The 57,671-nt window shown below is 62.7% G+C and carries 49 protein-coding genes and 1 tRNA gene (2 of these 50 only partly in view); 25 read left to right on the top strand and 25 right to left on the bottom strand.

The window, feature by feature from the left end:
* From nuoN to G7007_RS01145, 15 genes are all read right to left on the bottom strand, one after another.
* A protein-coding gene (gene nuoN, locus G7007_RS01215) for an NADH-quinone oxidoreductase subunit NuoN (RefSeq protein ID WP_181098652.1) crosses the window boundary here: on the bottom strand, nucleotides 1–842 show its 5' portion. The gene continues 628 nt to the left of window position 1, outside the view; 842 of the gene's 1,470 nt are visible here — the first part of the coding sequence; the start codon lies at nucleotides 840–842; its stop codon lies off the left edge, out of view.
* 7 nt (nucleotides 843–849) lie between these two features.
* Nucleotides 850–2,382, bottom strand: coding sequence for an NADH-quinone oxidoreductase subunit M (gene nuoM, locus G7007_RS01210; protein ID WP_060393337.1), 1,533 nt, complete (start codon nucleotides 2,380–2,382; stop codon nucleotides 850–852).
* Nucleotides 2,383–2,422: 40 nt separating this feature from the next.
* The gene (gene nuoL, locus G7007_RS01205; RefSeq protein ID WP_181098651.1) at nucleotides 2,423–4,273 is read right to left on the bottom strand and encodes an NADH-quinone oxidoreductase subunit L; all 1,851 of its coding nucleotides are present in this window, start codon (nucleotides 4,271–4,273) and stop codon (nucleotides 2,423–2,425) included.
* Nucleotides 4,270–4,578: an NADH-quinone oxidoreductase subunit NuoK gene (nuoK, locus tag G7007_RS01200; protein WP_060393339.1), complete on the bottom strand. Its 309-nt coding sequence runs from the start codon at nucleotides 4,576–4,578 to the stop codon at nucleotides 4,270–4,272. The genes nuoL and nuoK overlap by 4 nt, the downstream gene beginning before the upstream one ends.
* Before the next feature lie 3 nt (nucleotides 4,579–4,581).
* The gene (nuoJ, locus tag G7007_RS01195) at nucleotides 4,582–5,082 is read right to left on the bottom strand and encodes an NADH-quinone oxidoreductase subunit J (protein WP_060393340.1); all 501 of its coding nucleotides are present in this window, start codon (nucleotides 5,080–5,082) and stop codon (nucleotides 4,582–4,584) included.
* A gap of 10 nt (nucleotides 5,083–5,092) precedes the next feature.
* A complete protein-coding gene (gene nuoI, locus G7007_RS01190) occupies nucleotides 5,093–5,641 on the bottom strand; it encodes an NADH-quinone oxidoreductase subunit NuoI (protein ID WP_060393341.1) in 549 nt (182 codons plus the stop codon).
* Between the two features lie 10 nt (nucleotides 5,642–5,651).
* Nucleotides 5,652–6,659, bottom strand: coding sequence for an NADH-quinone oxidoreductase subunit NuoH (gene nuoH, locus G7007_RS01185; RefSeq protein WP_060393342.1), 1,008 nt, complete (start codon nucleotides 6,657–6,659; stop codon nucleotides 5,652–5,654).
* Nucleotides 6,656–9,370: an NADH-quinone oxidoreductase subunit NuoG gene (gene nuoG / locus G7007_RS01180; RefSeq protein WP_181098650.1), complete on the bottom strand. Its 2,715-nt coding sequence runs from the start codon at nucleotides 9,368–9,370 to the stop codon at nucleotides 6,656–6,658. Before nuoG ends, nuoH begins: the two co-directional genes overlap by 4 nt.
* Nucleotides 9,371–9,502: 132 nt before the next feature.
* Complete coding sequence (gene nuoF, locus G7007_RS01175; protein WP_181098649.1) at nucleotides 9,503–10,864, bottom strand: NADH-quinone oxidoreductase subunit NuoF; 1,362 nt, start codon at nucleotides 10,862–10,864, stop codon at nucleotides 9,503–9,505.
* Nucleotides 10,861–11,358 carry an NADH-quinone oxidoreductase subunit NuoE gene (nuoE, locus tag G7007_RS01170; protein WP_181098648.1) on the bottom strand — a complete coding sequence of 166 codons (498 nt, stop codon included), beginning with the start codon at nucleotides 11,356–11,358 and terminating at the stop codon, nucleotides 10,861–10,863. Before nuoE ends, nuoF begins: the two co-directional genes overlap by 4 nt.
* Before the next feature lie 2 nt (nucleotides 11,359–11,360).
* A complete protein-coding gene (gene nuoC / locus G7007_RS01165; protein ID WP_181098647.1) occupies nucleotides 11,361–13,142 on the bottom strand; it encodes an NADH-quinone oxidoreductase subunit C/D in 1,782 nt (593 codons plus the stop codon).
* Between the two features lie 77 nt (nucleotides 13,143–13,219).
* Nucleotides 13,220–13,897 (bottom strand): NuoB/complex I 20 kDa subunit family protein, encoded by a 678-nt coding sequence (locus G7007_RS01160; RefSeq protein ID WP_060393347.1) that lies wholly within the window; start codon nucleotides 13,895–13,897, stop codon nucleotides 13,220–13,222.
* A 9-nt stretch (nucleotides 13,898–13,906) separates the two neighbouring features.
* On the bottom strand, nucleotides 13,907–14,320 hold the full coding sequence (locus G7007_RS01155) for an NADH-quinone oxidoreductase subunit A (protein WP_060393348.1): 414 nt from the start codon (nucleotides 14,318–14,320) through the stop codon (nucleotides 13,907–13,909).
* Nucleotides 14,321–14,889: 569 nt separating this feature from the next.
* Nucleotides 14,890–16,215 (bottom strand): isocitrate lyase, encoded by a 1,326-nt coding sequence (gene aceA, locus G7007_RS01150; protein WP_181098646.1) that lies wholly within the window; start codon nucleotides 16,213–16,215, stop codon nucleotides 14,890–14,892.
* A 457-nt stretch (nucleotides 16,216–16,672) separates the two neighbouring features.
* Nucleotides 16,673–17,404: a secretin N-terminal domain-containing protein gene (locus G7007_RS01145; protein WP_258198419.1), complete on the bottom strand. Its 732-nt coding sequence runs from the start codon at nucleotides 17,402–17,404 to the stop codon at nucleotides 16,673–16,675.
* A gap of 347 nt (nucleotides 17,405–17,751) precedes the next feature.
* On the opposite strand from G7007_RS01145, the gene G7007_RS01140 reads away from it, so the two are divergent.
* Nucleotides 17,752–19,191 (top strand): SulP family inorganic anion transporter, encoded by a 1,440-nt coding sequence (locus tag G7007_RS01140; protein ID WP_181098645.1) that lies wholly within the window; start codon nucleotides 17,752–17,754, stop codon nucleotides 19,189–19,191.
* A gap of 27 nt (nucleotides 19,192–19,218) precedes the next feature.
* Here G7007_RS01140 and G7007_RS01135 read toward each other — a convergent pair whose 3' ends face one another.
* A complete protein-coding gene (locus tag G7007_RS01135; protein ID WP_181098644.1) occupies nucleotides 19,219–19,647 on the bottom strand; it encodes a hypothetical protein in 429 nt (142 codons plus the stop codon).
* Nucleotides 19,648–19,820: 173 nt separating this feature from the next.
* On the opposite strand from G7007_RS01135, the gene G7007_RS01130 reads away from it, so the two are divergent.
* Nucleotides 19,821–20,117, top strand: coding sequence for a hypothetical protein (locus G7007_RS01130; protein ID WP_181098643.1), 297 nt, complete (start codon nucleotides 19,821–19,823; stop codon nucleotides 20,115–20,117).
* On the opposite strand, the gene G7007_RS01125 is transcribed toward G7007_RS01130, so the two are convergent.
* A complete protein-coding gene (locus G7007_RS01125; RefSeq protein WP_181098642.1) occupies nucleotides 20,114–21,370 on the bottom strand; it encodes a 2-aminoadipate transaminase in 1,257 nt (418 codons plus the stop codon). The genes G7007_RS01130 and G7007_RS01125 overlap by 4 nt on opposite strands.
* A 452-nt stretch (nucleotides 21,371–21,822) precedes the next feature.
* Here G7007_RS01125 and G7007_RS01120 point away from each other — a divergent pair, with 452 nt between their 5' ends.
* The 7 genes from G7007_RS01120 to G7007_RS01090 all read left to right on the top strand — a co-directional run bounded on the left by G7007_RS01120 (nucleotide 21,823) and on the right by G7007_RS01090 (nucleotide 29,299).
* Nucleotides 21,823–23,229 carry an amino acid permease gene (locus tag G7007_RS01120; protein WP_181098641.1) on the top strand — a complete coding sequence of 469 codons (1,407 nt, stop codon included), beginning with the start codon at nucleotides 21,823–21,825 and terminating at the stop codon, nucleotides 23,227–23,229.
* A gap of 118 nt (nucleotides 23,230–23,347) precedes the next feature.
* Nucleotides 23,348–23,851, top strand: a complete 504-nt coding sequence (locus G7007_RS01115) for a GNAT family N-acetyltransferase (protein ID WP_181098640.1) — start codon at nucleotides 23,348–23,350, stop codon at nucleotides 23,849–23,851.
* A gap of 62 nt (nucleotides 23,852–23,913) precedes the next feature.
* Nucleotides 23,914–24,552, top strand: a complete 639-nt coding sequence (gene gacA, locus G7007_RS01110; RefSeq protein ID WP_181098639.1) for a response regulator transcription factor GacA — start codon at nucleotides 23,914–23,916, stop codon at nucleotides 24,550–24,552.
* A gap of 21 nt (nucleotides 24,553–24,573) precedes the next feature.
* The gene (gene uvrC, locus G7007_RS01105) at nucleotides 24,574–26,397 is read left to right on the top strand and encodes an excinuclease ABC subunit UvrC (RefSeq protein WP_181098638.1); all 1,824 of its coding nucleotides are present in this window, start codon (nucleotides 24,574–24,576) and stop codon (nucleotides 26,395–26,397) included.
* Nucleotides 26,398–26,430: 33 nt separating this feature from the next.
* Entirely contained in the window at nucleotides 26,431–26,991 is a 561-nt protein-coding gene (gene pgsA / locus G7007_RS01100; RefSeq protein WP_060393358.1) for a CDP-diacylglycerol--glycerol-3-phosphate 3-phosphatidyltransferase, read from the top strand.
* A gap of 62 nt (nucleotides 26,992–27,053) precedes the next feature.
* Nucleotides 27,054–27,129 (top strand) — tRNA-Gly (locus tag G7007_RS01095).
* 226 nt (nucleotides 27,130–27,355) lie between these two features.
* Nucleotides 27,356–29,299: a tyrosine-type recombinase/integrase gene (locus tag G7007_RS01090; RefSeq protein ID WP_009876631.1), complete on the top strand. Its 1,944-nt coding sequence runs from the start codon at nucleotides 27,356–27,358 to the stop codon at nucleotides 29,297–29,299.
* Between the two features lie 37 nt (nucleotides 29,300–29,336).
* Here the strand turns inward: G7007_RS01090 and G7007_RS01085 are convergent, their stop codons facing one another.
* Complete coding sequence (locus G7007_RS01085; protein ID WP_020924940.1) at nucleotides 29,337–30,305, bottom strand: Dyp-type peroxidase; 969 nt, start codon at nucleotides 30,303–30,305, stop codon at nucleotides 29,337–29,339.
* 118 nt (nucleotides 30,306–30,423) lie between these two features.
* Nucleotides 30,424–31,239 (bottom strand): substrate-binding domain-containing protein, encoded by an 816-nt coding sequence (locus tag G7007_RS01080; protein ID WP_017514781.1) that lies wholly within the window; start codon nucleotides 31,237–31,239, stop codon nucleotides 30,424–30,426.
* Between G7007_RS01080 and G7007_RS01075 the strand changes: the two genes are divergently transcribed.
* The gene (locus G7007_RS01075) at nucleotides 31,197–31,490 is read left to right on the top strand and encodes a helix-turn-helix domain-containing protein (RefSeq protein ID WP_009459591.1); all 294 of its coding nucleotides are present in this window, start codon (nucleotides 31,197–31,199) and stop codon (nucleotides 31,488–31,490) included. The two genes, G7007_RS01080 and G7007_RS01075, sit on opposite strands and share 43 nt — an antisense overlap.
* Nucleotides 31,491–31,512: 22 nt before the next feature.
* Here G7007_RS01075 and G7007_RS01070 read toward each other — a convergent pair whose 3' ends face one another.
* The 3 genes from G7007_RS01070 to G7007_RS01060 form a co-directional block, all read right to left on the bottom strand.
* Entirely contained in the window at nucleotides 31,513–32,403 is an 891-nt protein-coding gene (locus tag G7007_RS01070; protein ID WP_023103878.1) for a LysR family transcriptional regulator, read from the bottom strand.
* Between the two features lie 483 nt (nucleotides 32,404–32,886).
* Nucleotides 32,887–34,101, bottom strand: coding sequence for a glutathione-independent formaldehyde dehydrogenase (locus G7007_RS01065; RefSeq protein ID WP_023093406.1), 1,215 nt, complete (start codon nucleotides 34,099–34,101; stop codon nucleotides 32,887–32,889).
* Nucleotides 34,102–34,567: 466 nt separating this feature from the next.
* Nucleotides 34,568–35,509: a LysR family transcriptional regulator gene (locus G7007_RS01060; protein WP_028698648.1), complete on the bottom strand. Its 942-nt coding sequence runs from the start codon at nucleotides 35,507–35,509 to the stop codon at nucleotides 34,568–34,570.
* 484 nt (nucleotides 35,510–35,993) lie between these two features.
* Here G7007_RS01060 and G7007_RS01055 point away from each other — a divergent pair, with 484 nt between their 5' ends.
* A complete protein-coding gene (locus tag G7007_RS01055; protein ID WP_023835768.1) occupies nucleotides 35,994–36,425 on the top strand; it encodes a DUF488 domain-containing protein in 432 nt (143 codons plus the stop codon).
* Nucleotides 36,426–36,682: 257 nt separating this feature from the next.
* On the opposite strand, the gene G7007_RS01050 is transcribed toward G7007_RS01055, so the two are convergent.
* On the bottom strand, nucleotides 36,683–37,954 hold the full coding sequence (locus tag G7007_RS01050) for an IS4-like element ISPa45 family transposase (protein ID WP_020924943.1): 1,272 nt from the start codon (nucleotides 37,952–37,954) through the stop codon (nucleotides 36,683–36,685).
* Between the two features lie 493 nt (nucleotides 37,955–38,447).
* Here G7007_RS01050 and uvrB point away from each other — a divergent pair, with 493 nt between their 5' ends.
* On the top strand, nucleotides 38,448–40,424 hold the full coding sequence (gene uvrB, locus G7007_RS01045; RefSeq protein WP_181098637.1) for an excinuclease ABC subunit UvrB: 1,977 nt from the start codon (nucleotides 38,448–38,450) through the stop codon (nucleotides 40,422–40,424).
* Nucleotides 40,425–40,574: 150 nt separating this feature from the next.
* On the opposite strand, the gene G7007_RS01040 is transcribed toward uvrB, so the two are convergent.
* Nucleotides 40,575–41,480, bottom strand: a complete 906-nt coding sequence (locus G7007_RS01040) for a LysR family transcriptional regulator (RefSeq protein WP_020924945.1) — start codon at nucleotides 41,478–41,480, stop codon at nucleotides 40,575–40,577.
* A gap of 154 nt (nucleotides 41,481–41,634) precedes the next feature.
* On the opposite strand from G7007_RS01040, the gene G7007_RS01035 reads away from it, so the two are divergent.
* From G7007_RS01035 to G7007_RS00980, 12 genes are all read left to right on the top strand, one after another.
* A complete protein-coding gene (locus G7007_RS01035; protein ID WP_017514126.1) occupies nucleotides 41,635–42,042 on the top strand; it encodes a ketosteroid isomerase-related protein in 408 nt (135 codons plus the stop codon).
* Between the two features lies 1 nt (nucleotide 42,043).
* On the top strand, nucleotides 42,044–42,652 hold the full coding sequence (locus tag G7007_RS01030) for a GNAT family N-acetyltransferase (RefSeq protein ID WP_007182546.1): 609 nt from the start codon (nucleotides 42,044–42,046) through the stop codon (nucleotides 42,650–42,652).
* Nucleotides 42,649–43,539: a carbon-nitrogen hydrolase family protein gene (locus G7007_RS01025; RefSeq protein WP_007182547.1), complete on the top strand. Its 891-nt coding sequence runs from the start codon at nucleotides 42,649–42,651 to the stop codon at nucleotides 43,537–43,539. Before G7007_RS01030 ends, G7007_RS01025 begins: the two co-directional genes overlap by 4 nt.
* Before the next feature lie 282 nt (nucleotides 43,540–43,821).
* Entirely contained in the window at nucleotides 43,822–44,097 is a 276-nt protein-coding gene (frmR, locus tag G7007_RS01020) for a formaldehyde-responsive transcriptional repressor FrmR (protein ID WP_007182548.1), read from the top strand.
* Between the two features lie 59 nt (nucleotides 44,098–44,156).
* Nucleotides 44,157–45,266 carry an S-(hydroxymethyl)glutathione dehydrogenase/class III alcohol dehydrogenase gene (locus G7007_RS01015; RefSeq protein ID WP_007182549.1) on the top strand — a complete coding sequence of 370 codons (1,110 nt, stop codon included), beginning with the start codon at nucleotides 44,157–44,159 and terminating at the stop codon, nucleotides 45,264–45,266.
* 43 nt (nucleotides 45,267–45,309) lie between these two features.
* Entirely contained in the window at nucleotides 45,310–45,708 is a 399-nt protein-coding gene (locus tag G7007_RS01010; RefSeq protein ID WP_017514589.1) for a VOC family protein, read from the top strand.
* Between the two features lie 182 nt (nucleotides 45,709–45,890).
* Nucleotides 45,891–47,225, top strand: a complete 1,335-nt coding sequence (locus G7007_RS01005; RefSeq protein ID WP_023106334.1) for a DUF3422 family protein — start codon at nucleotides 45,891–45,893, stop codon at nucleotides 47,223–47,225.
* 58 nt (nucleotides 47,226–47,283) lie between these two features.
* The gene (gene fghA, locus G7007_RS01000; RefSeq protein WP_011871465.1) at nucleotides 47,284–48,114 is read left to right on the top strand and encodes an S-formylglutathione hydrolase; all 831 of its coding nucleotides are present in this window, start codon (nucleotides 47,284–47,286) and stop codon (nucleotides 48,112–48,114) included.
* A gap of 16 nt (nucleotides 48,115–48,130) precedes the next feature.
* Entirely contained in the window at nucleotides 48,131–49,438 is a 1,308-nt protein-coding gene (locus G7007_RS00995) for an NAD(P)/FAD-dependent oxidoreductase (protein WP_011871464.1), read from the top strand.
* Nucleotides 49,439–49,489: 51 nt separating this feature from the next.
* Nucleotides 49,490–50,803 carry a replication-associated recombination protein A gene (locus tag G7007_RS00990; RefSeq protein ID WP_023106336.1) on the top strand — a complete coding sequence of 438 codons (1,314 nt, stop codon included), beginning with the start codon at nucleotides 49,490–49,492 and terminating at the stop codon, nucleotides 50,801–50,803.
* Between the two features lie 54 nt (nucleotides 50,804–50,857).
* A complete protein-coding gene (nhaA, locus tag G7007_RS00985) occupies nucleotides 50,858–52,723 on the top strand; it encodes a Na+/H+ antiporter NhaA (protein ID WP_011871462.1) in 1,866 nt (621 codons plus the stop codon).
* A 25-nt stretch (nucleotides 52,724–52,748) separates the two neighbouring features.
* Entirely contained in the window at nucleotides 52,749–55,400 is a 2,652-nt protein-coding gene (locus G7007_RS00980) for an excinuclease ABC subunit UvrA (protein WP_020924950.1), read from the top strand.
* Nucleotides 55,401–55,480: 80 nt separating this feature from the next.
* Here the strand turns inward: G7007_RS00980 and mobH are convergent, their stop codons facing one another.
* The gene (gene mobH, locus G7007_RS00975) at nucleotides 55,481–57,325 is read right to left on the bottom strand and encodes a MobH family relaxase (protein WP_009876620.1); all 1,845 of its coding nucleotides are present in this window, start codon (nucleotides 57,323–57,325) and stop codon (nucleotides 55,481–55,483) included.
* A 305-nt stretch (nucleotides 57,326–57,630) separates the two neighbouring features.
* Here mobH and G7007_RS00970 point away from each other — a divergent pair, with 305 nt between their 5' ends.
* A protein-coding gene (locus G7007_RS00970; RefSeq protein ID WP_009876619.1) for a type II toxin-antitoxin system PrlF family antitoxin crosses the window boundary here: on the top strand, nucleotides 57,631–57,671 show its beginning. Its footprint extends 277 nt past the window's final position; the window shows 41 of its 318 coding nt (coding positions 1–41); it begins with the start codon at nucleotides 57,631–57,633; the stop codon falls past the right edge of the window.

The raw sequence follows: 57,671 nt of genomic DNA, 5'->3' as shown, positions 1-57,671 counted from the left end.
GCGATCACGGCCAGTACGGTGCTGAGCACGCCGCTGCTGGCGGCAGGCGACAGCATGAACAGGCGAACCACCACGGCGAAGACCGCCACCTTGCTGGCCGTGGCCAGGAACGCTGCCACAGGCGCCGGCGCCCCTTCGTAGACGTCCGGCGTCCACAGGTGAAACGGGACCAGCGACAGCTTGAACGCCAGGCCGACCAGCATCATGCCCAGGCCCATCTGCGCGAGCAGCGTCGGCATGCCCGTGCTGGCCAAGACCTTGCCCACGCCCTCGAAGCTCAGGCTGCCCGCATCGGCGTACAACAGCGCCATGCCGAACAGCAGGAACGCCGAGCCGGCGGCCGACAGCACCATGTACTTGATGCCTGCTTCCAGGGAGCGCTTGTTGAAGAAGGCGTAGGCCACCAGCCCGTAGACCGGCACCGAGAGCAGCTCCAGGCCGATGAACAACCCGGCCATGTGGTTGGCACTGACCAGCACCATGCCGCCCAGGGTCGACATCAACAGCAGCAGGTAGAGCTCTTCACGGTTGCCCGGATAGCCCTGCGCACCTTCGCCCAGGTAGGCATGGGCGAGGGTGACACAGGCCAGGGTGGCGACCAGCATCAGGGCCATGTACAGGCAGGCGAACTTGTCGATGGTCAGCAGTGGCGTCACCGCCAGTGGCGCGATTTTCAGCACCGGCAGGATCGACAGCAGGGCGGCGTTGAGACCGATGGTCGACAGCAGGAAGGTCTGTGAGTGGTTGCGCTTCCAGGCGATCGCCAGCATCACCACCACCGTGGTGACGGTGGTGATCAGCATCGGCGCCAGTGCGATGAAGTGTTGAGTGGTGAATTCCATAGCGCTCTTACCGGGCCGAAGCGAGTTGAGTGAAAGCGGAGCCAAGCCACTGCTGCACGCCACTCATGGTGGCGGCGGAGGTGTCGAGGAACGGCTGCGGGTAGACACCGAGCAGGATCAGCAGCACCGCCAGGCTCAGGATCATGGCCAACTCGCGCCCGTTCATCCCGGCCAGTACCGTGTCGGCTTTGGCCGGGCCGAAGTAGGCGCGGTGGATCATGATCAGCGAGTACACCGAGCCGAACACCAGGCCGGTGGTGGCGATCACCGTGATCCAGGGCACATGGGCGAAGCTGCCGATCAGGATCAGGAACTCGCCGACGAAGTTACCGGTGCCCGGCAGGCCGAGCGATGCTGCGGCGAAGAACAGGCTGATCGCTGGCAGGTAGGCGATCCGGTGCCACAGGCCACCCATCTCGCGCATGTCACGGGTATGCAGGCGCTCATACAACTGGCCACTGAGGATGAACAGCGCGGCGGCGGAGACACCGTGCGCAAGCATCTGGATCACCGCGCCTTGCAAGGCCTGCTGACTGCCGGAATAGATCCCGATCAGCACGAAGCCCATGTGCGACACACTGGAAAACGCGATCAGACGCTTGATGTCGGTCTGGGCGAAGGCCAGGAAAGCGCCATAGAAGATCCCGATCAGACCCAAGGTCATGGCGATCGGCGCGAACTCGGCCGAAGCGTTCGGGAACAGCGGCAGGGCAAAGCGCAGCAGGCCGTAGGCGGCGGTTTTCAGCAGGATACCGGCCAGGTCCACGGAACCGGCAGTCGGTGCCTGGGCGTGAGCGTCCGGCAACCAGGAGTGGAACGGCACCACCGGCAGCTTCACCGCGAAGGCGATGAAGAAGCCCAGCATCAGCAGGTACTCGGTGCCGGCCGGCAGCTGCGCTTTGAGCAGGTCGCTGTAGTTGAAGGTGATGACACCGGTGTTGCCGTAGTTGACCAGCACCAGGGCCAGGATCGCCACCAGCATGATCAGGCCGCTGGCCTGGGTGAAGATGAAGAACTTGGTCGCTGCGTAGATGCGCGTCTTCTTGCCGTCGGCCGAGCTGTGACCCCAGAGCGCGATGAGGAAGTACATCGGCACCAGCATCATTTCCCAGAAGAAGAAGAACAGGAACAGGTCCAGGGCCAGGAACACCCCGACCACGCCGCCCAGGATCCACATCAGGTTGAGGTGGAAGAAGCCGACGTGACGCTGGATCTCGTTCCACGAGCACAGCACCGACAGCACACCGAGCAGGCCGGTGAGCAGGATCATCAGCAACGACAGGCCATCGAGGGCCAAGTGGATGCTGATGCCGAAGCGCTCGATCCAGCGGACCTTGAACTCGAGGGCCCAGGTTGGCTCGACGCCCGGAGCCGGGGCCAGCGTGAAGTCACCGGTGCCCCACAGCCACAGGCCGATACCGAGCAGCAGAGACATGGTCAGCAGCGCGATCCAGCGCGGCAAGGTGGCGCCGAAGCGCTCGCCCAGCCAGCACAGGAAGCCGCCGATGAAGGGGATCAGGATCAGCCAAGGCAGAATCATGACGGGTTCGTTTCCTTTCGCAGAGTCGCAAGGTTCATGGTCATGCCGCCATCAGCACGGCGCCGAGCACCAGCACGGCACCCACGGCGATCGAAGCGGTGTACCAGCGCAGTTGGCCAGTCTCGGTCTTGCTCATGGCCACGTGACCGGCACGCGTCAGCCGCGGAATCAAGCCGATGCCACGATCGACCGGGTCCTTGCGCAGCAGGTGGCTGATCAGCAGGTACGGCTTGACGAACAGCTTGTCGTACAGCCAGTCGAAGCCCCAGGCGGCGAACCACCAGGCCGACAACGCACGCCCGATACCGCTGTTGGCGACGGCGGTGGCGAAACGACGCTTGCCGAGGAACAGCAGGGCCGCCAGCAGGATGCCGGCGATGGCGATGGCGCCCGAGGCGATTTCCAGCGAATGCTTGGCTTCGCCGCCGGCATGTCCGGCGCTTTGCGGCAAGACGCCGGCCAATGGCGGGTGAATCCAGGCACCGATGAAGGTCGACAGCACGATCAGCACGCCCAGCGGCAGCCAGTGAGAGATCCCGTGGCCTGCATGGGCTTCGGTCTTGGCTTCGCCATGGAAGGCGATGAAGATCAGGCGGAAGGTGTACAGCGACGTCATGAACGCACCCACCAGGCCGGCGTACAGCAAGCCGCTGTGACCGCTGGCGAAGGCTTCCCACAGAATCTCGTCCTTGGAATAGAAGCCGGCGGTCAGGATCGGCAGGGCCGCCAGGGCCGCACCGCCTACCACGAAGCTGGCATAGGCCAGTGGCAGCTTCTTCCACAGGCCGCCCATCTTGAAGATGTTCTGTTCATGGTGGCAGGCGACGATCACCGCGCCCGAGGCCAGGAACAGCAGCGCCTTGAAGAACGCGTGGGTCATCAGGTGGAAGATCGCGCCTTCCCAGGCACCGACGCCCAAGGCCAGGAACATGTAGCCGATCTGGCTCATGGTCGAGTAGGCGAGGATCCGCTTGATGTCGGTCTGCACCAGCGCGGCGAAGCCGGCCAGCACCAGGGTCACGCCACCGATCACGCCGACCAGGTGCAGGATGTCCGGCGCCAGGGCGAACAGGCCGTGGGTACGGGCAATCAGGTAGACACCCGCCGTCACCATGGTCGCGGCGTGGATCAGTGCGGACACTGGGGTCGGACCCGCCATCGCGTCGGCCAGCCAGGTCTGCAGCGGCAGCTGCGCCGACTTGCCGACGGCGCCGCCGAGCAGCATCAGGGTCGCCAGCACCATCCAGGTGTCGCCGGCCTGGAATTTCTGCGGCGCCAGCACCAGCAGCTGCTGCACCTCGAGGGTGCCGAGCTGGACGAACAGGATGAACAGGCCGATGGCCATGAACACGTCGCCGATGCGGGTCACGATGAAGGCCTTGAGCGCGGCGTTACCGTTGTTGCGGTTGCTGTAGTAGAAACCGATCAACAGGTACGAGCACAGGCCCACGCCTTCCCAACCGAAGTAGATGAACAGCAGGTTGTCGCCCAGGATCAGGAACAGCATGCTGGCAATGAACAGGTTGGTGTAGGAGAAGAACCGCGAATAGCCGGTCTCGCCGCGCATGTACCAGGACGCGAACAGGTGGATCAGGAAGCCGACGCCGGTGACCACGCCCAGCATGGTGACCGACAGGCCATCCAGGTACAGGGTGAAGTTCGGCGCGAAACCGTCCACCGACATCCATTGCCACAGCAGCTGGGTGTACGCGCCACCCGGCGGCGGCGCGACGTTGAACTGCCAGATCACGTAGGCGGCGACGGCGGCCGACAGGCCGACCGAGCCAACACCGATCAGCGCCGAGAAGTTTTCCGAAAGGCGCCCGCGCGAGAACGACAGCAGCAGGAAGCCGATCAGGGGAAAGACGAAGGTCAGGAAGAGTAGGTTCATCCGCGCATCTCACTGGCAGCATCGATGTCGAGGGTGTGGAAGCGGCGATACAGCTGCAGCAGGATCGCCAGGCCGATGCTGGCCTCGGCGGCGGCCAGGCTGATCACCAGGATGAACATCACCTGGCCGTCAGGCTGGACCCAGCGGCTGCCGGCGACGATGAACGCCAGGGCCGAAGCGTTCATCATCACTTCCAGGCTCATGAGCACGAAGAGAATGTTGCGGCGGACCATCAGGCCGACCAGGCCCAGACAGAAGAGCACGCCGGCCACTGCCAGGCCATGCTCGAGAGGGATTGCAGGCATGAGTTACTCCTTCGCCTCGTTGCGTCCGAGGTGGAATGCCGTGACCGCCGCAGCGAGCAGCAGCATCGACGCCAGTTCGACCACCAGCAGGTAAGGCCCGAACAGGCTGATGCCGACCGCCTTGGCGTCGACCGTGGTGCCACTGATGGCGGCGTTGCTCGGGTTGACGAACAGCACGTAGAGCAGCTCGATCAACAGCAGGGCACCCAGCAGCACCGGCCCGGCCCAGATCCCGGGCGTGAGCCAGCCACGTTCCTGGGCCACCGAAGCCGGCCCCAGGTTGAGCATCATCACCACGAACACGAACAGCACCATGATGGCGCCAGCATAGGCGATCACTTCCAGAGCGCCGGCGAACGGCGCCCCCAGCGAGAAGAAGATCATCGCCACGGAGATCAACGAAATGATCAGGTAGAGCAGGGCGTGCACGGGGTTGGTGCCGGTCACCACCCGAAGGGTGGAGACCACGGCGATCCCGGATGCGAAGTAGAACGCGAATTCCATCTGTCTGTCCTTATGGGAGCAAGCTCTTCACGTTGATCGGCTCGGCTTCGTCCTGCGCGGCGCCTTTCGGCTTGCCGGCGATCGCCATGCCCGCGACGCGGTAGAAGTTGTAGTCAGGGTTCTTGCCAGGGCCGGAGATCAGCAGATCTTCCTTTTCGTAGACCAGGTCCTGACGCTTGAACTCGGCCATTTCGAAGTCCGGGGTGAGCTGGATCGCGGTGGTCGGGCACGCTTCCTCGCACAGGCCGCAGAAGATGCAGCGCGAGAAGTTGATGCGGAAGAACTCCGGGTACCAACGGCCATCGTCGGTCTCGGCCTTCTGCAACGAGATGCAGCCGACCGGGCAGGCCACCGCGCAGAGGTTGCAGGCCACGCAGCGCTCTTCGCCGTCGGGGTCACGGGTCAGCACGATGCGGCCACGGTAGCGCGGCGGCAGGTACACGGGCTCTTCGGGGTATTGCAAGGTGTCGCGCTTGCGGAAACCGTGGGAGAACACCATGGCCAGGCTGCGCAGCTGGGTACCGGTGCCTTTCACGACGTCGCCGATATATTTGAACATGGTCGACTCCTTACTGGGCCGCGACGGCTGGCGCGTTGTACAGCACGAGCGCAGCGGTCACCAGCAAATTGATCAGGGTCAGCGGAAGGCAGAACTTCCAGCTGAAGTCCATCACCTGGTCATAGCGTGGACGTGGGATCGACGCTCGCAGCAGGATGAACAGCATGATGAAGAACGCGGTCTTGAGCGCGAACCACAGGAAAGGCACTTGCGGCAGCAGGTCGAACGGACCGTGCCAGCCGCCGAAGAACAGCGTCACCAGCAGCGCCGAGATGAGGATGATGCCGATGTATTCACCGACGAAGAACATGCCCCATTTCATGCCCGCGTATTCGATGTGGTAACCGTCGGCCAGTTCCTGCTCGGCTTCGGGCTGGTCGAACGGGTGACGGTGGGTCACGGCGACGCCGGCGATGAAGAACGTGCAGAAGCCGAAGAACTGCGGAATGATGAACCACAGGTTCTGCGCCTGGTACTCGACGATGTCGCGCATGTTGAACGAGCCCACCTGCACCACCACGCCCATCAGCGCCAGGCCCAGGAACACCTCGTACGACACGGTCTGCGCCGAGGCCCGCAGGCTGCCGAGCAGGGCGTACTTGTTGTTCGACGACCAGCCGGCGAACAGCACGGCGTACACCGACAGGCCGGCCATGGCGAAGAAGAACAGCAACCCGATGTTCAGGTCGGCCACGCCCCAGGTCGGGGTGATCGGGATCACCGCGAAGGCGATCAGCAGGGCGCTCATCGCCACCACCGGGGCCAGGGTGAAGATCATCCGGTCGACGAAGGGTGGGTTCCAGTCTTCCTTGAAGAACATCTTCAGCATGTCGGCGGCGATCTGGAACATGCCGAACGGACCGACCCGGTTCGGGCCGTAACGGTCCTGCCACCAGCCCAGCAGACGGCGCTCGACGAAGCTGAGCAGCGCACCGCAGACCACCACGGCCAGCAGGACCACGATGGCGCGTACGACGGTGAGGATCACATCGATCACTTCGGGGGTGAACCAGCTCATCGTGCTGCCTCCTGCAGGCCTTCGACGGTGGCGCCGAAGATGGCCGGTGGAATGCCCTCCAACCCTTTCGGCAAGGCGACCAGGCCAGCGCCCAGTTGTTCATTGATGCGCAGCGGCAGGCGCAGCGACTGACCGGCGACCTGCAGGCTGAGCAGGGCGCCTTCGTTGACACCCAGACGCTCGGCTTCGGACGGTGCCAGGGCCACGTACGGCGTCGGGATGCGCGTCTGCACCGGCGCCGCACGCGAGGAGGTCTCCTCGCTGCCGAACAGGTGGAAGAACGGTACCGCGGTCCAGGTGCCACGTGCCGGGTTGAAGGCGCTCGGAACGGCCTCGAACCAGCCCAGGCGATCGCCTTGCGACTCGATCAGGCGCACGCCCGGGTCACCGGCGCGCAGGTGGCCGCCGACTTCGTCCTGAAACTTGTTCCAGGCCTGCGGCGAGTTCCAGCCCGGCGACCAGGCGAACGGCACCTGCTGACGCGGTTCGGCCGAACCGGAGTAGCCTTCCATGGAGAAGGCGAAGGCGGTGTCCTTGTCCTGCGGGATGCGCGGCTCGTGCACGCTGATGTTGGCGCGCATGGAGGTGCGCCCGGAATAACGCAGCGGCTCGCGCGCCAGTTTCAGGCCCTTGATGCGGAACGCGGCGGATGGAGCGGCATCGACGATGCCGGCCAGTTGCGGCGCGGCGTCGGCGCAGGCGCGGGTGACATGGTCGAGCTGCGTCCAGTCCACCGGCTTTTCCAGCAGGGTGGCGCGCAGGGCATGCAGCCAGCGCCAGCCTTCGTGAACCAGGTTACCGCTGTCGAGGAAGCTCGGGTCGAAGACCTGGAAGAAGCGCTGAGCACGGCCTTCCTGGCTGACCAAGGTGCCATCGCCTTCGGCGAAGCTGGCAGCCGGCAGTACCAGATCGGCACGCTCGACGGTGCGAGTGCGCGAATGGTCGGCGACGATCACCACCTTGGCGGCGTTCAGCGCCGCATCGACCTTGGCCGCCGGCAGGCGGGCATAGAGGTCGTTCTCCAGCACCACGATGGCATCGGCCTTGCCGCTGATGACCGCATCCAGTGCCGCATCGACGGACTCGCCGCCGAGCATGGCCAGCCCCAGGCTGTTGGCTTCCGGCACCACCAGGCTCAGGGAACCGTTCTTCTCGCGCTGCTTGAGCGCCTTGGCGATGTTGGCAGCGGCCTCGATCAGCGCTGGCTCGGCCAGCGAGGTGCCGGCGATCACCAACGGACGCTGGGCCGCGATCAGGCGCTGGGCGATGCGTTCGGCCAGGGCCTTGGCCTCGTCGTCGAGACCGGCCACGGCCGGGGCGCTCGGGTCGATGGCATGGGCCACGGCGAAGCCCAGGCGCGCCAGGTCAGCGGGGGCGGCGTGCACGCACTCTTCGGCGACGTCGTCGAGCTTGGTCTCGGCCAGGCTGGCGATGAACAGCGGGTACAGCGCGTGCTGGCCGATGTTCTTCACGGCGGCGTCGAGCCACGGCTGCACCTTCATGCCTTCAGCCATGGCCACGGCTTTGCCCTTGGTCGCCTGGCGAACGGCCAGGGCGACACGGGCGGCGGTCTGAGTCAGGTCCTCACCGAGCACGAACACCGCATCGTGGTCCTCGATGTCGCGCAAGGTCGGCACCGGCAACGGGCTGTCGTTGAGCACGCGCAGCGCCAGGCGCACGCGGGCCAGTTCGCCGGCTTCCATACCGCTGTGGAAGTACTCGGCACCGACCAGTTCGCGCAGCCCGTAGTTGCTCTCGAGGCTGGCGCGGGGCGAGCCGATGCCGACGATGGTACGGCCGCGCAGCAGGGCAGCGGCCTTGTCCAGTGCCGCATCGACGGTCAGGATCGAGCCGTCGGCCAGTGCAGGCTGACGCGGGCGGTCCTTGCGGTTGACGTAGCCGTAGCCGAAGCGACCACGGTCGCAGAGGAAGTACTGGTTGACCGAACCGTTGAAGCGGTTCTCGATACGACGCAGCTCGCCGTAGCGCTCGCCGGGGCTGATGTTGCAGCCACTCGAGCAGCCATGGCAGATGCTCGGGGCGAACTGCATGTCCCACTTGCGGTTGTAGCGCTCGGAGTGGGTCTTGTCGGTGAACACGCCGGTCGGGCAGACCTCGGTGAGGTTGCCGGAGAACTCGCTTTCCAGCACGCCGTCCTCGACGCGACCGAAGTACACGTTGTCGTGGGCGCCGTAGACGCCCAGGTCGGTGCCGCCTGCGTAGTCCTTGTAGTAGCGCACGCAGCGGTAGCAGGCGATGCAGCGGTTCATTTCGTGAGCGATGAACGGGCCGAGGTCCTGGTTCTGGTGGGTGCGCTTGGTGAAGCGGTACCGGCGCTCGTTGTGGCCGGTCATCACGGTCATGTCCTGCAGATGGCAGTGACCGCCTTCCTCGCACACCGGACAGTCGTGCGGGTGGTTGGTCATCAGCCATTCGACGACGCTGGCGCGAAACGCCTTGGATTCGTCGTCGTCGATGGAGATCCAGGTGCCATCGGTCGCGGGCGTCATGCAGGACATGACGATGCGACCGCGGGTGTCGTTCTCGTCGGTGTACTGCTTGACCGCGCACTGTCGGCAGGCACCGACGCTGCCGAGCGCCGGGTGCCAGCAGAAATAGGGAATGTCGAGGCCGAGCGACAGACAGGCCTGTAACAGGTTGTCTGCGCCGTTGACTTCGAGCGCTTTGCCGTCTACGTGGATAGTGGCCATGGTTCAAAGTTCTTCGTTGGCCCGCGTGAGCAGGCGTGGCTAATGGAAAACGGTGGGCCAGCGGCCGACGCCGGTCGAACCGACGGGCCTGCGTGGCCGACAGGTGGCACGGACCACCTGCCAGTCATCTTGTTATGCGCCGACCACGATGGGTCGGGCCAGGTTCGGGCGCAGGGCGTCGCTACCCACGGGGGCGACACCGGCCTCGAACTCGGCGCGGAAGTACTTGATGGCACTGCCCAGCGGCTCGACCGCGCCCGGTGCGTGGGCGCAGAAAGTCCGGCCTGGGCCGAGGAAGTTCACCAGCCCGAGCAGGGTCTCGATGTCCTCTGCCTTGCCCTGGCCTTTTTCCAGAGCGCGCAGCATCTTGACGCTCCAAGGCAGGCCGTCACGGCAGGGGGTACACCAGCCGCACGATTCGCGGGCAAAGAATTCTTCCATGTTGCGCAACAGCGAAACCATGTTGACGCTGTCGTCGACTGCCATGGCCAGGCCCGTACCCATCCGCGTGCCGACCTTGGCGATGCCGCCGGCGTACATCTGCGCATCCAGGTGCTCGGGCAGCAGGAAGCCGGTCCCGGCACCGCCTGGCTGCCAGCACTTGAGGGTGAAGCCGTCGCGCATGCCGCCGGCGTAGTCCTCGAACAGCTCACGGGCGGTGACGCCGAACGGCAGCTCCCACAGCCCCGGGTTCTTGACCTTGCCGGAAAAGCCCATCAGCTTGGTGCCGTGGTCTTCGCTGCCTTCGCGGGCCAGCGACTTGTACCAGTCCACGCCGTTGCCGACGATGGCCGGCACGTTGCACAGAGTCTCGACGTTGTTCACGCACGTCGGCTTGCCCCAGACGCCGACGGCGGCAGGGAAGGGCGGCTTGGAGCGCGGGTTGGCACGACGCCCTTCGAGGGAGTTGATCAGGGCGGTTTCTTCGCCGCAGATGTAGCGCCCTGCGCCGGTGTGCACGAACAACTCGAAGTCGAAGCCGCTGCCCAGGATGTTGCGGCCCAGCAGGCCGGCGGCCTTGGCCTCGTCGATGGCGCGGTTGAGGTTGCGCGCCGCCGTGGTGTACTCGCCGCGCAGGAAGATGTAGCCGCGGTAGGCCTTCAGCGCCCGGGCGCTGATCAGCATGCCTTCGATCAGCAGGTGCGGCTGCTGCTCCATGAGCATGCGGTCCTTCCAGGTGTTGGGCTCCATCTCGTCGGCGTTGCACAGCAGGTAGCGGATGTTCAAGGACTCGTCCTTGGGCATCAGACCCCACTTCACGCCGGTGGGGAAGCCCGCACCGCCACGGCCCTTGAGACCGGCGTCCTTGACGGTCTGCACGATCTCGTCCTGGGACAGCTGCGCCAGCGCCTTGCGGGCAGCGGCATAGCCGTTCTTGGCCTGGTACTCCTCGAGCCAGATCGGCTCGCCGTCGTCACGCAGGCGCCAGGTCAGCGGATGGGTCTCGGCGGCGCGCGCGATGCGGTTGGCCGGGCCGAAGGAAGTGATGGTCATGCGTAACCCTCCAGCAGCTTGGCCACGCCAGCCGGCTGCACGTCGCCAAAGGTGTCGTCGTCGATCATCAGGGCCGGGGCCTTGTCGCAATTGCCCAGGCAGCAGACGGGCAGCAGGGTGAAGCGCCCGTCGGCGGTGGTCTGGCCCAGGCCGATGCCCAGCTCGCTCTGGATCTGGCCGACGACCGATTCATGGCCGCCGATGTAGCAGACCATGCTGTCGCAGACGCGAATGATGTGGCGGCCGACGGGCTGCCGGAAGATCTGGCTGTAGAACGTGGCCACGCCTTCGACGTCGCTGGCCGGGATGCCCAGCACCTCGCCGATGGCATGGATGGCGCCGTCCGGCACCCAGCCGCGTTGCTTCTGGACGATCTTCAAGGCTTCGATGGACGCCGCGCGCGGGTCCTCGTAGTGGTGCATCTCGTGCTCGATGGCCGAGCGCTCGGTTTCGCTCAGGGCGAAACGGTCGGTTTGGATCAGCGTGCTGTTCATGCTTAGCGGTCCACGTCAGCCATAACGAAGTCGATACTGCCCAGGTACGCGATCAGGTCGGCGACCATGCTGCCCTTGATCACCGAAGGGATCTGCTGCAGGTGCGGGTAGCTCGGCGTACGGATCCGGGTGCGGTAGCTCATCGTGCCGCCATCGCTCGTCAGGTAGTAACTGTTGATGCCCTTGGTCGCCTCGATCATCTGGAACGACTCGTTGGCCGGCATGACCGGGCCCCACGAGACTTGCAGGAAGTGGGTGATCAGGGTCTCGATGTGCTGCAGCGTGCGCTCTTTCGGCGGCGGCGTGGTCAGCGGATGGTCCGCCTTGTACGGGCCGGCCGGCATGTTGCGCATGCACTGGTCGATGATGCGCAGGCTCTGGCGCATTTCTTCGACGCGTACCATGCAGCGGTCGTAAGCATCGCCGCCATGGGCCAAAGGCACGTCGAACTCGAAGTTTTCGTAACCCGAGTACGGGCGTGCCTTGCGCAGGTCGAAGTCCAGACCAGTCGCCCGCAGGCTCGGCCCCGTCACGCCCCACTCCAGGGCTTCCTGCGTGTTGTACGCTGCGACGCCGACGGTTCTGCCTTTGAGAATGCTGTTCTGCAAGGCCGCCTTCGTGTATTCGTCCAGACGCTTGGGCATCCATTCCACGAAGTCCTTGACCAGTTTCTCCCAGCCGCGCGGCAGGTCGTGGGCCACGCCACCGATCCGGTACCAGGCCGGGTGCAGGCGGAAACCGGTGATCGCTTCGATCACGGTGTAGGCGCGCTGGCGGTCGGTGAAGGTGAAGAACACCGGCGTCATGGCGCCCACGTCCTGGATGTAGGTGCCCAGGAACAGCAGGTGGCTGGTGATGCGGAAGAACTCGGCCATCATGATGCGGATGGTGTCGACGCGGTCCGGCACCTTGATGCCGGCGAGCTTCTCGACCGCCAGGACGTAGGGCAGGTTGTTCATCACCCCGCCTAGGTAGTCGATACGGTCGGTGTAGGGGATGTAGCTGTGCCAGGACTGGCGCTCAGCCATCTTCTCGGCGCCCCGGTGGTGGTAGCCGATGTCGGGCACGCAGTCGACGATCTCTTCGCCATCGAGCTGCAGGACGATACGGAAGGCACCATGCGCCGAAGGGTGGTTGGGGCCCAGGTTGAGGAACATGTAGTCCTCGTTGGCGCCCTGGCGCTTCATGCCCCAGGCTTCGGGGTTGAAGCGGGCCGACTCTTCCTCGAGCTGCTGCTTGGCCAGGTTCAGGCTGTACGGATCGAACTCGGTGGCGCGCGCCGGGAAGTCCTTGCGCAGCGGGTGACCTTCCCAGGTCGGCGGCATCAGGATGCGCGACAAGTGCGGGTGATCGGCGAAGTCGATGCCGAACATGTCCCAGACTTCGCGCTCGTACCAGTTGGCGTTCGGCCAGATGCTGGTGATCGAGGGCAGGTTCAGGTCCTGCTCGGTGAGCGCGACCTTGATCATCACGTCACTGTTACGCTCGATCGACATCAGGTGGTAGAACACGCTGAAATCGGCCGCCGGCAGGCCGCGACGATGGGTGCGCAGGCGCTCGTCCATGCCATGGAGGTCGTACAGCAGGCTATAGGGCTTGGCGACGTTGCGCAGGAAGACGAGCACGTCCTTGAGCTTGGCACGCTCGACCCACAGCACTGGCATGCCGGTACGGGTTTCTTGAGCGACGAAGGCGTCGGCGCCGAAGCGCGTGTGCAATTCGACGACCACATCCTGGTCGTCAGCCTTGTAAGGCGGAATGTAAATAGCGGTGTCCGCTGTCATGGTCTCGGTCGCTTTCGGTCAACGTAGAGAATGAAGCCAGGCCGCCGGTTCGCAGGAACGGGCGGCAGGTCGCTGGATCAGACTTCGTCGGGGCTGCGCAGGTTGGTGACCTGAATGCGCTGTTCACGTCGCAGGTCTTTCTGGGCGGGCATCTCGGCACGGTAGATGCCTTGATCGCCGACTACCCAGGACAGCGGTCGACGCTCCTGCCCGATCGATTCCTGCAACAGCATCAGCCCTTGCAGGAAGGCTTCGGGGCGTGGCGGGCAGCCCGGCACGTACACGTCCACCGGGAGGAACTTGTCCACCCCCTGGACGACCGAGTAGATGTCGTACATCCCGCCGGAGTTGGCGCAGGCGCCCATGGAGATCACCCACTTCGGTTCCAGCATCTGTTCGTACAGGCGCTGGATGATCGGGGCCATCTTCAGGAACGGCGTGCCGGCGATGACCATGAAGTCGGCCTGACGCGGCGAGGCCCGGATGACCTCGGCGCCGAAGCGCGCGATGTCGTGGGGTGCCGTGAAGGCCGTGGTCATTTCCACGTAGCAGCAGGAGAGGCCGAAGTTGTACGGCCACAGCGAGTTCTTGCGTCCCCAGTTGACCGCACCGCTGAGCACATCCTCGAGCTTGCCCATGAAGATGTTCTTGTGGACCTGATCCTCGAGCATCTGGTCGGTGACGGTGCCGCGCTCACCGACAGGGTATTGCTCGTTGGGCGCGTCCGGGTCGATTCGGGTGAGATTGTATTGCATGCCAAAGCCTCATTGTTTCAGCTTCGCTTGCCGCTTGCGACGACTCTCGGGTGCCCAATCGAGCGCCCCGACCCGCCAAAGGTAGACAAGACCTGCCAACAGAATTGCTATGAAAACGAGTGCTTCGACGAATCCGGTCCAGCCGCTTTCGCGGACGGACACAGACCAGGCAAAGAGAAAGAGGGCTTCGATGTCGAAGATCACGAACAGCATCGCGACCAGATAGAATTTGGCGGACAGGCGCAGGCGGGCGCTGCCGGTCGGCAGCATGCCGGATTCGAACGGCTCGTTCTTGGCGCGGCCCCAGGCCTTGCTGCCGAGCAGGCTGGACAGGCCGAGCATGAAGGCGCACAGGCCGATGACGCCCAGAAGGAAGATGGCGAAGCCCCAGTTGTGGGCGATCAGTCCTGCCGAATCGGACATGCTGAAATCCTTATATAGAGGCCGAGCTCTACAGTCTGAAATAAGTAGCGCAGTGACGACGTGTCGCAGAAGCAGTGACGAAATGTCGCAGCGGGATCGATGGCGGCGATTTTATGGGTAAACCCGGCGCAAGTAAAACCGCCAGGGGAAATTTATTCGTAATGTTAAGAACAAAACGCCTTCGCATCGGGCTCGAGGCCGCGAAACACGGGGATTGCGTAGAAGCGGCGCAAGTCTGTTTCTTGCAGGACGTACTAATGAGTCAGTTATGTAATGATAATTACTCTCATTCTCACGAGTTGTAACTTCAGCTGTCGACTCAAGGAATTCGAAGTTCATGCGGCTACCTCGCCACGCGCGCCAAAGACAAGCCAGCGTTCTACCTGAATTGTCTGGCGTGCATGTCGACCTGGATCAATGCTTGTACGATTGCGCGCTCGCCTGAGGCGTTCCATCGAAAGCATAGACCGCCATGACGAACGGTGCACTGGCACGTGGCCTGGGCGGTAAGGGGAAGGAGTGAAAGCAAGGGCCCGCAGGCGGGCCCTGTTCAAGCGCGGGGGGATCGATCAGTGGAACTGCTCTTCCTCGGTGGAGCCGGTCAGTGCCGTGACCGACGAAGCGCCCCCCTGGATCACCGTGGTCATGTCGTCGAAGTAGCCGGTGCCCACCTCCTGCTGGTGCGCGACGAAGGTGTAGCCCCTGCTGGCGTCGGCGAACTCCTGCTCCTGCAGCTTGACGTAGGCGGTCATGTCGTTGCGCGCATAGTCGTGCGCCAGGTTGAACATGCCATGCCACATGTTGTGGATGCCGGCCAAGGTGATGAACTGGTGCTTGTAGCCCATGGCCGACAGCTCGCGCTGGAACTTGGCGATGGTGGCGTCGTCCAGGTTCTTCTTCCAATTGAAGGACGGCGAGCAGTTGTACGACAGCAGCTGGTCTGGGTACTCCTTCTTGATCGCCTCGGCGAAGCGACGGGCCTCGTCCAGGTCGGGCTTGGCGGTCTCGCACCAGATCAGGTCGGCGTAAGGCGCGTAGGCCAGGCCGCGGGCGATGGCCTGGTCCAGGCCGGCGCGTACCTTGTAGAAGCCTTCACGGGTACGCTCGCCGATCACGAACGGCTGATCGTACGGGTCGCAGTCGCTGGTCAGCAGGTCCGCCGCGTTGGCGTCGGTGCGGGCCAGGATGATGGTCGGCACCCCGGCCACGTCGGCAGCCAGGCGCGCGGCTACCAGCTTCTGGACCGCTTCCTGGGTCGGCACCAGCACCTTGCCGCCCATGTGGCCGCACTTCTTCACCGAGGCCAGCTGGTCTTCGAAGTGCACGCCGGCCGCGCCGGCCTCGATCATGTTCTTCATCAGTTCGTAGGCGTTGAGCACGCCGCCGAACCCGGCCTCGGCATCGGCCACGATCGGGGCGAAGTAGTCGATGTAGCCCTCGTCACCGGGTTGCTTGCCGGCTTTCCACTGAATCTGGTCGGCGCGGCGGAAGGCGTTGTTGATGCGCTTGACCACCGTGGGCACGGAATCGACCGGGTACAGCGACTGGTCGGGGTACATCGACTCGGCCGAGTTGTTGTCAGCCGCGACCTGCCAGCCGGACAGGTAGATGGCCTGGATGCCCGCCTTGACCTGCTGCACAGCCTGGCCGCCGGTCAGGGCGCCCATGCAGTTGACGAAGTCCTTGTCGGGGCGGAAGGACGGGTGCGCGCCTTCGGTGACCAGTTTCCAGAGTTTCTCGGCGCCCAGCCGGGCGAAGGTGTGCTCCGGTTGCACGGAGCCGCGCAGGCGGACGACATCGGCGGCGGTGTAGGTACGGGTCACGCCAGTCCAGCGCCGGTTCTCGGCCCAGTCTTTCTCGAGGGCTGCAATTTGCTGTTCGCGTGTCAGTGCCATGGGATCAACCTCGTCGCATCAGTCTTGGAGTTATGTACCGAGGCTCGACGTCCTGATCGGCTGACGCGGTTCGACGGCAGTGGCGGCGCAGGGAGGTGTTCTGAAGGGCAGGGCATGATCGGAGGGCGAGCGCATCCCGGGCAGGCGAACGTGAGACGTCCTGCGGGCGGTATGACGCGATTGCCGGTTACTGCTCGATCCGCTTTCGTTCCTTGAGACAACGTTCTCTGTGCAGCCGCAATCCGATCGAACCGCCTCGTGGGCCGTGTGGGTGGGCAGCCTTGCGGTGGAAGGTGCCTGCCCAGGGCTTTGCAAAGCCCGTGATCAGCGTGAGCGAGGCCATCATGCCCAAGGAGAAAATCGCCTGTCAACGGTTTTGTAGTGAAAAAATTAAGGCACTACATCTTTGGTCGTAGACGACTTGCCGGTCACCTTCCGAAGCTCAGGTCGCGTATGCTCAGGGGATCACATCCACCTTGACCCTAAGCGAGACGTCCCGGCTACGGTGGGTGCTGTAGGTATAGGCCGAATCGGCCGAACGATACTGCGACTGCCCGTTGTTGCCACCCAGGTAGAGCCATTCGCCCAGTGGCCCGCTGAGTGTGGTGTCGCTGCTTTGAACGTTCACTACATCCTGACGTTCGCGGCTGATGTGATCGTTATTGGTGCTGATCTTCACGTGAACCGTATTGCCTGACACGGTGGGCGTCACGTAGAAACCCTGGGTGACGTTGCGGTACTCGGTGGTGGTTTGCGCGCCATAGGCGGTCGCCGTGCCGGTGGTGATGGGGACGCTCTGGCCCACCTGGATCAAGGCCGTCTGGCCGTCGGTGGTCTGGACCTGTTGAAGGCCGCCTTCGCGGTTGCTCGTGCCGTACTCGATGATCTGCGCCGACCCGCGTCGATCCTGGCTCTGGGTGTCATCGGTGTCGACGCTGACCAGCAGGCGCCTGGCGCGGGTATCGAGCTGGCGCACTAGCGCACGGACCTCTTCGATACGCTCCGCACTGGCGTTGACGATCAGCTTGTCTTCGAACACGCTCACCGTTCCCTCGCGTCCCAGGGCGGACTGGGCGGCCGGCAGCAGCTCGGTCCCTGTGCGGTGCTGCAAGGCGATGACTTCGGAAGCGGCCTGGGCGTGCAGGCTGGCAAAGGCTGACAGGCAGGCCAGAAAAAGACGTCGTTTCATGTCCAGTACCTCGGCGGGAGGAGAGGGGGTCATCATGGCAAATTCATCGCCGGTTGTATCGCCCGGGCGCGCCACGGCATCGCGGGACCGAAGGCGGCTCGGCAGTACATGCATTCCGGACGTGCCTGTCGTACGACAGCGCCGTGTCGACGAGTCAGTGGTCCAGGTCAGACAAATTCCGTAACATTCACACCTTGTCCTAGCGCTCCAGCACGACTGAAGCCCACGTCTTACTTGCGCGCGCTGTCTTCTCCGGTTGTCGACCCGTCAGGTGGCCTGCCCCTGGCGCCCGGTCGTCCTGGCTTGTCCGTTTACCGGCAGCGCAGATCGTCCATTACAGGAAGCCCATGAAACCCACCCGTCTTCGCGCCGACGTACTCGCCGGCCTGACCACGTCGTTCGCCCTGGTGCCCGAGTGCATCGCGTTTGCCCTGGTCGCCCACCTCAATCCGCTGATGGGCCTGTACGGCGCCGTCATCATCTGCACGCTGACCGCACTGTTCGGCGGGCGCCCCGGCATGATCTCGGGGGCGGCCGGCTCGATGGCGGTCGTCATCGTCGCACTGGTCGTCCAGCACGGCGCCCAGTACCTGTTGGCCACCGTCGTCCTGGGTGGGGTGGTCATGCTGTTGTTCGGCCTGCTGCGGCTGGGCAAACTGGTCCGGCTGGTGCCCTATCCAGTCATGCTCGGCTTCGTCAACGGCCTGGCGATCGTGATCGCCATGGCCCAGCTCGAGCACTTCAAGCAGGGCGAGCACTGGCTCAGTGGCGCGCCGCTGTACCTGATGATCGGGTTGGTCGCATTGACCATGCTGGTGGTGTACGTCTTGCCGAAGCTGACCCGGGCCGTGCCGCCTGCACTGGTGGCGATCCTCGGCGTGGGCCTGCTGGTCTACCTGCTCGACCTGCCGACGCGCACCTTGGGCGACATGGCGCACATCGCCGGCGGTCTGCCGGCCCTGGCCTGGCCTGACGTGCCCTGGAGCCTGGAGACCCTGCGCATCATCGCCCCGTACGCCGTGCTCATGGCCATGGTCGGCCTGCTGGAGACCCTGCTCACCCTGAACCTGACCGACGAGATCACCGAAAGCCGCGGCTACCCGGACCGCGAATGCATGGCCTTGGGCGCGGCCAACATGGTCTCCGGCCTGTTCGGCGGCATGGGTGGGTGCGCGATGATCGGCCAGACCGTGATCAACCTGAGCTCCGGGGGCCGGGGACGGGTCTCGGGGGTGGTGGCCGGCGTGATGATCCTGCTGTTCATCCTGCTGCTGTCGCCGCTGATCGAACGCATCCCGCTGGCGGCCCTGGTCGGGGTGATGTTCGTGGTGGCGCAGCAGACCTTCGCCTGGGCATCGTTGCGCGTGCTGCACAAAGTGCCTGTCAATGACGTCCTGGCGATCATCGCCGTGACCGTGGTGACGGTGCTCACCGATCTGGCGACTGCGGTGCTGTTCGGCATCGTCATCGCCGCCATCAGTTTTGCCTGGCAGCACGCCCGCGAGCTGTATGCGAGCGGCCACCTCGAGGCGGATGGCAGCAAGCTGTACACAGCCCATGGCACCTTGTTCTTCGCGTCCACCACGCCGTTTCTCGACCAGTTCGATCCGGCCGGGGATCCCGAGCGGGTCACCCTGGACTGCCAGCACCTGACCTTCGTCGACTATTCGGCGATCGCCGCGTTGAAGACCCTGCGCGAGCGCTACGCCAAGGCTGGCAAGCATCTGCGCGTGGTGCACCTGTCGGAGCGCTGCAAGAAGCTGCTCAAGCGCGCCGGGGAGCATTGATCCACGGGTGATGACGCTGCGCGGACGTCAGTCGCCGACGGCTTGCAGGTGCCAGGTACCGGCGTCCTCGCGTGCCAGCCCACTGGCCGGCAGCAGGGCCAGCAGGCGTTCGTGCAGGCTGGCGTCGGTAAAGCCTTTCACGGTGTCGATCTCGAGCTCGCCGCGGGCATTCAGGTCGGTCTTGGTATAGGACAGCCATGCTTTCTTCAGGGCCTGCAGCACGTCGCTGCCTGCCGTCATCGCGAAGCGTCGATGCACCGGCTGACCCTGCATCACGAAGGTGTGCCGATAGGTGTAAGTGCTGTCGTCGCCTTGCAGTTCCAGGCAGCGGTGGCAGCGGCACGGACCGTCGCCGAAGGCGTTGCGCAGGTAAGTGTTGAAGTCGACCACAGGCTTGAGGGCCAGGCGTTTGTCGGTCTCGAACAGGTCGGCGATCAGGGGTGGCTCGGCGCTCACGGGCGATCCTCATGGTGGTAGGGCGGGCTTCGGCGCGCACCCTAGCAGATCGCGCCAGGGGAGGCCATGACGGCGACGCCGCAGCCCAGGCTCGCCTATCGGCGCGCACTGGCATACCCTACGCACCTTCCGGCACCGCAGTGCCGTCCATTGCACCCCATGAGGTAGATCGCTTGAGTCAGTTCCCGTACACCGCCACCGTGACCATCAGTGCAGAATCCCACGGGGGCGAGGTCGAGGCCGTCGAGAACACGGCCATGCGCATCGGGCTGGAAGCCGTGACCGAAACCCTGAAAAAAGCCCACTTCATCGGCACGCTGGCCGCGCCGGACGGTGCGACCCACATCTGCGTCACCCTGGAGAACGGGCTGAGCTACTACGGCCCGATCGTCAACGGGCACGCCGAGCTCGAAGGGGGCTGGATCGCCTTCGAGTCGGACATGCTGACGCCTCAGGAGCTGGGGCTCTAAACGCTTTCCAGCTCGCCCAGGCACTGCTCGAGAATGTCCAGGCCCTCCTCGAGCACTGCAGGCTCGATGGTCAAGGGCGCCAGCAGGCGCACGATATGCCGGGCCTTGCCGCTGGGCATCAACAGCAACCCCCGCGCTCGGGCCAGGGTCAGCAACCGGGCCAGTTGCGCCGGTGCCGGCTTGCCCTCGGCATCGACGATCTCGAGCCCGCGCATGGCGCCCACGCCGGTCAGCCGGCCCAGGGGCGAGGTCAGGCCCTGCTCGACCCAGCGTTCGTAGCGTGTGGCGATGGCCTGGGCCTGGCGCTCGCCCCAGGTCGCCAGGTGCTCGTCGCTCATCTGCGCCAGGCTTGCCAGCGCTGCCGCGCAGGCGATCGGGTTGCCCGAGTAGGTGCCCCCCAGTCCGCCCTTGGGCAGCGCGTCCAGCAGCGCACGCCGGCCCAGTACCGCGCCGAGGGGCATGCCGCCCGCGATGCTCTTGGCCAGCAACAGCAGGTCCGGCTCGATCCCCAGGCGCGGGAAGTCGAAGCGCTGGCCCGTGCGGCCGAAGCCTGACTGGATCTCATCGACGATGATCAGGATGCCGTGATCGTCGCAGAAGCGTCGCAGCGCCTGGGCGAAGGCCGGGTCCAGCGCCAGGAAGCCCCCTTCGCCCTGCACCGGCTCCAGGATGAACGCGGCCACGTCCTCTACTGACAGTTCCACGCTGAACAGCCGTTCCAGTGCCGCCCAGGCCTGGGCACAGGTCACGCCGCTGTCGGCACTGGGGTAGGGCAGGTGATAGGCCGGCCCAGGCAGTTCGCCGACACGTTGCTTGTAAGGCGCGACCTTGCCATTGAGGTTGAGCGTTGCCAGGGTTCGCCCGTGGAAGGCACCGTCGAAGGCGATGATCGCGCGCTTGCCGGTGGCGCCGCGCACGATCTTCAGTGCGTTCTCAGCGGCCTCCGCGCCACTGTTGGTCAGCATGCCGGCCACCGGGTACGACACCGGCACGAAGGCGCCGAGCCGCTCCATCAGGGTCAGGTAGAGCTGATGGGGCGCGGCGTTGAACGCAGCGTGCGTCAGGCGCGTGGCCTGGTCCTGGATGGCTGCCACCACGGCCGGGTTGCAATGCCCCAGGTTGAGCACGCCGATGCCGCCGATGAAGTCGATGTAGCGCGTGCCCGCCGTGTCCCAGACTTCGGCATTGCGACCGTAGGAGAGGGTGATGGGGTGCACGATGGCGAGGGATGCGCTGATGCTTTCCGGGTTCATGAGTGCCTGGGCCTGGATCGAGGAAGGCCTCCATCGAACCCTGGCACGGCCGGTGGGTGCAAACGAATAATTGGATTGCAGTCATTCCTTCGAGTCGTGAATGAATGTACGTGGCTTGATTTGAACTGAGCGGTTGCTTGCTGTTGGAGCCATCCATTCCCTGTGGGAATTACATGCGTCCAAAAGGTCGTTTGTTGGCCTGCGCAACGTGACGGGATACTGACCTGCATCAACGATGACAATCCGCCAGCGATGCAGGAGTGAGAACAAGATGGTTGTTGATGCGCCTACCTACCCGGATCGACGCGCCAGGTCGCGTGCCTTGGCCGCTGCCGATCGGTCCGTTGCGACGGCTGCAGAACCGACGTGGTCGTCGTACCGCTGACCACATGGCCCTGCCTTTTTCGTCGATCCACCGCCGCCCCGGGCGGCTGCCCACTCGAGGGTTCCCCATGGCTTCACATCCACACAAAAAACAACGCACCTTGCAGCATGGCCTCACCGCCCGCCAGGTGTCGATGATCTCCATCGCTGGGATCATCGGCGCGGGCCTGTTCATCGGCTCGTCCAACGCCATCGCCACCGCCGGCCCTGCGATCCTGATCTCCTACGCCCTGACCGGGCTGCTGGTCCTGCTGGTCATGCGCATGCTCGGCGAGATGGCCATCGCCAACCCCAACAGCGGGTCGTTCTCCACCTACGCCAGCGAGGCCATTGGCCCGTGGGCCGGGTTCACCATCGGCTGGCTGTACTGGTGGTTCTGGGTGCTGATCATTCCGGTCGAAGCCATCGCCGGGGCCGGCATCCTGCATGCCTGGTTCCCCGCGGTGCCGTCCTGGGCCTTCGCCTTCCTGATCATGCTCGTACTGTCGGGCAGCAACCTGGTCAGCGTGAAAAACTTCGGCGAGTTCGAATACTGGTTCGCGCTGGTCAAGGTGATCGCCATCGTCGCCTTCATCATCGTCTGTACCCTGGCAGTGACAGGCTTCTGGCCGCTGGCGTCGGTGTCCGGCATCAGCCAGCTCTGGGCGCATGGCGGGTTCATGCCCAATGGGTTCGGCACGGTGCTGGGTGGTGTGCTGATCACGATCTTCTCGTTCTTCGGGGCCGAGATCGTGACCATCGCGGCGGACGAAACCGCCAACCCTCAGGAGAAGATCCGCCGCGCCACCAACCTGGTGGTCTACCGCATCGCCATTTTCTACCTGGCCTCGATCTTTCTGGTGGTGTCGCTGGTGGCCTGGAACGACCCGGCGCTGAAGTCGGTGGGGTCGTTCCAACGTGCATTGGAGGTGCTGAACGTGCCGGGTGCCAAGCTGATGGTCGACCTGGTGGTGCTGGTGGCGGTGACCAGTTGCATGAACTCGGGGCTTTACACCGCGTCGCGCATGCTCTACTCGCTGAGTGCCCGGGGCGAAGCGCCCGTCAGCGTCCGACGCATCTCGGGGAGCGGCGTGCCCACGGTGGCCGTGCTCCTGTCGACCCTGGCCGGGTTCGCGGGGTGCCTGGTCAACTATGCCTTTCCGGGCAAGGTCTTCGGTTTCCTGCTGTCGACCACCGGCGCCATCGCCTTGCTGGTGTACCTGGTGATCGCCGTTTCGCAACTGCGCATGCGTGCCCGGGCCGAGCGCGATGGGACGGTCCTGGCGCTGAAGATGTGGTTGTTCCCCTGGCTGACCTGGCTGGTGATCGGTCTGATCGCCTTGGTCCTGGGCTACATGCTGTTCAGCGATGCCTACCGCTACGAGACCCTGATGACGGTTGGCGTGGCCACGGCGATCCTGGGTATCTATGCCGTCCGCCGCCGACCGGTGACCGCAGCGCCAGCGTCGCAGCGGGCGGAGCAGGGCAGGGCGTGAATACCGCCTGAGTAGCGACCCTGCGCGGCGGCTCCAACGCGCAGGGGTTGATCTTGTGAGTTCGAAAGGTCCATAAAGTCCCGTCAAGCCGACCTTAGCGCCTACCGAGATTGCCGCCATGGACGCACGCCCTGCCGTCGACCTGCTTCCCGCCACCGAGGACGACCTGCCGTTCGCCCGCACACTCACCCAACAGGCCATGCAGCCGTACTACCAGCGCTTCGACCTGGACTGGACCGACGACGCCTTCGACCAGGCCTGGGGCTGGCGCGAGCAGTGGCGGATCCTGCACGACGACCGGCGGGCGGGGTATTGCAGCCTCAGTCAGGACCACCATGCATTGTTCATCCGCGAGCTGCACCTGCTGCCCGAGCACCGGGGCCAGGGCGTAGGCGGGCGTGTCCTGGAGCGTCTCGCCGCCTGGGCTGCCGAGCGGCGCCTGCCGGCCGTGCGGTTGATGGTCTTTCGCGGCAATCCTGCCCGCCATCTCTACCTGCGCCATGGTTTCGTCGAGGTGGGCGAGGACGCGTGCTTCCTGCGCCTGCAACGTGTCCTCGTTCCCGGCACCGTTCGCCTTCGCACGTCGGTGGCGAAACTGCAATTGGACGATGGGATACGCTAGGTGGGCCATGCAAAATTTTGTTAAGGTACCCGGATCCAATCGCTCCATGCCGAGGTGTCTGCTTGATTAGGGTCCTTGTGGTCGACGATCACGATCTGGTGCGTTCCGGTATCACCCGCATGTTGGCCGACATCGACGGCTTGAAGGTGATCGGCGAAGCGGATTCCGGCGAAGCGGCGCTCAAGGCCGTACGCGAATCCAAACCAGACGTCGTGCTCATGGACGTGAAAATGCCAGGGATCGGCGGGCTCGAGGCGACGCGCAAACTGCTGCGCAGTTACCCGGATATCAAGGTCGTGGCGGTGACCGCCTGCGAGGAAGACCCGTTCCCCACCCGCCTGCTCCAGGCCGGTGCTGCGGGCTACCTCACCAAGGGCGCCGGGCTCGAGGAGATGGTCCAGGCCATCCGCCTGGCCTTCGCCGGGCAGCGCTACATCAGCCCGCAGATCGCCCAGCAGTTGGCGCTCAAGCCCTATCAGTCGCAGACCTCGCCCTTCGACGCGCTGTCGGAACGCGAAATCCAGATCGCTCTGATGATCGTCGGCTGCCAGAAGGTGCAGATCATCTCCGACAAGCTGTGCCTGTCGCCCAAGACGGTCAACACGTACCGCTATCGCATTTATGAAAAACTCTCGGTCAGCAGCGATGTCGAACTCACATTGCTGGCCGTCCGCCACGGTATGGTAGACGCCAGCCTCTAACGGCGAATTGTTCAGGTACCCATGTCGCAGACTTTCGATGCCAGCGCGTTCCTGGCGACCTGTAGCGGTCACCCAGGCGTGTACCAGATGTTCGATGCCGAGGCGCGGCTGCTCTACGTGGGCAAGGCCAAGAACCTCAAGAAGCGCCTGGCCAGCTACTTCCGCAAGACCGGCCTGGCGCCCAAGACCGCCGCGCTGGTGGGCCGCATCGCCCAGATCGACACCACCATCACCGCCAACGAAACCTCGGCGCTGCTGCTCGAGCAGACGCTGATCAAGGAGTGGCGGCCGCCGTACAACATCCTGCTGCGCGACGACAAGTCGTACCCCTACGTGTTCCTGTCCGACGGGCAGTTTCCGCGGCTGGGCATCCACCGTGGCCCCAAGAAGGCCAAGGGACGCTACTTCGGGCCGTACCCCAGCGCCGGTGCGATCCGCGAAAGCCTGAGCCTGTTGCAGAAGACCTTCTTCGTGCGTCAGTGCGAGGACAGCTACTACGCCAACCGCACCCGACCCTGCCTGCAACACCAGATCAAGCGCTGCAAGGCCCCCTGCGTGGGACTGGTCAGCGATGACGAGTATACCGAGGACGTGCGTCACTCGGTGATGTTCCTCGAGGGTCGCAGTCAGCAGCTGCACAACGAGCTCAACGGCGAAATGGAACGCGCCGCGATGGCCCTGGACTTCGAGAAGGCCGCCGCCTTGCGCGACCAGATCGGCCTGCTGCGCCGTGTCCAGGACCAGCAGCACATGGAAGGCGGCTCCGGCGACGTGGACGTGGTCGCGGCCTTCGTCAACCCGGGCGGGGCCTGCGTGCACCTGATCAGCGTGCGCGGCGGTCGTGTGCTGGGGAGCAAGAACTTCTTTCCGCAGGTCGGCATCGAGGAAGACACCGCCGACGTGATGGCGGCCTTCCTGTCCCAGTACTACCTGGGCAACGCCGAGCGCGAGCTGCCGGCCGAGCTGATCGTCAACGTGGTGCACGACGACTTCGCCGTGATCAGCGAGGCCGTGCAGACCTTGCGCGGCCGCGACCTGACCATCACCCATCGCGTGCGCGGCACCCGTGCCCGCTGGCAGCAACTGGCCGTGACCAACGCCGAACAGGCGCTTGGCGCACGGCTGGCCAACCGGCAACACATGGCTTCGCGCTTCGAGTCCCTGGCTCAGGTGCTGCAATTGGACGACGTGCCCCAGCGTCTGGAGTGCTATGACATCAGTCACTCCAGCGGCGAGGCTACCGTGGCCTCCTGCGTGGTGTTCGGCCCCGAAGGCCCGATCAAGTCCGACTACCGCCGTTTCAACATCGAAGGCGTGACCGCCGGCGACGACTACGCGGCCATGCACCAGGCCTTGACGCGGCGTTTCCGGCGCATCAAGGACGGGGAGGGCAAGCTGCCGGACGTGCTGCTGGTCGACGGCGGCAAGGGCCAGCTGAACATGGCCCGCGACATGATGCAGGAACTCGGCCTGACCGACCTGACCCTGCTCGGCGTGGCCAAGGGCGTGACCCGCAAGGCCGGTTTCGAGACCCTGTACCTCAACGACGTGGCCCATGAGTTCACCCTCAAGGGCGACTCCCCGGCACTGCACCTGATCCAGCAGATCCGCGACGAAGCGCACCGCTTCGCCATCACGGGCCACCGCGCGCGCCGCGGCAAGGCCCGACGCACCTCGAGCCTGGAAGACGTCGCCGGCGTCGGTCCGAAGCGCCGCCGCGAACTGCTCAAGCACTTCGGCGGTCTACAAGAGCTCAATCGCGCCAGCGTCGATGAAATCGCCAAGGCGCCTGGCATCAGCAAAAAGCTCGCGGAGTCGATTTATGCCAACTTGCATAGCGAGTAGAATGCCGTACTCACCTCGTGGCCAGTCGTATCGATGAATATTCCAAACCTGCTCACCGTTCTGCGCGTACTGCTCATCCCGATCTTCATCCTGCTGTTCTACATGCCGTACCACTGGAGCTACGCCGCCGCCAGCAGCGTCTTCGCCGTCGCCGCCGCCACCGACTGGCTCGATGGCTACCTGGCCCGCCGGTTGAAGCAGAGCACGCCCTTCGGTGCCTTCCTCGACCCGGTCGCCGACAAGCTGATGGTGGCCGTGGCGCTGGTACTGCTGGTGCAGACCCATGCCAACCTCTGGCTGACCTTGCCAGCGGCGGTGATCATCGGCCGCGAGATCGTGGTGTCGGCCCTGCGCGAGTGGATGGCCGAGCTGGGCGCGCGGGCGCATGTGGCCGTGTCCAACCTGGGCAAATGGAAGACCGCCGCGCAGATGCTGGCGCTGGTGATCCTGCTGGCCAACCCGCCGGTGCTGAGCGTCTGGGTGGTGGCAGGCTACCTGCTGCTGGTGGTCTCGGCAGGGCTGACGCTGTGGTCGATGGTGCACTACCTGCACGCCGCCTGGCCGCACCTGCGCGAGGGCGCGGAACAGAAATAAAGTTTTTTTGAATCAAAGGGTTGACGTGATTGGCCAGATCGCTAGAATGGCCCCATCACGACGCGGGAATAGCTCAGTTGGTAGAGCACGACCTTGCCAAGGTCGGGGTCGCGAGTTCGAGTCTCGTTTCCCGCTCCAAATTTTGATCCACAGACTTCTACTGGGGTCTGTAGGTCATTGAAAAAAGGAGCTTCGGCTCCTTTTTTCATTCCAGCGAGTGCCACGGAAATCCACCCACAGCTACCGTTTTTGAGTGACCAAATAAGGCACAAGAATACGGGTGGGTCGGCTACCGGATAGTTGCTGGGGCTGAGCGGGGACCATGACGAGCATAGGGCCTAAGTCATTACTTAGGAGTCTCGAAATGGCGCTCTCTGATCTGACCGTCCGGCAGGCGAAGACCACCGGAAAACGCTACACCCTCTCCGACAACGACTGCCTGGGCCTGATGGTCTCAGCCGCAGGCGGCAAGTCATGGCAATTCCGCTACTACTGGCTGGGCAAGCAAAAGCGCCTGTGCCTGGGCGGCTATCCTGCTCTCAGCCTGCGCGAGGCCCGGATCGAGCGAGACAAGGCCCAGGCCCTGCTCGCCAGGGGGATCGATCCTCAGGTCGAGCGCGACCAGAAACGGCACGCGGCCAAGCTGGCGGGCGAATACACCTTCAAGACCGTCTTCGATGCCTGGGTCGAGCATCGCCGCAAGGAACTCAAGGAAGGCCGTCAAAGCACGCTGTCGCAGATCCTGCGCATCTTCAACAAGGACGTGTTGCCCACCCTGGGAAGAATGTCGATCTACGACATTCGCCGCCCCCAACTCCTGGGCGTCTTGGCGGCGATCGAGAAACGCAAGGCGTTCACCACCGCCGAGAAGGTCCGCACCTGGTTCAACCAGTTGTTCCGCTATGCCCTGGTCATTGCCGAGGGGTTGGAAGTCAACCCGGCCGCCGACCTGGACGTGGTGGCAGAGCCCAAGCCCCCCGTAGCCCACAATCCCTACCTGCACCTGCCCGAGATGCCCGAGTTCCTCCAGAAGCTCCGGCTCTACAACCCCCGTGGCTGGCAGACCCAGCTTGGCGTCCGGCTGCTGTTCCTGACCGGGGTGCGCACCGGCGAACTGCGATTGGCCGAACCCGAACAGTTCGACCTCGACAGGGGCTTGTGGATCATCCCACCGCAGATCGTCAAGCAGCTCCAGGATGAAATGCGCAAGGCAGGGAAGCGGCCGCAGGATGTGCCCCCCTATATCGTGCCGCTATCCCTGCAGGCCATCGAGATCGTGCGCTATCTCCTGGGGGTGATGCGGCCGGCGCAGAAGTACTTGCTGTCACACCGCAGCGAACTCAAGAAGCGCATCAGCGAGAACACCCTCAACAAGGCCGTGCAGCTCATGGGCTATGAGGGGCGCCTGACCGGCCACGGCATCCGCGGCACTATCTCGACGGCGCTCAACGAGATTGGCTACCCGAAGATTTGGGTGGACGCGCAGCTTTCCCATTCCGACCCCAACAAGGTGAGTTCGTCCTACAACCACGCCAAGTACGTTGAGCCGCGCCGTCGGATGATGCAGGACTGGGCCGATCGGCTCGACCTGCTCGAACAGGGCGAAGTGGAAGCCGCGAGCGCGCATCTGACCATCCGTATCGACGGGGTGCCGGCGATGGCAGAAGTGGAGGAAGCGGTGGATGCGACCCTCGCGATGGCCGAGCCCACTCCTCCCGGCGTCCCGCCCGTCGTGGCCACGCCTATTGTCGTAACCCCGAGCAACGGCGGCATCACGTTCCAGCGGCTGTCTCAGGTACCGCCGCCTCCGACGCATGCCCCAGAGCCGGAAGTGTCCGCGATCCAGCGCGAGCGCGAGGAAATGCTGACCATCTACGAGTCTCCAAGCAGCTTGCCGGTCCCGCTGTTCGGCAAGCTGGCCGGAAAGTCCAAGGACCAGATCAACCGCGAACTGAAAGCGGGCAAGTTGCTGTCCATCAGTTTGGGCAATCGGGGGCAGCGTGTTCCCGATTGGCAACTGGTGCCGCTCAAGCACAAGCTGGCCCAGGTGCTCATGAACCAGTGCCCGCACGCGGATTCGTGGGATCTGTACCGCATGCTGACCCAGCCGCACCCTGACCTGGGGGACCGCGCGGCCATTGATGCGGTCACGCCGACCAACGTGCCGGCGATCATCCAGGTCATCATGGGCGACTACCAGCACTATGCGGATATGCCCGAGGCCATTGCCCCGTACCCCATCCCCGAGGATGTGCGGCAAAGCGTTCGTCGGCTGGTGGATAGCGCAGTAGTTCTAGACGGAGCATAGGGCTCTCAAACCTTGCAGGGGCCTTGCGGCCCCTGCATTACGCTTGCACCGCCTCCACGAGTTCGCTCAGCGTGCGCGGTGCGGGAGCGAAGAACACGGCGCCGGTGTGCGCCGTCGAGAAATCGAGCAGGCGGTCGTGCATGCCTGGCGGATCGCCGAGGAACATGCGCTCCAGCATCTTCTGCGTCACCCACAGATGCCTGGAGTAGCCGATGAAGTAGGTGCCATATTCGCCCTGGCCGGGGCGGCCGAAGGGCATGTTGTCGCGCAGGATGTCGTGCTCGGTGCCGTCGTCGTCCACGATCGTGGCGAGGGTCTTGTGCGATTTCTGGCCGCTCGTCGCGTCGGGCAATTCGACATTGCTGACGATCTCCCGGCCGATGATCCGCTCTTGCTCGTCCTTGGCGAGCCGAGCCCACGGCTGCATTTGGTGCAGATACTTCTGCACCACCAAGTAGCTGCCGCCGGCGAACGCCTGATCTTCACTGCCGACCAGCGTCGAGGCGCCGATGTCGTGCCCGGTCGGGTTGGCCGTGCCATCGACAAAGCCAAGCAGGTCGCGGGAGTCGAAGTAGCGAAAACCGACCACCTCGTCGGCCACCGTCACGCTGCTGCCCAGTTGGTCCAGCAGCAGGCGCTCGAATTCAAAACAGAGGTCCTCGCGTTCGGCACGGATGTGAAAGAACAGGTCGCCGGGCGTGGCAGGCGCGGTGTGCTTGGCACCCTCGATGGGCACGAAGGGCCGTAGTTCCTTCGGGCGCTTCCCGGTCTGGAAACGGTCCCATAGCGCCGATCCCAGTGCAGTGATGCACGACAGCCGGCCGTTGAGATCGCGGAAGCCCACCGTTTTGATCAGGTCGTCCAGCCCGTCCAAGACGCCGGCGACCGCCTGAAGGGCCTCGTGGCCCTCGGCGACTGTCAACGTGAGAAACACCGCCGCGCGCGACAGCGGCGCATCGATGCTTTGCGAGTCAATTGGTACTCGATCCCAACCACTTCCAACCATTCGTGCCTCCAAAGACCATGTTAATTCATCATATTGCCAGAGATGGAAGCGCTATCACTGGCGCGCTAACAGGCGCGTGCCGCTGCAATTACCCGCACGCAGCCTCGGCGAGAGCGGGCTATGGGGTATTCGAGCAAGCCGCCCTGTCCCTGGCAACCAACATTGCCCTGTGCTCGAACCGCTCAGAAACAACATTGGCTCGTCCGTGGGGCCGCTGCAGATATGTCACGATCTCGTAGGGGCCGTCTGAAAGCGGTCGCATAGTGATCCCCCACGCATGGGCACGCTCAATGCGCGATTGCGCGGAGAGCCCCACTCCGTAGCCAGCGGTCACCCAAAGCGCCATCATCTCGAACGAAGTCACGTGCTGAATGCTCTGCTGGCTCAACGGAAGAAAGGACAGTCGCTGATCCAGCAGTAGGCAAGCCTCCGCCGGCCAGCGAAACACCGGATAGTCCAGAAGCTCGGCAAGCGTGATCTTCGCCTGGGCAACTAAGGGGGACCCCAGCGGCACTGCAACAGCCACGTTCTCCACCCAGAGCGGTTGGCTTTTCACGGCCGGAGCACCAGCGTTCCGAAGCGTCATTCCAGCGTCGTAGCGGCCTTCCTCAAGGCCCGTCAACAGATCATCGGCTGAGGTCTCAAAGAACGTGATGGTGACTTCTGGTTCCTCCGCGCGCTGTAGGGCAAGAAGCGTTGTGAGGCAAGAGGATGGCACTCCGGGCGCGATAGCAAGCCTGAAATGGGAAAACTGGCTGGTGGCGTCATGCATGAGGGCCCCCAATAAGCGATCTGTCCAGAAAGGCAAACCAGCGTTGCAGGAAAGAGTGAAGTTTAACGTCGTTATCTTTAACGTGGTTAATTGTGGCAGATTGTTTGACGCTTCTGCTAATGCAGAAATCAACAATTCAGCCAGGCCGTCCTTCTGGCACATCGACGTATGAATCCGAGTCGGCGTTAGCCTTCGGACAGGCCGTGCGCGCTGCGCGCGTCGCTCAAGGAGTCGCGCAAGACGAGTTCGCATCTCGGGCAAGCATTTCGCGTTCTCACATGGGTAAGATCGAGCGTGGTGAGCACGTGCCCACGCTTCCGCTCATACTGAAAATTTCTACGGCACTTGGAATAAGCGCGGCTGACCTGATGACGGCGACCGAACGCAATCTGCGTGCCGACACTGATCCCTGAGTGTCTAGCCTGCCAGGCTCCGTCAACCGTCCGAAGAGTCGCGAAGGCGAACGATAAATCGCTCCACCGAAGCCGATAAATTGCCGCCGTCGGGCCGAAGCAGGTAGGTGGTGATCACGGCAGAATCCATCGCCAAGGGGCGGATCACCACATCCGGCCGTTGGGAGATGGGAATCTTGGTCGCCGTCATGAAGCCGATGCCGTAGCCGGCGCCGACCAACGTGAGCATCATGTCCAGCGAGGACACTTCCTCGACAACATTCAGCTTGTGCTCCAACGTGTTGAGCAGCCGCTTGAGTTCGCGGCAATAGCCCTCGCATACCTGCGGGTCGCACAGGACAAGTGGATGGCCTTGAAGTTCTTGAAGTGGCACCTCCTTGTAGGTGAGCAATGAGTGACGAGCTGGCACCGCAATCACCAGCGGGTCGTGCCAGATTGGTTCGGCAGCGATACCGTCGCCGACATCGCCCGTGTGCGCGAACCCGATCATGAAGTCGCCCGAACGCAAGCCACGCACTTGCTCTGCCAGAGGCACTTCTGACAAGCGTATTTCGATCTCCGGCTCCTCGGCGCGGCAACGAGCCAGAAATGCCGACAGCCGTGGATCGATAGCCCCATCTGATACAGCGATGCGCAGGCTACCGCGCAAGCCCGATGCCACAGCCTTGGCATTTTCACGAGCCTGTTCCAGCACTGTGAATAGACGGCGAACATCTTGCAAGAAGACCGCGCCCGCCGCCGTTAGAACTGTTCCTCGTCGGTTTCGGTCGAAGAGCACTACGCCCAACTCGTCCTCAAGTTCCTTGATGGCTCGTGATAGCGGTGGTTGTTCGATATGCAGGCGCTCAGCCGCCCGCGTGAAATGTAGCTCCTCAGCAAGAACTACGAAGCAGCGAAGATGGCGCAGCTCCATAGGCCACCCTCCCGTTCCGACTTATCCAACACTGTGCTATCTCCCTATAGAAGTGACTGCCATTCTGGCGGCGGCGAGTTCGGCCACATCATTGGAAACTTCTGGCTGAATGAGCCAGGGCTGGGTTGACCGTGCGATGGCCCGAGGCAGGCACAACACCAGGCGAGCCTGTCAAGTCCGTGGGGTGATAAGGATCAGACGAAGGCTATCTCCAGCCACGCACGTCAATGGATGCCGTGCATCGTCCCCGTCTGACCCTTGGCCGATTGCGAACCAAGCGCTTGAACACGCTTGCGGTTGATCATCACCTGCGGATTGCTGAGGCTCTGCTCCTGGTCCGAGCCAAGGCAAGTACCCTGGGGCAGACGGCAAATGCCGGCGAAAATATTCGCCGGCTCCAGTTGCTGCCCGGAGACTGGCGGGACCAGAATGCCTCTCACCAGAAAGTGTGAGACATCCTGATGCTTAGCCCGCGCCGGATGCTTAATGCCGCACTGAACCATGCGGGTCGATGACGTACTTGTATGCAGAACCCGCGTCGAACTCTTTGTACGCGGCGGGCGCGTCTTCGAGCTTGATGAACTTAGTGTTCATCATCGGCGAAAGGTAAGGCATGCGATCGTTCAGTATCGCCCGCATTAACGCGTGGTTGTAGTTGGCCGTCGGAGATTGACCAGCCGACATTCGCGGCGACTTGATCCAGGCGTTGGACCATTCCAGATCCATATGGCCTTTCTTGGCTTTCGGGTCTTTCGAGATCGGGTTTGCGCAGTACACACCGACCGTACTGGTCATTCCGCCGAAGCGGACATATTTGAGCATTGCGTTGGTAACAGCGCTCTCCACGATCTTGTCAGCCTCCGCGCCAAACCCGCGGCAGTCCACACCAACATAGTCGATGACGCGATCCACCTCCCTGTGCCCGGTAATGCGTTCGAGATGCTCCTCGATCGGCACGCCGTCGGAAAGGTTGATGGTTTCCACGCCGTGTGGCTTGAGAAGGTCCAGCCGCTCTTGAATGTAATCGGCAACGATGATGGCGCCTGCACCCAGAAGTCTGGCGCAGGCGGCACCCGCTCTGCCGACCGGCCCGGCACCGAAGATCAGGATGTTTTCGCCGACGACGTAGGCCGGCGCGGCTGGCCAGTCTGGGCCAGCGAACCCATGGAAAGCTGTGGGTAATACGTCAGAGAGAAGGGTCAGGTCGCGGATTTTTTCCATGGCGGCATCCTTGTCAGGGAAGCGAAGGAGATTGAAATCCGCATACGGTACGAAGAGATAATCACCTTGCCCCCCCGTCCAGCCACCGAGGTTGAACCCGTAGGCTCCGCAGTCGATTTCGGGGTTGGTGTTCTCGCATACATCGGAGCGCATATGCTTGCAGTTGTAGCAACGCCCACACCCCACATTGAAGGGAACGGAAACGATGTCGCCCTTCTTCACGACTTCGACGTCTGATCCCACTTCGATCACTTCGCCGGTCATTTCATGGCCCATGGTCATTCCCTTGGGAACAGCAAACGAACCGCGATAAATGTGAAGGTCGCTGCCACAGATATTTGTGGTAACTATTTTGAGGATAGCGCCATGGGGTGCGCTTTTCCCTTGAGGGGTTATCAGCTCTGGAAATTTGAAGGTGTTGACCTTCATTTCCAAGGGCTTCTCGAAAGTCACGATTCGGTTACCGGTCGGAGTCATTTCGTCACCTCTGTGCGTTAATGTTTCCATCTTCTAAATCGAAGTGGGAAACGAAATTTACCGCTGTCAAGAAGAACGATCGTGGTATTGCCTAGCCGTTGGTCGCGTCTCCTTCTGCGGTCTTGACAGCATCGGATCAAGCTCAGAAGTGGTCAAACTGGAATAATCTATGTGCAGATAGGCACGATCTATCTACGCGGGATCGTCGAGCCGTGCTCGTCTCCTAGCCGGGAGAGGGCAACGATCATCGCTACATCGCGCCTCCTAGCTTGATCTAGGAACAGTCAGCTCGACCCAGCGAGACATGAGGAGGCCGCATGCAGCAGGTACTCCTGCCCCCCGAGTTGCCCCTGGACCTAGTGGCCTTCGATGGGTTGCTCAGCACGTGGCGCCTGTTAGCGGCGCACACGGCATGCCTGCAATCTTCGCCTGGTTGAAGCAATACAGAGTTGCTCTTCAAGACTCGCTATTTCAGGGGGCTTTGAGATGAGTCTGCTTTGGGCTGGAACCGACGATGGATCGATATAACGGATTGAAGAGTGGCGGCGAGTTCGGGGGTGTGCACCATTTCGAGCAATGCACGCGATGACGGTGCCTCGAACGCATTTTTCCCAGCAACGAATCCGACATTTGAGTGCGACATTGGTCCATTGATTGCGATTGCGTGGAGATTTGGAATGTGCGCGAGTTGGCCGGCGAGAGATTGCGGAAGAACTGCCGAATATTTTCCTGTCGCCACGTGTGCCGATAGCACGTCAATTGAATCAGTGCGAATAGTCTGCGCGGTACATTGCATCAGCCTATCTTGAATGGGTTCAGGTACTGCCGAGTTCAGCACGCAGAGTTGTCTATTGAGAACATGGTCCCACGTTGTGCTTCGGGGTTGCTGTGTTCTCGCGGCGTGAAAAAGGAAAATGCGTTCACGGTACAGAAGGTGAGTATCGAAGTCTTCCCCTGGGATATCCTCCAAATGCATGAGTGCGATATCCAAATTGTTTTCTCGAATCGCCTGTAGCAGGGAAGAAGCGCCGGAAACCAGAACTGATTGTTGAAGTAAGGGTGTTTTTTCAGCAAGGGCGATGCTTAATGTGGGCGCTACACCGGCAGTTCCTGGGAGTATCCCTAGCCGGAATTGCCCCTCTATACCTCGCCGTAGTGCGGAGAGTTCTCGCTCCAGCCCTTTGCAGTCGTCATACATCTGCTGAGCCCAAGACAGTACGCGCATCCCTTCAGAAGTGAGGCCGTCATAGCGTCGGCCATGACGCACGATCTCGACACCCATGTCTTCCTCCAATTGCTTAATGCCCGCGGAGAGTGTCGGCTGAGAAACATTGCAGCTTTTGGCCGCGTTGCCAAAATGGCCTTCACGGTGCAAAGCAAGCAAGTATTCAAAGTTTCTTACGATCATATATTTTCTTCTGATAAAGTTGATTGGATTTTATACTTTCACGAAAAACCCTGCGCACGCTTCGATCCGCGTCCAACCTTGGGCACGTAGCTGGCACGCATGAAAGGCTGCCGCGCGCAGTGTCCATACAGTAGGTTCGACTCGTCATCGACGGTCAGCACCACAACGCACGGGACAGCCAATAGCGCGAACACAGGTGCTTTGCGCTGTGGGCGAGTCGTCCTCATGTAGCTTAGCAGTTGGCGCGTTCTGGAAGGGAGTAAGCGTGAGTGGTGAGGCACGCAACCGCAAAAGGCGGTGCTAAGCTCTTGAGCTGTTCGGGTCGTGGCCGTTGAAGCGGCGAGAGAATGGAGCCTGCCATGGCCGTTGTGGCGCAGCTAGTACACCATGCCCCCAGCGTTTCCTTAGCTGCGATTGACGGGCATGCCTGGCGGTAGCTCAATAACAGCCATTTATGGATGAAGGAACGAGGGGAATAAGGCAGATGAAGATATTCACGATTGGATTCACTAAGACCTCCGCGCGGTCCTTCTTCACCAAGTTAAGTGCTTCTGGTGCCAAGCGCCTTGTCGATGTTCGCCTGAATAATGTTTCGCAATTGGCCGGATTCGCTAAACGCGAGGATCTTCGATATTTTTCCGAGGCGTTGTGTGGGATGGAATATGAACATCTACCAGCACTTGCTCCAACCAAAGACATGTTCGAGGAATATAAAATAAAAGGGGGAGATTGGGATATCTACGCCAGTAAATTTCTGGATTTAATGTCGTCCCGAAAGATTGAGTCAATCGATAAAGAAAAGATTGATAACAGTTGCCTGCTTTGCAGCGAAGACAAGCCCCATCACTGCCATCGGAGGCTAGTGGCCGAGTACCTTGCAGGCAAATGGCCGAATGTTGAGATCGTGCATCTTTAGAGGGGCGACGTAGCTCCCAATGTCATCAACTTAAGCCCCCAGCCCTGGCCGGGGCAAGAAATCCCGGGGCTTGGACGCGCGGTTGCAGCAGTGCCTTCACTGGTTTTGCTCCCCAGTTCAGCGCATGTGCGACCCAGACGCCAGCTTAATGGATGCCGGTTCGCCTCGGCGGGCGGGATTTCTCGTTTTCCGGGCGAGCGCGTGCCGGCCGCTGTCTGGCCAGCTTTTTTGCGGTGCAGTTCGGGTGCTGCTTGTTCTTAGCGCGTCGGTTTGTAGCCCTCGCAGCCGCGACTGGCCAGGCGCATACGCTGGCGCGGGAAGCTGCGGCCCGGGCGCACAGCGCTGAGGCTGTTGGCCATCAACTCCATCACGTTGGCCAGCCCCTGCACACCGGGGCGTACCAGCAGGTCGACCAGGGTGTTCTTGAGGCGTGACACCCCTTGGGTGAAGTTGACCTTCCAGCGCAGCTTGCGGCCTTTGTGGCGCTGCTCGATGACCGGTTGCAGCAGATGTTGCATCAGCAGCGCTAGGTTTTTCAGCAGTTGCCCGGCATGAAAGTCCTGCTTCACGGCCGTCACGCTACGGCCGCTAAAGTTGTCGAGGCAGAGGGTCTGCTTGAGGCGGCGGTAGTCCGTTTCGATGCCCCAGCGGCGGTGGTAAAGATCCGCGAACACCTCGGCCGGGAAGGCCTGTCGATCCAGCAGGGAGGTCAGCAGCACTTCGCTTTCACCGCTGGCTAGCTCGACCCGGATCAGGCGCAATTCGACCCGGCCCGCGGGATCGACGCCGGCCTCGGTACAGAACAGGCGCGCCTCGGGATGACTGGCAGAGAAGAACTGCGTGTCTTCTGTCTGCCCCGAGCGGAGAAACTGTTTGACCTGCGCGTTGTAGCCACACGGCAGGCGCATCAGGAAATGTCGCCGGTGCTGCTCGAACAGCGCAAACAGCCAGTGTCCGGGGTAGCCGCGATCAAACAACGTCAGGCTGTCAGCGGGCAGATGCTCGAGGTGCAGATGGGCGCAATCGCGCTCGCCGACTGCGGATGGCACGATCAGGCTGTGTAGCGTCTGGCCGTCGGCGACGTCGTAGAGCATGGACAGACGGGCAACGGGAAACTCGCTATGGCAGCCGAAAAAGCGCGTCATGACCGACTCCAGCGGTAAATGGACGGTCGAGCCGTCCACGGCGAGTACCCGTAACCCGCGCCACGTCTGGCGCAGCCCGAGGCTGTCGAGCTGTTGCTGAAGGGTTTGGTTGAGGCTCTCGAAGACCTCGGGCTTGAGCTTGCCGCGCGCCTTGCTGAAGGCCTGCGCGGTGACCACCTGGGTCTCGGCCGAGGCCTGGTTGAGCACGCGATAGAACTGATCGAGCTCGGTTTGCAGGGCGGTGCGTGGCTGATTGAGCAAAAACAGGACGAGGTTCTTGAAGGTCAGTTGGCGTCGGCGGGTAAAGTCGTGAGGGCGCTGGCGGTGGGTATCGATGAAGTCGGGACAATCGAGCTGACTGGTTATTTTTTGTACAATTTTCAAGCCAGGGTTTGCTGGGCGGTGTCAAACGGTGTGGAATGAGGGGCCAAAAGGGTTTCTCCTATGCGCTGAATTTAGCGCTAATTATATGATATTTATAGGAAAAATTCCTTAAGTTGATGACATTGACGTAGCTCCACGTTTCCAACGCCTCGTCTGGAGGGCTGAGAGAGACAAAGGCGCGTATCGGCGGGAGCCGGCGCCACACATTGGGCGTACAGAGCAACCTCGCCCGCCACGGCTCGATGTCAGCGCTCAACGAGGCGAGTGGCTCCAGGTGCATTGGCAGACGGGCCGCTGGCTGACGTCGTGGCGATCGGCGGATATGCACTGGGAAGCCCGCCCATGTGCTGGGCTATCATGTTGGCGACGCCTACGCCCAGGTGGGGCGCGGCAGGATCGCCGTCATTTACACCCCAGTTTGGTACTGCTATAGGTCTTCTGGAATAGCCGATACATCAGGACAAATTGAAGTAGCTCAATTAGGAGATATCTAATGTCAACCGGTATGTTTATTCTGCACTCCAACTATACGCCGGCGGGGGACCAGCCAGAGGCGATAGCGCGCCTGCTGTCGGACATAGAAGAAGGTGCGACGCACCAGACGCTGAAAGGTATCACCGGCTCAGGTAAGACCTTCACCATGGCCAATGTGATTCATCGTCTGAAGCGGCCTACGTTGATCTTGGCTCCTAACAAGACGTTGACCGCGCAGCTTTATGGTGAAATGAAGCACTTCTTTCCTGAGAACGCGGTCGAGTACTTCGTTTCCTACTACGATTATTTTCAGCCCGAAATCTATATGCCGGGCACCGATCGTTTCATTCCAAAGGACTCGGCCATCAATGACCACCTTGAGCGCCTGCGCCTGTCCACGACCAAATCCTTGATTGAGCGTCGTGACGTGATCGTCGTCGCTTCGGTGTCTTCAATCTACGGCCTGGGTGATCCAGATGCATACCGAGCGCTACAGATCGCTCTGTCCCCTGGGGTCAAACTAAACCAGAGAGAGCTAATTCGTCGCTTGGCTTTGCTGCAATATGATCGCACGGAGCGCACTCTCAAGCGTGCAACGTTCCGCGTCCAAGGTGATGTGATTGACATTTTCCCCGCTGATTCCGAGTACAGGGCGGTTCGGGTGGAACTGTTGGATGACACTGTTGCGTCTGTCCAATGGATGGACCCTGTTACCGGCAAGACGTTGGGAGAGATAGACCATTATTTGGTTTCGCCAAAAACGCTTTTCGCGCCGCCCACGAACAAAATAGATTCTGCATCCAAAAAGATACTCGCTGATATGGAAGAGCGGGTTGCCGAGCTGAACAGGAATAATCGCTTGGTCGAGGCAATCAGGCTGTACGAGCGGATCACGCATGACGTGGAAATGATGCGCGAGGTCGGCTATTGCTCGGGGATGGAGAATTATTCCTGCTACTTCAGCGACCGAGACGCAGCTTCTCCTCCGATCACGTTGCTGGATTATTTGCCGAAAGACGGGCTGCTGTTCGTCGATGAATCTCATGTCATGGTGCCACAGATATCCGCAATGTACCGGGGGGATCAGGCGCGCAAGGACACGCTGATCGATTACGGGTTCCGTTTGCCTTCATCGAAGAACAACCGGCCATTGAACTTTGACGAGTTCGAGAAGGTCAAGCCTCAGACCATCTTTGTTTCCGCTACTCCGGGCGACTACGAGCTGAGGGTGTCGAAAGGCAGGGTTGTCGAACAGGTTATCAGGCCAACGGGACTGCTTGACCCCAAGGTTGAAGTGCGGAAAGCGGATGGATACATAGATGACCTGCTTGCCGAAATATCGAAGTGCGTGAAGAGAAAGAATCGAGTGCTTGTGACTACGCTGACGAAGGTCAGTGCAGAAGAGCTAACGGATTTCTTGACGGACAACGGGATTCGAGCGCGCTACATGCATTCGGACATAAAAGCGGAGGATCGTGTTGAGATCATCAATGGCCTGCGCGCAGGAGAGTTCGATGTTTTGATTGGGATTAGTCTTTTGCGCGAAGGGCTGGATATTCCAGAGGCATCATTGATTGCCATTCTCGATGCAGACCGTGCAGGGTTCTTGCGTTCGGCCCATGCGCTCATTCAGATGATCGGTCGAGTCGCTCGGAATGAAAACGGCAAGGCGATCTTGTACGCCGACGCGGTGACGCCGGCGATGAAGCAGGCGATCGATGAGACCAATAGGCGCAGGCAGCTTCAAATTGCCTTTAACGAGGAAAATGGGATTTCTCCAGCCTCGTCTGTGCGAAAACTAGCAGGGGAAGAGACGAATACGGAGGAGCCCACCGTTCATTCCGAGGCTTTCTGCGAGAACTTGTCCGACCTTTGCGATCAGATCACTGCCAAGGAACAGCAGCTACTCGAATTTACCGATACCGGTGACGAGCAGCGCGTCGAAGACATTCGTCGTCAGTTGGATGGGTTGTACCGGCAATTCATTTACATCTAATCGTTCGCCGGCATTGGGTTGCATGGCCGACCGATCTGCATCTGGGGCAAGCGGGCAGACGGTCGGTTCATCATTCAACCGGAGGGGTGAGCCGCCGAGGCTCAGTGCCCCGCTTTCCAAGATGTGTGCCCTACAGCGTCTTGCGACGTGTCAGCGCAAAGCTGGCAACGATCCAACGGCGACCAGCATTTCATCAAATACCGCTCGAACCCTTCCCGGAATGGGGCCACGCTGAGGCCGATAGACGTACAACCCCCATGCCGGAGGTTCTTCGTTCTCCAGCACTCGCACGAGCTTCCCGCTGGCAATGTAGGGGGCGGCCATGTAGTCCGCCAGTTGCGCGAACGCGATCCCGGCCAGCGCCGCTCCCATTTCCATGTCGGCATTGTCGGCGACGAGAGTGGGTGCGGTAGGTGTCCACTGGCGTCCCGCCTTGAAGTGCCAAGGCCAGGGACGGCCGGTATTGATATCCAAGGCCACGGTAACTGGCAGGCTGCTTAGCGCATCGATGTTTGCAGGTACGCCCACTTTCTTGATCAGGCGCGGAGCGGCAACGATGGGGAGTCTCATGTCGGCGGCCTTGCGTGCGACGAAGCGGCTATCGCGCATGAATCCGACCCTGATCCCGACGTCAATCCCTTCGTCAACCGTATTGCTGATGCGATCGGACAGGCGCACATCCAGCGTGATGCCGGGATGACGCGCGGCCACGCGCTCCAGTGCCGGTAGCACCGCTCTGGTGCCCAAGCTGTGCGGTGCGGTGATGCGAACCGTACCGGACAGAGAGGCCTGCTGGTCGGAGCTAGGCGTTCGCCACAGATCCTCGAACCGCTCCAATGCGGGGCGCACTTGGTCTAGCAGCCCTTCGCCGAAGGCGGTGATGCGCACCTGGCGCGTGCTTCGATGAAACAACACCTCGCCGTAGTGTTGCTCCAGTTGCTGGATGGCACGGGTTACACCTTGCGGAGAAGTCCCCAGCCGGACGGCCGCATCGCGAAAACTGCTGCTTTCGGCCGCCACCCGAAAGATGCGCAGTAGTTCCATTTCTTTGTTCATGACGCACGCCTCATGGCCGGTTTCGCTGCTCGTTAATTGTTCCAGATTGTGGAATTATAAAATCGCAACAATTCCATATACAAGGAGAGCGCGGTTGCCCAGACTGACAACACCCCGGAATGCTCCGCTCCGAACAACCCAACAAGGAACGCGAATGAACGCTGCGACTCTCATCACTGCCTACTACGACGCCTTCAACCGCGGCGACCGCGAGGCCATGCTGTCAATGTTGACCGATGACGTCGCGCACGACTTGAACCAGGGCGCTCGTGAGGTCGGTCGCGAAGCCTTCCGCGCCTTCCTGCAGCGCATGGACCGCTGCTATGGCGAGCAACTGCGCGGGATCGTGGTGATGGTCAGCGCCGACGGCCTGCGTGCAGGCGCGGAGTACGTGGTGCATGGCGAATACAAGGTGACGGACGACGGGCTGCCGGAAGCCCAGGGCCAGCGCTACGTGCTGCCGGGCGGCGCGTTCTTCGAGATCCGCGATGGCAAGATCGCTCGTGTCACCAACTACTACAACCTCGGCGACTGGATCGCACAGGTTGGAGGGGACGCCTGAAATGACCAGCGACGTGCAGGTGCTGGTTCGTCGTGGCCCGGACATTGCCGAATGGTTCGATGCCGTGGCAGGCCTGCGGGCGAGCGTCTTCCGCAGCTTTCCTTACCTGTACGAGGGCGACACCGAATACGAGAAGCACTACCTCGCCATGTACGCCCGTTCGGCAGACAGCCTGCTGGTACTCGCGCTCGCTGATGATGTGGTCGTGGGTGCGTCCACGGGGTTGCCGCTCGGCGATGCGGAGCCGGCCTTCCATGTGCCGTTCGCCGATCGAGGAATCCCGGTGGAGGCAGTGTTTTACTGTGGCGAATCAGTCCTGCTCCCGGCCTTCCGGGGCCTTGGCCTGGGCCATCGCTTCTTTGACGAGCGCGAAGCGCATGCCCGTTCGTTGGGCGGCATGCAGTGGGCATCGTTCGCGTCGGTGGATCGTGCAGACGACGATCTCCGGCGTCCTTCCAACTACCGCAGTAATGACCCCTTCTGGACCCGTCGCGGCTACGTGCGGCAGTCGGACATGAAGGTTACGCTGCCCTGGAAGCAGGTGGGTGAGCCGAGCGAAACCGAGCAGACGCTCACGATGTGGCTGCACTCCCTGGAGAACGCGAAATGAAAGTAGCAGTTGCGAAATACTCAGTGGGTCAGCCCGCGGGCTTCGAGGCATTTGCTGCGCGGCAGCGGCTGGTTCTGGAGGAGGCGCGCCGTGGCGGGGCGGAACTGGCCGTGTTGCCCGAGTATCTATCCCTCGAACTGGCTGCAACGTTCGAGCCTGGCATCCGCCATGATTTCAACGCCTCTCTGGCCGCGCTGCAGGCCTTGCAGCCTGCGTGGCTGGCACTGTATGCCGACCTGTCGCGCGAGTTGTGCATGACCATTCAGGCCGGTACGTTTTTGACCCAGGTTGGATTGGACCGCTACCGCAACCGGGCTTGGTGGTTTGCGCCTGACGGCACACGCGACTACCAAGACAAATTGCAGTTGACGGGGTTCGAGAAAGACGCCGGCGTCATCGAGGGTGGCGACGAACTGAAGGTGTTCGATTTGAAAGGCGTGCGTGCCGGCATCGCTGTTTGCTATGACAGTGAGTTTCCATTGCCCGTGCGAGCCCAGCGAGAGGCGGGAGTGCGCCTGCTGCTGGTCCCGAGCTGTACCGACACCCAAGCAGGTGCAACCCGGGTCCGTGTGGGCTGCATGGCGCGGGCACTGGAGAACCGAATGTTCATCGCGCAGGCCGTGACGACCGGAGCTGCTGACTGGAGCCCGGCGCTGGACACGAATACTGGCGAGGCCACGATCTATGCACCCATGGATCGCGGATTCCCGGAGGATGGCATTCTCGCGACGACTTGCGGCACGCAGACATGGGCGATTGCTGATCTGGACGTTGAAGCCCTCGAACGAAACCAGGAACAGGCCCAGGTTGCGGTCGATCGTGACTGGGACGGCCAGATGTTGCCTGCACTGAGGAAGGCTCGGTACTCGGGTCGTCAGGTCGCCTAGCCGGTCTCATCTTGATAGCTTCAGCTCGATGAGTTGGCTTAGATAGGCCATATCTATCTGCGCATAGATTTTTCCAGTTTGACCGGTTTTGAACTTGCCCCGATGCTGTCGATACATGCAAGAAATATTCATTGATTTGAATGTTTTGCGCTTCTTGGGAACAAATCTGTACTAGCCTGTAATAGTGCTCGAAGAGCACAGAATTTGTGGCGAAGTTCGGCCGCATATACTATGGTGGAGTATTGTATAATGCGGCGGTGTACCCAAGTAGAGAGGTGTTCGATGCCACACAGCCCGGAAGAAAAGAAGCAAGCCCTGACGCGCATCCGGCGCATCAAAGGTCAGGTAGCGACTCTTGAGCAAGCGCTCGATGCAGGTGCGGAATGCCCTGCAATTCTTCAGCAGCTTGCGGCCGTTCGTGGGGCAGTCAACGGATTGATGGCAACCGTTCTGGAGAGCTATCTGCGGGAAGAGTTTCCCAGTAGCGAAATCAGGAGCGATTCGCAGAACAAGTCCATTGACGAGACCATCTCTATCGTCCGCTCCTATCTGCGGTAGAGGCACCAGGGTGCCCTCGGTGAGGGCAAATTTAGTTAGCTAGTAAAGGAAGCGACATCATGAAATCACGTGCAGCAGTTGCCTTCGGGCCAGGAAAGCCGCTGGAAATCGTCGAGATCGACGTCGAGCCGCCGCGCAAGGGCGAGGTGCTCATCAAGATCACGAACACCGGCGTTTGCCATACCGACGCCTTCACCCTGTCGGGCGACGACCCCGAAGGTCTCTTCCCGGTCGTGCTGGGTCATGAAGGTGCGGGTATCGTCGTGGAGGTGGGTGAAGGTGTGACCAGCGTGAAGCCTGGCGATCACGTCATTCCCCTCTATACCGCCGAGTGCGGCGAGTGCCTGTTCTGCAAGTCCGGCAAGACCAACCTGTGTGTCGCGGTGCGCGCCACCCAGGGCAAGGGCGTGATGCCCGATGGCACCACCCGCTTCAGCTACAACGGCCAGCCGATCTACCACTACATGGGCTGCTCGACCTTCAGCGAATACACGGTGGTGGCCGAAGTCTCGCTGGCCAAGATCAACCCGGACGCCAATCCCGAGCATGTCTGCCTGCTGGGTTGCGGTGTGACCACCGGCATCGGCGCTGTTCACAACACGGCCAAGGTTCAGCCGGGTGACTCTGTGGCCATCTTCGGCCTCGGCGGCATCGGGCTCGCTGCGATTCAGGGGGCACGCCAGGCCAAGGCAGGTCGCATCATCGCCATCGACACCAATCCAGCGAAGTTCGAGCTGGCTCGTACCTTCGGCGCGACCGAATGCCTCAACCCGAAGGACTTCGACAAGCCGATTCACGAGGTTCTCATCGAGATGACCGGTTGGGGTGTCGATCACACCTTCGAGTGCATCGGCAACGTCAACGTGATGCGCTCGGCACTAGAAGCAGCACATCGTGGCTGGGGCCAGTCGATCGTCATCGGCGTGGCTGGTGCAGGCAAGGAAATTTCGACGCGCCCGTTCCAGTTGATCACCGGTCGCACCTGGAAGGGCTCGGCTTTCGGCGGGGTCAAGGGCCGCACTCAACTTCCCGGCATGGTGGAGGACGCAATGAAAGGCGAGATCGATCTCGCCCCGTTCGTCACCCACACCATGGGCCTCGACGACATCAACAAGGCCTTCGACCTGATGCATGAAGGCAAGTCGATTCGCACGGTGATCCACTACTGACCGCCCACTACCCATTCAACACCAACCACCAAGGAAATTAATCATGTCCACTCCTGTCATTTCTGGCGATGGCATCTTTTCGCACATTTTTATCGGCGCTGCCGACCTTCAGAAGTCGGTCGCGTTCTACGACGCCGCTCTGGGTGCTCTTGGCATCAAGAACCTCGGTCCTTTCAACAACGGATGGGTACTTTTCGGTCGCGAAAAGCCGGCTTTCATCATCGCCCGTCCGGGCAATGGTGAAGCGCCCTCCAGCAACGGCGTGACGATCGGCTTTGCGGCCGCCACTCCCGCCGAAGTGGATGCCTTCCATGCTGCCGGCCTTGCCGCAGGCGGCACCGACGAGGGCCAGCCTGGCGCACGTGGTCACCTGCCGGGTGCCTATGCGGCCTACCTGCGTGATCCGGCGGGCAACAAGGTCTGCTCGTACACCTTCGTCTGAAAGCAAGGAAGCTGAGGGCGTTCTGAAAGGGCCAGCACAAGCCTCTATACGGCGAGCCTATTAGACGGACCGTGTAGAGCGGTGCCTGCTCATGAAGATCGGCCCGCAGCCATGTGCGAAACGCATGGCTGCGGGCATTTGCTTTGAAGCGTGTTTTTCAACCAATGAGAAATGAGGTCGTTATGCAAGAGCCGGCCAACATCAATGCGACGACCGTACAACCCGCCCCGACCGCCACCGTGTACGGCATGCCGGCCTATGCCGATCGTGCTGCGGCCGTGGGTGAAGTGCATGCGCGCCCGCATCTGTTGATTCAGGCCCCCCGCGGCATATTGCAGCTCGCTTTCATGACCGAAGGCGATCAGGCCAGGGATCAGATGGCGATGAGTGAGTTGTCTCATCGCTTCGGCGTTGCCGAGCCCGACCACGCTACGCCGCTTCACGGCATGACATGGGATGAGGGAGACCTGCACTGTGAAAAGCACACCGAGTTCTCAACGTATCTCTGGTGCGCTTCGCTGGATTCCGAGACGGGAGAGCCGTGCGGCGAAAATCCGTTCAAGCATGGATTTGTTCCTCCCGGCCCGGTCGTATCCGGCATCCGTTTGAGACTTCTTCCATGGACGCCGGAAACGGAGAAGGAGGCCGATCGCTTCGATCCTGCCAGCCTGTGCTACTCGCTGGTGGAGAACGGCTCTGCCGCCATCCTCACCGACTTCCGACAGGATGAGGATGGCCTGACGCAGATCCTCGTCCTTGCCCGCGATTTGACCCCGGCGCGGGCGGGTGCGCTGGCTCAACGTCTGCTGGAGATCGAGACCTACCGTACCTTGGCGTTGCTGTCCTTGCCGTTGACGCGGTCGATGACGTCGGAGCTGCGGCGCATGGAGTCGCGCCTTGCGGCGATCACCGACGAGATGTGTACGAGCTTGGTGGAACGGCGCGACAGCGACGTGCTGCTGTCCGAATTGACCGGCCTGGCTGCCGAACTGGAAGCTGGCGTTGCGGCGAATCTCTATCGCTTCGGCGCCAGTCGTGCCTACTACGAGATCGTCGAGGAAAGGCTGGCAGCGCTTTCGGAAGAGGCCGTATCCGGGTACTGCACCTGGGCGGATTTCCTGCAGCGTCGCATCGCTCCCGCCATGCGGACATGCCAATCCGTAAAGGAGCGCCAGACCAAGCTCTCCGACAAGCTGACCCGGGCCATCGCGTTGCTGCGTTCCTGGATCGACGTCGAGCTTGAACGCCAGAACCGCGATCTGCTTGCGTCGATGAACAACCGGGCCAAGATGCAATTGCGCCTTCAGCAAACCGTCGAAGGCCTGTCGGTCGCGGCAATTTCTTATTACGTCGTGAGTCTTCTCGGCTATTTGCTCAAGGGCATTCCGATGGTTCACGACAGCGTGGCGCCGGTGATGGCGGTTCTGGTGCCTGCGGTGATGCTGACGATCTGGTGGATCGTGCGCAGGATCAGACACGCCCACGGCGACACGGCAGCGGAAGAGAAATCTTCCTGACGAGCTGCCGTCCTGGCGCGCGAGAGCTGCGCCGTTCCTTTGAACATAGGAGAACTACATGGAACGCATCGAACATCACGCCAGCTTTGATGGTTGGCAGGACGTTTATCAGCATGAATCCACGACGCTCGGTTGCACGATGAAGGTCGGCGTCTATCTGCCTCCGCAGGCACAGCACGGCAAGGTGCCGGTGCTGTACTGGCTTTCAGGCCTCACCTGCACCGAGCAGAACTTCATCACCAAGGCCGCCGTCCAGCGCTACGCGGCCGAACATGGCATTGCCGTCGTCGCGCCCGATAGCAGTGCTCGCGGCGAAGGCGTTGCCGACGATCCTGCCTATGACCTCGGACAGGGGGCGGGTTTCTACGTCAACGCCACACAGGAACCCTGGGCTGCGAATCATCGGATGTACGACTACGTCGTGCAGGAATTGCCGGCGCTGATCGAGGCCCACTTTCCCGTGACAGCGGAGCGGAGCATCAGCGGCCATTCCATGGGAGGACACGGCGCTCTGGTCATCGCCCTGCGCAACCCGGGCCGTTATCGAAGCGTCTCGGCCTTCTCGCCCATCGTCGCCCCCACCCAGGTTCCCTGGGGGCACAAGGCCTTCGAGGCGTACCTGGGCAGCGATCGGGAAGTGTGGAAGCAGTACGACACCGTGGAGCTGATTCGCACCGTGCAGGAGCGTTTGCCGTTGCTGGTTGATCAGGGCTTGGGCGACGAGTTCCTGGAGAGCCAGCTTCAGCCCGACCTGCTGCGCAAAGCCTGCGACGAGACGGGGCACCCGCTCACGTTGAATCTGCGCCCAGGCTACGACCACAGCTACTACTTCATTGCCAGCTTCATTGGCGAGCATATGGCACACCACGCATCGGCGCTGAAACGCTGAGAGAGGAGATCAGGTCATGACAAAGACCTCCAAAAACCGACATCACGTCGTCATTATCGGAGCGGGCTTCGGCGGGATCGAGGTTGCCAACCAGCTTGCTGGTGTCGAGGTCGATGTGACGATCATCGATCGGCGCAATCATCACCTGTTCCAACCCTTGCTTTACCAGGTCGCAGGTGCGTCACTTTCGACATCCGAGATCGCCTGGCCTATTCGCTATCTCTTCCGAAATCGCCCGGAAGTGAACACCTTGATGGCGGAAGTGGAAGGTATCGACCAGGACGCGCGTCAGGTCATTCTCAACAATGGAATGCGGCAAACCTACGACACGCTCGTGCTCGCGACAGGTGCTACCCATGCCTACTTCGGACACGACGAATGGGGGGCTTTCGCGCCGGGGTTGAAGACGCTGGAAGATGCCACGACCATTCGGGGCCGAATCCTCGCGGCTTTCGAGGAAGCTGAGCGCACGAGCGATCCTCAGCAGCGTGCCGCGCTGCAGACGTTCGTCATCATCGGTGGTGGTCCCACCGGGGTTGAATTGGCCGGAACCATCGCCGAGCTGGCACGAGACACGCTGGCGCGTGACTTCCGCTCGATCGACCCGAGCACATCGCGGGTTGTACTGATCGAGGCTGGCCCGCGTCTGTTGTCGGTCTTTCCAGAGGATCTTTCGGCCTATACGCGCCAGGCACTCGAAAAACTCGGGGTCGAGGTCGTGCTGGGTACTCCGGTCACCGAATGCTCGGCCGACGGCGTGGTGTATGGCGGCAAGCCCCTTTCGGCCAAGACCATCGTCTGGGCCGCCGGAGTCCAGGCGTCTCCCGCGGCTCGCTGGTTGGGCGCTGCGTCTGATCGTGCTGGTCGAGTGGTCGTTGGCCCTGACCTGACGGTGGCCGGTCGCCCGGAGGTCTTCGCCATCGGCGATACAGCCTCGTGCACCATGGCCGATGGGAAGCCCGTGCCGGGCATCGCCCCGGCCGCCAAACAGCAAGGGAAGTACGTCGCTAACCTGATTGGACGGCGTTTGAAGGGCAAGCCCGCTGACGGGCCTTTCAAATACCGGCATCAGGGGAACCTGGCCACCATCGGCCGCAGCCTGGCGGTGATTGACATGGGGCGGGTGAAGCTGCGTGGTGCCTTTGCGTGGTGGATCTGGAAGCTGGCGCACATCTACTTTCTGATCGGCACGCGAAATCGTCTCAGTGTCGCTTTGAGCTGGGTATGGAACCACAGCATCGGCTACCGCGGCTCTCGCATCATCATGCATGCGATTGCCGACAAAGAGCCCACGGCGTTGGATAAATCCGGCTCTCTGGATTGAGGTGCCCACCTTATCGGAACGTCAACTATCAGAAATGCCAGGGAGAGGAACTTGACCGATCTATTCACGACAAAGCCCAAGCCTCCCTTGGCCGAACTCCTGCGGCCCAAGACGCTGGACGAATTCGTCGGGCAACGGCACTTGCTCGGCCCCGGCAAGCCGCTGCGTCTCGCGTTCGAGGCGGGCAAGTTGCACTCGTTCATCCTCTGGGGGCCGCCAGGCGTGGGCAAGACCACCCTAGGGCGCCTGGCCGCCAGTGCGACCGACAGCCGATTCATCGCCATCTCGGCCGTGCTGGCCGGGGTGAAGGACATCCGGCAAGCCATCGACGAGGCCCAGGCCGAACTGGACAACCATGGTCGATCGACGGTGCTTTTCGTCGATGAGATCCATCGCTTCAACAAGGCGCAGCAGGATGCCCTGCTGCCCCATGTCGAGTCGGGGCTCCTGACCCTGGTGGGGGGGACGACCGAGCATCCGGGGTTGGCGGTCAATTCCGCACTGCTCTCGCGCGCGCAGGTCTATACCCTCGAACCGCTGTCCAGCGACGAACTGAACCAACTCTACGAACGCGCACTGCCGCATCTCCAGGGCGTCACGTTGGACGCGGACGCGCTGGATCTGCTCAAGGGCTTTGCCGATGGCGATGGCAGGCGCTTCCTCAATCTGCTTGAGCAGGTGACGAATGCGGCGTCGGGCGCTGGCAAGACCGTGGTCGATGGCCAGTCCGCCAAGCTGTCCACCAGTCCATCGCTGCGCAGGTTCGACAAGGGCGGTGACGAGTTCTACTGGCAGCTCTCAGCCTTCCACAAGTCGCTACGGGGCTCCGACCCTGATGCGGCCCTGTATTGGCTGGCCCGCATCCTTGACGGTAGCGGCGACGTCAGCCAGGTGACCCGCCGCATGGTGGTAGTGGCCAGCGAAGACATCGGCAATGCCGACCCGCAGGCGCTGCAACTGGCGCTCAATGCCGCGCTGGCTTATGAGAGGCTGGGTTCCCCCGAAGGCGAAATACCGATTGCCCACGCGGCGACCTACCTTGCTGCCGCCCCCAAGTCGAACGCTGCCTATGCCGCCTGGAACAAGGCGAAGACCTTCGTCAAGAACAGCGGCTCCCTGCCTGTGCCTCTCCATCTTCGCAATGCGCCGACGAAGCTGATGCAGCAGATGGGGTATCACGAAGGCTACCGCTACGCTCCTGACGAGCCCAACGGCTACGCCGCTGGGCAAAGCTACTTTCCCGAGGGCGTGGCGCGGCCGGGCTGGTATCAGCCAACGGACAGAGGTGTTGAGCGCAGGCTGGGAGAATGGCTTACTTGGCTGCGCTCGCTGGATGATGGGACGCTGCCAGAGGCGGACGCCTGACCGGTCGCCTCCGAAACCTGCCCATCGTGATCTCACAAACTACAGGATAAGCACATGCCAGCCTCTTCTTTTGGTGAGTCCTCGGCGCATATCAGACGGAGACGCGTTGCCCACTATCTACGCACGGAGTCTGGCGCTGCGGTGCTGCTGGTGATCGTCACGGTTGTGGCGCTCGTGTGGGCGAACTCGCCGCTATCTAACGCCTATTTCGAGTTGTGGCACCTAGACGTCGGGTTCAACTTCGGGCCACTGCGCCTACACATGGATCTGCATCACTGGGTCAACGACGGCCTGATGGTCGTCTTCTTCTTCCTGATCGGACTGGAGGTGCGTCAGGAGTTCGCCCACGGATCGCTCCGTGACCGCAGCCGTGCCCGCCTCGCCCTGATCGCGGGGGTCACGGGAGTCGTGCTTCCCGCGCTGGTGTATGTCCTGATCGTGAAACTAGCCGGAAGTGAGGGCCTGCACGGGTGGGGTGCGGTGGTCGGCACCGATACGGCGTTCATGCTGGGCACCTTGGCGATCGTCGGCCCGCGGCTATCGGGTCAGTTGCGCGTGTTCCTGCTCACCCTGACCGTGGTCGATGACTTCCTCGCAGTGTCCATCATCGGCATCGTCTATAGCGAGGAGATCCGGATCGTCCCGTTGCTTATCGCCCTCGCCAGCCTCGTTGGATTGTGGTTGTTGGGGCGCACCCGCCAGTGGCGGGCGACGCCGTATGTGTTGATCGTGATCGTGCTGTGGTTCGCAACCGTGTATTCCGGCATCCATGCCTCCCTCGCCGGGATGGCCGCGGGGCTGCTGATCCCCGCCTATGCGACGCAACGTCACGGGGTCGTTGCGGCAAGACAGTTGTTCCGTGACTTCTGGCAGTCGCCGAGTGCCGCATCGGCCCGCGCGGTGGACTGCGGGCTGTCCCGGGGTATCTCGGTGAACGAGCGATTGCACGAGTTCCTGCGGCTGCCGACGGCGCTGCTGATCGTGCCGATCTTCGCCTTGGCGAACGCCGGGGTGGACGTGCGTGGCGGGCTGCTCGCCGAGGCCTTTGGCTCGCCAGTCACGTGGGGCGTCATCGCAGGGCTCGTGCTCGGCAAGCTCTTGGGCATCGGGCTCACCACGCTCGTCGCCGTCCGTCTCGGCCTGGGCCGGCTGCCCGAGGGCGTCGGGGTGGGGAGCGTGTTCGGTGGGGCGGCGCTGTCCGGGATCGGCTTCACCGTGTCGCTGCTGATCATCGGGCTCGCGTTCGGCACGACCTCCGACCTGGGCCGCCAGGCGACGGTCGGCGTGCTCGTGTCGATGGTGTTCGCCACGTTGCTCGGGTGGCTGATCTTCAAGGTCGCCGCCCAGCGGTGGGGTGAGAAGACCGCTGACCTGCCGATGGTGCTTGAGCCGCCGGTCGATCCGGAGATCGATCACATCCGCGGGCCGGAGGACGCCCAGCTCACACTCGTCGAGTACGTGGACTTCGAGTGCGCGTACTGTGCGCACGCCACCGGTTCGTGGGACGATCTTCGCGCCCACTTCGGTGACGACCTGCGGTATGTGGTGCGCCATCTGCCGCACCACCCGCACGGGCCGATTGCCGCGCGGGCGTCCGAGGCAGCGGCGAACCAGGGGATGTTCTGGCCGTGGCTGGACTTCGTGTTCACCCGTCAGCATGCGCTGGAGCGCGAGCATCTGATCGGCTACGCCGCCGAGCTTGGGCTCGACGTCGAACGGTTCATCGCGGATCTCGACAGCCCTGCGGTGATCGAGCGTGTCGAGCGCGACCTCGCCAGTGCGGTCGCCAGCGGTGCGCACGCCACGCCGACGTTCTTCGTCGAGGGTCGTCGTCTGCGCGGCAGCTACGACGCCCGCACTGTCACCGCAGTGCTCGAAGCCAGCCGCCGCGGCACCCGAACTCAGGAAGTCCCGTCCTGAGCGGGACGAACTACAGGATAAAAACTTGCCAAACAATTCTTTCGGTGAATCCTCTTGTACCGCTGCGGCCAGCGGCATGGTGGAAGTGCGCGGTGCGCGCGAGAACAACCTCAAGGAGGTGGACGTCTCCATCCCGCGTAACGCGCTGGTGGTGTTCTCGGGTGTCTCCGGCTCCGGCAAGTCCTCGCTGGCCTTCGGCACCATCTATGCCGAGGCCCAGCGACGCTACTTCGAGTCGGTGGCCCCCTATGCGCGGCGACTGATCGAGCAGGCCGGCGTGCCGGACGTCGATGCGATCGACGGCCTGCCGCCGGCGGTGGCGCTGCAGCAGCAGCGGGGCTCCAGCAACGCGCGTTCCTCCGTGGGCAGTGTGACCACCTTGTCCAGCCTGGTGCGGATGATGTATTCGCGCGCCGGCGCCTATCCGGCCAACCAGCCGATGCTGTACGCCGAGGATTTTTCGCCCAACACGCCGCAGGGAGCGTGCCCGACCTGCTACGGCCTGGGCCATGTGTACGAGGTGACCGAGGCCATCATGGTGCCCGATCCCTCCCTGAGCATCCGCGAGCGGGCGATCGCCTCCTGGCCCCCCGCCTGGCAAGGCCAGAACCTGCGCGACATCCTGGTCAGCATGGGCTACGACGTTGACCGACCGTGGAAGGACCTGCCGAAGAAGGATCGCGACTGGATTCTGTTCACCGAGGAAACACCGACGGTGCCGGTGTACGCCGGCTTCACGCCCGCCGAAACCCGCGCCGCGCTCAAGCGCAAGATGGAGCCGAGCTACATGGGCACCTTCACCGGCGCCAGGCGCTACGTGCTGCACACCTTTGCCAACACCCAGAGCGCGTTGATGAGAAAGCGCGTGTCCCGGTTCATGGAGGGCAAACCGTGCCCCACCTGCCACGGCAAGCGGCTCAAGCCCGAGGCGCTGTCGGTCACCTTCGCCGGCGTGGACATCGGCGCGTTCATGCAGATGCCGCTGGACCAGTTGGCGGCCTTGCTCGAACCCATCGCCCAGGGCGATTTCCGCGCCCATGCAGCGGGGGCGGCTACGGACAAGGAAGCGACCCGACGCGACCGTGCCGAACGCGCGGCCTCCGGCCGCGCCGTCCATGCGGTATCGCCCGACGTGCGCCGCACCTCGGCGCTATCGGAAGAAAAGCGCCTCGCCGCGCAGCGCCTGGCCGGTGGCGTGATGGCACGCCTGCGCCAACTGCGTGGGCTGGGCCTGGGCTACCTGACGCTGGACCGGGCCACGCCGACGCTTTCGGCCGGCGAGTTGCAGCGCCTGCGGCTGGCCACGCAATTGAGTTCCCTGCTGTTCGGTGTCGTGTACGTGCTCGACGAGCCCTCCGCGGGCCTGCACCCCTCCGATAGCCAGGCCCTGTACGACGCGCTCGACCGGCTGCGCGACGCCGGCAACTCGGTGTTCGTGGTGGAGCACGACTTGGACCTGATGCGCCGCGCGCAATGGCTGGTGGATGTCGGGCCGGATGCTGGGGAGCGTGGCGGCCGCGTGCTCTACAGCGGCGAGCCGGATGGCCTGCGCAAGATTGCCGAATCGCGTACTGCACGCTACCTGTTCGATGAGATCCCCGCGCCGGGAAGCCGGGCACGCGAAGCGACCGGCTGGCTGGAGCTGCAGGACATTCACCGCCACAACCTGCATGGCGTGAATGCGCGCATTCCGCTGGGCGTGCTGACGGCCGTCACCGGCATCTCCGGCTCGGGCAAGTCCAGCCTCGTCGCGCAGGCCCTGCCGGAGCTGGTGCTGCTGCACCTGGGCCACGAGCCGGAAGACGATGTAGCCGAAAGCGCCACCAGCGAAGGGCCGGCAGTGATCGAAGCGACCGGCGGCCATCTGGCGGGCGACGTGGACGCCGTACAGCGTCTGGTGCAGGTGGACCAGAAACCGATCGGGCGCACGCCGCGGTCGAACCTGGCCACCTACACGGGCCTGTTCGACCATGTGCGCAAGCTGTTCGCTGCCACGCCCGATGCTCGACGCCGCCGCTATGATGCCGGACGGTTCTCGTTCAACGTCGCCAAGGGGCGCTGCGAGACTTGCGAGGGCGAGGGTTTCGTTAGCGTGGAACTGCTGTTCATGCCCAGCGTGTACGCGCCGTGCCCGACCTGCCATGGCGCGCGCTACAACGAGGCCACGCTGAAGGTGCAGTGGAACGGGCGCAACATCGCCGAGGTGCTGCAGATGACCGTGGACGAGGCCAGCGAATTCTTCGCGGGTGAAGACGCGGTGGCAAGGCCCCTGCAACTGCTGCGCGACATCGGACTGGGCTATCTGCGCCTGGGACAACCAGCCACTGAGCTTTCCGGTGGCGAGGCGCAGCGCATCAAGCTGGCGACCGAGCTTCAGCGCAGCCAGCGCGGCCGAAGCCTGTACGTGCTCGACGAGCCGACTACCGGGCTGCATGCGTCGGACGCCGACCGGCTGCTGGTGCAGTTGCAGCGCCTGGTCGATGCCGGCAATACCGTAGTGATGATCGAACACGATATGCGCGCGGTGGCCCAGGCCGATTGGGTGATCGACGTGGGGCCTGGTGCAGGCGCTGCCGGCGGCAGCATCGTGGTGGCGGGCTCCCCTCAGCAGGTGGCCCGAACGTCTGGCAGCAGAACCGCTCCGTTCCTTGCACAGGAGTTGGCGCGGGCCGAGTAGCTCAGTTCGCCAAATGTTGCCAATTTTCGCGGGGCATTGATCGTCGCCACACGACGGTGGCGATCAATGCCCGAATCGCGTCATCCTTCCTGAGTCAGAGCAAGATAGGGATTGTTGGGCGGTATTTCGGCGAGTGCCAAGGACCCATCTTCGAGGAGGTAGCCATGCAGTCGGCGGGACTTCCTCGGGCCCGTGACTTCACAGGTCCAAATGTTCAGGCCATTGGGCTGCTTTCGATGTAGCTGCAGCTTCTCGAAGCGCTTCTGCACCCACTGCCAATCCTGTTGATTCTCCTGCTTGGCGAGTGCGGCCACTTCGGGATGCTCCTGCGCATAGCGTTGGAACACACCCGGGCTGACCAGGTAGGCCGTCTCATTCACCGTATGCACGAGTGCCTTCGCGTCGTTGATGATGAGCCGTCGTGAGGCGATTCCCTGCTTCAGCCAAACCATGAACTGTTCCCCGGATGGCTTCGTTGCCGATGACCCAGGCGTAGGCGCGGGTGCAGGTGCAGGCGATGGAATGGACGTCGCGGCTGTTGCTGGCGCGGGGGTGTGGAGGAACTCCTCGGCATCCTGGCCAACGCCGGCCGACTCACCCAAGCCCACCATCGCGAGCAAATCCTCCATGACGTCGGGCACGGGCTGGGCTGCGGGCGGTGAAACGATGGTGGTGCTGTCGCCCTCCCAAATCGGAGGCTCTTGACCTCCCTGCGCTGGGTTCACCGAGACGGTAGGCGCGGGAGCCGACATGCAGGCGTCGTTTTCCGCGGGCGTCGCGTCGATCTCTACCGTGCCCGCGAAAGGTGCTGGTCGCTCGCCAGACTCCCAGATCAGCGCGGGAGCGAGACGCAACAGGGTGAACGAATGGGACCAGCCGGTCGTGCTGGTCACGGTCGCGCGCCAGACCGCTTTGCCGTCCGAGGTGGGCTGGAGCATGCCGTGGTCTTGCAGCACGTTGAACACGGCGGTGTTGTTCGCAGGAATGCCATCGATCCCCTGAGACAGGAGGTGTGCGCGCAGTTTGTCCGAAACCGTCTTGCTCACCAGCCACAAACCATCCTCGGTGAGCCAGCCATCGGAGGCTTCCGGCTGGTTCAGCTTCAACTCTTCCTTGAGCAGATAACGCAGCCCGTCGAGCAGCTTGCGTTGCAGTGCGTGCTTGGGTGCTGCCATGACGCGGGCCGGATCACCACCCAGCTCCTGAGCCACAGAAGCGCGATCAGCCTGCACGACAAGCTCGCCCAGGACCCCGGCATGCTCGTACTGTCCGGCCAAGACGTAGAGCAGCGGGGCCCATAGCGCCGGGTAGCCACTGAGCCAGTCCAAGACGTGCCGATCGAGCAGTTGGCGGTAGAGCAGACCTGTTGCAGCACTATGCAAGCGGTATTCACGATCCTCACGATAGCGGAAGCGGTACGGCTGGAGCAGCGGCCCGTGCCAGGGATGCCAGGTGTTGCCGTCGGCGAGTTCGACGTGCAGATCGACAGCGATCTTGCCGATGTCGTGCAGTAGTGCCGCGTAGGCGACGGCGGCGGTCCAGGCCTCGGACTGCGCCGCCTGGTCCTCGGGGCTGGCACCGATGGGCAGCAGATGGGACTGGCGCAGCTTCAGGCTGTAGGCGACGATTTCCAGGCCGTGGTCGAGCATGCCGCCCGGGTAAGCGTGATGGTGGCTTTCGGAAGCGGGAAATTGCTGGACCAGCTCGGCATATCGTTCCAGCGGCGTGCGGTACAGGGTGACGAACTGCTTGCGCGAGAGGGAGGTGCGCTGCCAGATGTATTCCAGCAGCTTCTGCCGGCGCGGCGTGGCCAGCAGCGATGCGGCCGACTCGGGCCGCAGCAGCCCTTTCGGGAGATCGAGGGCGGGCGCTGGCGACGGAGCGGCAGCGACCGGAGGTCGTTTCCGCTGGAACAGAAAGAGCATGCGGGTGTCCTGGTGGTGGGCCGAGCGGGGGGCCTTTTCGCCTTTTCGAGGTAGGGCCTTTCCCCTTGCACCCCATTCCCTTGCCCTTTCGGCCCTTTAGCCTTTAACCATTTGGGTATAGGGCGTGGGGCATTGACCGTCCACGGCCAATGCGAGGTTCGGCGGGCCGGATTGATGCGTGAAGGCTTGGTGTTCCCGCCCTACGATGGGCCGATTCTTGGACTCGGGAGGACGCCATGAGACCCCATATTGACATGGTAAGGAATATTCCTTACCATCAGGGCATCGCTATTAGGAGAACGGCCATGCCTGCCATTCATGAAGTTGCCACGCTGACCTCCAAAGG

This window comes from Pseudomonas entomophila, assembly GCF_013523125.1.
Taxonomy (GTDB): domain Bacteria; phylum Pseudomonadota; class Gammaproteobacteria; order Pseudomonadales; family Pseudomonadaceae; genus Aquipseudomonas; species Aquipseudomonas entomophila_B.
This window is presented reverse-complemented; position numbering and strand designations above follow the sequence as displayed.

Bases quoted from the DNA above. Each gene is read 5' to 3' on its own strand.
- G7007_RS01055 (WP_023835768.1), top strand. From the start codon at position 35,994: ATGAAGATATTCACGATTGGATTCACTAAGACCTCCGCGCGGTCCTTC.
- nuoM (WP_060393337.1), bottom strand. From the start codon at position 2,382: ATGATTCTGCCTTGGCTGATCCTGATCCCCTTCATCGGCGGCTTCCTG.
- G7007_RS01060 (WP_028698648.1), bottom strand. From the start codon at position 35,509: ATGATCGTAAGAAACTTTGAATACTTGCTTGCTTTGCACCGTGAAGGC.
- G7007_RS01155 (WP_060393348.1), bottom strand. From the start codon at position 14,320: ATGTCCGATTCGGCAGGACTGATCGCCCACAACTGGGGCTTCGCCATC.
- nuoC (WP_181098647.1), bottom strand. From the start codon at position 13,142: ATGACAGCGGACACCGCTATTTACATTCCGCCTTACAAGGCTGACGAC.
- nuoJ (WP_060393340.1), bottom strand. From the start codon at position 5,082: ATGGAATTCGCGTTCTACTTCGCATCCGGGATCGCCGTGGTCTCCACC.
- G7007_RS00995 (WP_011871464.1), top strand. From the start codon at position 48,131: ATGACAAAGACCTCCAAAAACCGACATCACGTCGTCATTATCGGAGCG.
- G7007_RS01065 (WP_023093406.1), bottom strand. From the start codon at position 34,101: ATGACTCCGACCGGTAACCGAATCGTGACTTTCGAGAAGCCCTTGGAA.
- nuoK (WP_060393339.1), bottom strand. From the start codon at position 4,578: ATGCCTGCAATCCCTCTCGAGCATGGCCTGGCAGTGGCCGGCGTGCTC.
- uvrC (WP_181098638.1), top strand. From the start codon at position 24,574: ATGTCGCAGACTTTCGATGCCAGCGCGTTCCTGGCGACCTGTAGCGGT.
- G7007_RS01075 (WP_009459591.1), top strand. From the start codon at position 31,197: ATGCAGAAATCAACAATTCAGCCAGGCCGTCCTTCTGGCACATCGACG.
- nuoL (WP_181098651.1), bottom strand. From the start codon at position 4,273: ATGAACCTACTCTTCCTGACCTTCGTCTTTCCCCTGATCGGCTTCCTG.
- G7007_RS01120 (WP_181098641.1), top strand. From the start codon at position 21,823: ATGGCTTCACATCCACACAAAAAACAACGCACCTTGCAGCATGGCCTC.
- G7007_RS01040 (WP_020924945.1), bottom strand. From the start codon at position 41,480: ATGAACAAAGAAATGGAACTACTGCGCATCTTTCGGGTGGCGGCCGAA.
- G7007_RS01030 (WP_007182546.1), top strand. From the start codon at position 42,044: ATGACCAGCGACGTGCAGGTGCTGGTTCGTCGTGGCCCGGACATTGCC.
- aceA (WP_181098646.1), bottom strand. From the start codon at position 16,215: ATGGCACTGACACGCGAACAGCAAATTGCAGCCCTCGAGAAAGACTGG.
- G7007_RS01140 (WP_181098645.1), top strand. From the start codon at position 17,752: ATGAAACCCACCCGTCTTCGCGCCGACGTACTCGCCGGCCTGACCACG.
- uvrB (WP_181098637.1), top strand. From the start codon at position 38,448: ATGTCAACCGGTATGTTTATTCTGCACTCCAACTATACGCCGGCGGGG.
- G7007_RS01015 (WP_007182549.1), top strand. From the start codon at position 44,157: ATGAAATCACGTGCAGCAGTTGCCTTCGGGCCAGGAAAGCCGCTGGAA.
- G7007_RS01080 (WP_017514781.1), bottom strand. From the start codon at position 31,239: ATGTGCCAGAAGGACGGCCTGGCTGAATTGTTGATTTCTGCATTAGCA.
- G7007_RS01010 (WP_017514589.1), top strand. From the start codon at position 45,310: ATGTCCACTCCTGTCATTTCTGGCGATGGCATCTTTTCGCACATTTTT.
- nuoF (WP_181098649.1), bottom strand. From the start codon at position 10,864: ATGACCATCACTTCCTTCGGCCCGGCCAACCGCATCGCGCGCGCCGCC.
- G7007_RS01145 (WP_258198419.1), bottom strand. From the start codon at position 17,404: ATGAAACGACGTCTTTTTCTGGCCTGCCTGTCAGCCTTTGCCAGCCTG.
- nuoH (WP_060393342.1), bottom strand. From the start codon at position 6,659: ATGAGCTGGTTCACCCCCGAAGTGATCGATGTGATCCTCACCGTCGTA.
- mobH (WP_009876620.1), bottom strand. From the start codon at position 57,325: ATGCTCTTTCTGTTCCAGCGGAAACGACCTCCGGTCGCTGCCGCTCCG.
- nuoG (WP_181098650.1), bottom strand. From the start codon at position 9,370: ATGGCCACTATCCACGTAGACGGCAAAGCGCTCGAAGTCAACGGCGCA.
- G7007_RS01025 (WP_007182547.1), top strand. From the start codon at position 42,649: ATGAAAGTAGCAGTTGCGAAATACTCAGTGGGTCAGCCCGCGGGCTTC.
- G7007_RS01125 (WP_181098642.1), bottom strand. From the start codon at position 21,370: ATGAACCCGGAAAGCATCAGCGCATCCCTCGCCATCGTGCACCCCATC.
- frmR (WP_007182548.1), top strand. From the start codon at position 43,822: ATGCCACACAGCCCGGAAGAAAAGAAGCAAGCCCTGACGCGCATCCGG.
- G7007_RS01005 (WP_023106334.1), top strand. From the start codon at position 45,891: ATGCAAGAGCCGGCCAACATCAATGCGACGACCGTACAACCCGCCCCG.
- G7007_RS01115 (WP_181098640.1), top strand. From the start codon at position 23,348: ATGGACGCACGCCCTGCCGTCGACCTGCTTCCCGCCACCGAGGACGAC.
- G7007_RS01085 (WP_020924940.1), bottom strand. From the start codon at position 30,305: ATGGTTGGAAGTGGTTGGGATCGAGTACCAATTGACTCGCAAAGCATC.
- G7007_RS01070 (WP_023103878.1), bottom strand. From the start codon at position 32,403: ATGGAGCTGCGCCATCTTCGCTGCTTCGTAGTTCTTGCTGAGGAGCTA.
- G7007_RS01090 (WP_009876631.1), top strand. From the start codon at position 27,356: ATGGCGCTCTCTGATCTGACCGTCCGGCAGGCGAAGACCACCGGAAAA.
- G7007_RS01160 (WP_060393347.1), bottom strand. From the start codon at position 13,897: ATGCAATACAATCTCACCCGAATCGACCCGGACGCGCCCAACGAGCAA.
- nuoI (WP_060393341.1), bottom strand. From the start codon at position 5,641: ATGTTCAAATATATCGGCGACGTCGTGAAAGGCACCGGTACCCAGCTG.
- fghA (WP_011871465.1), top strand. From the start codon at position 47,284: ATGGAACGCATCGAACATCACGCCAGCTTTGATGGTTGGCAGGACGTT.
- G7007_RS01035 (WP_017514126.1), top strand. From the start codon at position 41,635: ATGAACGCTGCGACTCTCATCACTGCCTACTACGACGCCTTCAACCGC.
- pgsA (WP_060393358.1), top strand. From the start codon at position 26,431: ATGAATATTCCAAACCTGCTCACCGTTCTGCGCGTACTGCTCATCCCG.
- nuoE (WP_181098648.1), bottom strand. From the start codon at position 11,358: ATGAACAGCACGCTGATCCAAACCGACCGTTTCGCCCTGAGCGAAACC.
- nhaA (WP_011871462.1), top strand. From the start codon at position 50,858: ATGCCAGCCTCTTCTTTTGGTGAGTCCTCGGCGCATATCAGACGGAGA.